50 protein-coding genes (2 of these 50 running past the window's edge) are annotated in these 57,671 nt (G+C 56.4%); 25 read left to right on the top strand and 25 right to left on the bottom strand.

What is annotated here, in order from left to right; translation table 11 throughout:
- Positions 1-3,742, top strand: partial view of an AsmA2 domain-containing protein YhdP gene (gene yhdP / locus V7Q49_RS16040; RefSeq protein ID WP_333853497.1) — the 3' portion only. The gene continues 53 nt to the left of window position 1, outside the view; the window shows 3,742 of its 3,795 coding nt (coding positions 54-3,795); its start codon lies beyond the left edge, outside the window; its stop codon occupies positions 3,740-3,742.
- 86 nt (positions 3,743-3,828) lie between these two features.
- Positions 3,829-5,274, top strand: coding sequence for a metalloprotease TldD (gene tldD / locus V7Q49_RS16035; RefSeq protein ID WP_333853495.1), 1,446 nt, complete (start codon positions 3,829-3,831; stop codon positions 5,272-5,274).
- A 42-nt stretch (positions 5,275-5,316) separates the two neighbouring features.
- Here the strand turns inward: tldD and aaeR are convergent, their stop codons facing one another.
- Positions 5,317-6,240: an HTH-type transcriptional activator AaeR gene (gene aaeR / locus V7Q49_RS16030; protein ID WP_333853493.1), complete on the bottom strand. Its 924-nt coding sequence runs from the start codon at positions 6,238-6,240 to the stop codon at positions 5,317-5,319.
- Between the two features lie 177 nt (positions 6,241-6,417).
- Here aaeR and aaeX point away from each other — a divergent pair, with 177 nt between their 5' ends.
- The 5 genes from aaeX to V7Q49_RS16005 all read left to right on the top strand — a co-directional run bounded on the left by aaeX (position 6,418) and on the right by V7Q49_RS16005 (position 11,395).
- A complete protein-coding gene (gene aaeX / locus V7Q49_RS16025; protein ID WP_032614553.1) occupies positions 6,418-6,621 on the top strand; it encodes a p-hydroxybenzoic acid efflux pump operon protein AaeX in 204 nt (67 codons plus the stop codon).
- A 7-nt stretch (positions 6,622-6,628) separates the two neighbouring features.
- Positions 6,629-7,561 (top strand): p-hydroxybenzoic acid efflux pump subunit AaeA, encoded by a 933-nt coding sequence (gene aaeA / locus V7Q49_RS16020; RefSeq protein ID WP_333853490.1) that lies wholly within the window; start codon positions 6,629-6,631, stop codon positions 7,559-7,561.
- A gap of 5 nt (positions 7,562-7,566) precedes the next feature.
- A complete protein-coding gene (aaeB, locus tag V7Q49_RS16015; protein WP_333853488.1) occupies positions 7,567-9,534 on the top strand; it encodes a p-hydroxybenzoic acid efflux pump subunit AaeB in 1,968 nt (655 codons plus the stop codon).
- A gap of 87 nt (positions 9,535-9,621) precedes the next feature.
- On the top strand, positions 9,622-11,076 hold the full coding sequence (locus tag V7Q49_RS16010; protein ID WP_333853486.1) for an NAD-dependent succinate-semialdehyde dehydrogenase: 1,455 nt from the start codon (positions 9,622-9,624) through the stop codon (positions 11,074-11,076).
- Positions 11,077-11,122: 46 nt separating this feature from the next.
- Positions 11,123-11,395: a barstar family protein gene (locus V7Q49_RS16005; protein WP_333853484.1), complete on the top strand. Its 273-nt coding sequence runs from the start codon at positions 11,123-11,125 to the stop codon at positions 11,393-11,395.
- A 59-nt stretch (positions 11,396-11,454) separates the two neighbouring features.
- Here the strand turns inward: V7Q49_RS16005 and yhcN (V7Q49_RS16000) are convergent, their stop codons facing one another.
- The 3 genes from yhcN (V7Q49_RS16000) to argR all read right to left on the bottom strand — a co-directional run bounded on the left by yhcN (V7Q49_RS16000) (position 11,455) and on the right by argR (position 12,950).
- Positions 11,455-11,721 carry a peroxide/acid stress response protein YhcN gene (gene yhcN / locus V7Q49_RS16000; RefSeq protein ID WP_333853482.1) on the bottom strand — a complete coding sequence of 89 codons (267 nt, stop codon included), beginning with the start codon at positions 11,719-11,721 and terminating at the stop codon, positions 11,455-11,457.
- Between the two features lie 117 nt (positions 11,722-11,838).
- Entirely contained in the window at positions 11,839-12,102 is a 264-nt protein-coding gene (gene yhcN / locus V7Q49_RS15995) for a peroxide/acid stress response protein YhcN (RefSeq protein ID WP_333853480.1), read from the bottom strand.
- Positions 12,103-12,479: 377 nt separating this feature from the next.
- Complete coding sequence (gene argR / locus V7Q49_RS15990) at positions 12,480-12,950, bottom strand: transcriptional regulator ArgR (RefSeq protein ID WP_032614540.1); 471 nt, start codon at positions 12,948-12,950, stop codon at positions 12,480-12,482.
- 404 nt (positions 12,951-13,354) lie between these two features.
- Here argR and mdh point away from each other — a divergent pair, with 404 nt between their 5' ends.
- Positions 13,355-14,293, top strand: a complete 939-nt coding sequence (mdh, locus tag V7Q49_RS15985) for a malate dehydrogenase (RefSeq protein ID WP_032614538.1) — start codon at positions 13,355-13,357, stop codon at positions 14,291-14,293.
- Positions 14,294-14,362: 69 nt separating this feature from the next.
- Here mdh and degS read toward each other — a convergent pair whose 3' ends face one another.
- The 3 genes from degS to zapG form a co-directional block, all read right to left on the bottom strand.
- Positions 14,363-15,430 carry an outer membrane-stress sensor serine endopeptidase DegS gene (degS, locus tag V7Q49_RS15980; protein ID WP_333853478.1) on the bottom strand — a complete coding sequence of 356 codons (1,068 nt, stop codon included), beginning with the start codon at positions 15,428-15,430 and terminating at the stop codon, positions 14,363-14,365.
- Positions 15,431-15,518: 88 nt separating this feature from the next.
- Positions 15,519-16,886 (bottom strand): serine endoprotease DegQ, encoded by a 1,368-nt coding sequence (gene degQ, locus V7Q49_RS15975; RefSeq protein WP_333853476.1) that lies wholly within the window; start codon positions 16,884-16,886, stop codon positions 15,519-15,521.
- A gap of 170 nt (positions 16,887-17,056) precedes the next feature.
- Positions 17,057-17,455, bottom strand: a complete 399-nt coding sequence (gene zapG, locus V7Q49_RS15970; RefSeq protein WP_333853474.1) for a Z-ring associated protein ZapG — start codon at positions 17,453-17,455, stop codon at positions 17,057-17,059.
- A gap of 190 nt (positions 17,456-17,645) precedes the next feature.
- Between zapG and zapE the strand changes: the two genes are divergently transcribed.
- The 10 genes from zapE to V7Q49_RS15920 all read left to right on the top strand — a co-directional run bounded on the left by zapE (position 17,646) and on the right by V7Q49_RS15920 (position 27,041).
- Positions 17,646-18,770 (top strand): cell division protein ZapE, encoded by a 1,125-nt coding sequence (gene zapE / locus V7Q49_RS15965; RefSeq protein ID WP_333853472.1) that lies wholly within the window; start codon positions 17,646-17,648, stop codon positions 18,768-18,770.
- 337 nt (positions 18,771-19,107) lie between these two features.
- Positions 19,108-19,536 carry a 50S ribosomal protein L13 gene (gene rplM / locus V7Q49_RS15960; protein ID WP_024551131.1) on the top strand — a complete coding sequence of 143 codons (429 nt, stop codon included), beginning with the start codon at positions 19,108-19,110 and terminating at the stop codon, positions 19,534-19,536.
- A 15-nt stretch (positions 19,537-19,551) separates the two neighbouring features.
- On the top strand, positions 19,552-19,944 hold the full coding sequence (gene rpsI / locus V7Q49_RS15955) for a 30S ribosomal protein S9 (protein WP_003025138.1): 393 nt from the start codon (positions 19,552-19,554) through the stop codon (positions 19,942-19,944).
- Positions 19,945-20,256: 312 nt separating this feature from the next.
- The gene (gene sspA / locus V7Q49_RS15950) at positions 20,257-20,895 is read left to right on the top strand and encodes a stringent starvation protein SspA (RefSeq protein ID WP_059307097.1); all 639 of its coding nucleotides are present in this window, start codon (positions 20,257-20,259) and stop codon (positions 20,893-20,895) included.
- Between the two features lie 5 nt (positions 20,896-20,900).
- Positions 20,901-21,389 carry a ClpXP protease specificity-enhancing factor gene (gene sspB, locus V7Q49_RS15945; RefSeq protein ID WP_333853535.1) on the top strand — a complete coding sequence of 163 codons (489 nt, stop codon included), beginning with the start codon at positions 20,901-20,903 and terminating at the stop codon, positions 21,387-21,389.
- A gap of 495 nt (positions 21,390-21,884) precedes the next feature.
- Positions 21,885-22,598 (top strand): DUF1120 domain-containing protein, encoded by a 714-nt coding sequence (locus V7Q49_RS15940; RefSeq protein WP_333853467.1) that lies wholly within the window; start codon positions 21,885-21,887, stop codon positions 22,596-22,598.
- Between the two features lie 156 nt (positions 22,599-22,754).
- A complete protein-coding gene (locus tag V7Q49_RS15935; RefSeq protein WP_333853465.1) occupies positions 22,755-23,426 on the top strand; it encodes a fimbria/pilus chaperone family protein in 672 nt (223 codons plus the stop codon).
- Positions 23,427-23,446: 20 nt separating this feature from the next.
- Positions 23,447-25,825, top strand: coding sequence for a fimbrial biogenesis usher protein (locus V7Q49_RS15930; protein WP_333853463.1), 2,379 nt, complete (start codon positions 23,447-23,449; stop codon positions 25,823-25,825).
- A complete protein-coding gene (locus V7Q49_RS15925; protein WP_333853461.1) occupies positions 25,822-26,352 on the top strand; it encodes a hypothetical protein in 531 nt (176 codons plus the stop codon). Before V7Q49_RS15930 ends, V7Q49_RS15925 begins: the two co-directional genes overlap by 4 nt.
- On the top strand, positions 26,349-27,041 hold the full coding sequence (locus V7Q49_RS15920; RefSeq protein ID WP_333853459.1) for a DUF1120 domain-containing protein: 693 nt from the start codon (positions 26,349-26,351) through the stop codon (positions 27,039-27,041). Before V7Q49_RS15925 ends, V7Q49_RS15920 begins: the two co-directional genes overlap by 4 nt.
- Before the next feature lie 58 nt (positions 27,042-27,099).
- Here V7Q49_RS15920 and gltD read toward each other — a convergent pair whose 3' ends face one another.
- The gene (gltD, locus tag V7Q49_RS15915) at positions 27,100-28,518 is read right to left on the bottom strand and encodes a glutamate synthase subunit GltD (protein WP_333853457.1); all 1,419 of its coding nucleotides are present in this window, start codon (positions 28,516-28,518) and stop codon (positions 27,100-27,102) included.
- 9 nt (positions 28,519-28,527) lie between these two features.
- Entirely contained in the window at positions 28,528-32,988 is a 4,461-nt protein-coding gene (gene gltB / locus V7Q49_RS15910) for a glutamate synthase large subunit (protein ID WP_333853455.1), read from the bottom strand.
- Positions 32,989-33,674: 686 nt separating this feature from the next.
- On the opposite strand from gltB, the gene V7Q49_RS15905 reads away from it, so the two are divergent.
- Positions 33,675-34,616 (top strand): TIGR01212 family radical SAM protein, encoded by a 942-nt coding sequence (locus V7Q49_RS15905; RefSeq protein ID WP_333853534.1) that lies wholly within the window; start codon positions 33,675-33,677, stop codon positions 34,614-34,616.
- On the opposite strand, the gene V7Q49_RS15900 is transcribed toward V7Q49_RS15905, so the two are convergent.
- Entirely contained in the window at positions 34,596-36,098 is a 1,503-nt protein-coding gene (locus tag V7Q49_RS15900; protein ID WP_333853453.1) for a helicase HerA-like C-terminal domain-containing protein, read from the bottom strand. The two genes, V7Q49_RS15905 and V7Q49_RS15900, sit on opposite strands and share 21 nt — an antisense overlap.
- 137 nt (positions 36,099-36,235) lie before the next feature.
- Between V7Q49_RS15900 and V7Q49_RS15895 the strand changes: the two genes are divergently transcribed.
- On the top strand, positions 36,236-37,873 hold the full coding sequence (locus tag V7Q49_RS15895; protein ID WP_333853451.1) for a dihydroxyacetone kinase subunit DhaK: 1,638 nt from the start codon (positions 36,236-36,238) through the stop codon (positions 37,871-37,873).
- Between the two features lie 158 nt (positions 37,874-38,031).
- On the opposite strand, the gene ahr is transcribed toward V7Q49_RS15895, so the two are convergent.
- The 5 genes from ahr to pepA form a co-directional block, all read right to left on the bottom strand.
- Entirely contained in the window at positions 38,032-39,051 is a 1,020-nt protein-coding gene (gene ahr / locus V7Q49_RS15890) for an NADPH-dependent aldehyde reductase Ahr (protein WP_333853449.1), read from the bottom strand.
- 82 nt (positions 39,052-39,133) lie between these two features.
- The gene (locus V7Q49_RS15885; protein ID WP_442913074.1) at positions 39,134-39,649 is read right to left on the bottom strand and encodes a GNAT family N-acetyltransferase; all 516 of its coding nucleotides are present in this window, start codon (positions 39,647-39,649) and stop codon (positions 39,134-39,136) included.
- Entirely contained in the window at positions 39,649-42,504 is a 2,856-nt protein-coding gene (locus V7Q49_RS15880) for a valine--tRNA ligase (RefSeq protein ID WP_333853445.1), read from the bottom strand. Before V7Q49_RS15880 ends, V7Q49_RS15885 begins: the two co-directional genes overlap by 1 nt.
- Positions 42,504-42,947, bottom strand: coding sequence for a DNA polymerase III subunit chi (gene holC / locus V7Q49_RS15875; RefSeq protein ID WP_333853443.1), 444 nt, complete (start codon positions 42,945-42,947; stop codon positions 42,504-42,506). The genes V7Q49_RS15880 and holC overlap by 1 nt, the downstream gene beginning before the upstream one ends.
- 122 nt (positions 42,948-43,069) lie before the next feature.
- Entirely contained in the window at positions 43,070-44,581 is a 1,512-nt protein-coding gene (gene pepA / locus V7Q49_RS15870) for a leucyl aminopeptidase (protein WP_106994846.1), read from the bottom strand.
- Positions 44,582-44,847: 266 nt separating this feature from the next.
- On the opposite strand from pepA, the gene lptF reads away from it, so the two are divergent.
- From lptF to mtgA, 5 genes are all read left to right on the top strand, one after another.
- Positions 44,848-45,948: an LPS export ABC transporter permease LptF gene (lptF, locus tag V7Q49_RS15865; RefSeq protein ID WP_333853441.1), complete on the top strand. Its 1,101-nt coding sequence runs from the start codon at positions 44,848-44,850 to the stop codon at positions 45,946-45,948.
- Positions 45,948-47,030, top strand: coding sequence for an LPS export ABC transporter permease LptG (gene lptG / locus V7Q49_RS15860; RefSeq protein ID WP_333853439.1), 1,083 nt, complete (start codon positions 45,948-45,950; stop codon positions 47,028-47,030). Before lptF ends, lptG begins: the two co-directional genes overlap by 1 nt.
- Before the next feature lie 134 nt (positions 47,031-47,164).
- The gene (gene arcB / locus V7Q49_RS15855; protein ID WP_333853437.1) at positions 47,165-49,498 is read left to right on the top strand and encodes an aerobic respiration two-component sensor histidine kinase ArcB; all 2,334 of its coding nucleotides are present in this window, start codon (positions 47,165-47,167) and stop codon (positions 49,496-49,498) included.
- A 229-nt stretch (positions 49,499-49,727) separates the two neighbouring features.
- Complete coding sequence (gene elbB / locus V7Q49_RS15850) at positions 49,728-50,381, top strand: isoprenoid biosynthesis glyoxalase ElbB (RefSeq protein ID WP_333853435.1); 654 nt, start codon at positions 49,728-49,730, stop codon at positions 50,379-50,381.
- On the top strand, positions 50,378-51,103 hold the full coding sequence (gene mtgA, locus V7Q49_RS15845) for a monofunctional biosynthetic peptidoglycan transglycosylase (protein WP_442913073.1): 726 nt from the start codon (positions 50,378-50,380) through the stop codon (positions 51,101-51,103). The genes elbB and mtgA overlap by 4 nt, the downstream gene beginning before the upstream one ends.
- Here the strand turns inward: mtgA and npr are convergent.
- The 10 genes from npr to kdsD form a co-directional block, all read right to left on the bottom strand.
- The gene (npr, locus tag V7Q49_RS15840) at positions 51,100-51,372 is read right to left on the bottom strand and encodes a PTS phosphocarrier protein NPr (protein WP_333853433.1); all 273 of its coding nucleotides are present in this window, start codon (positions 51,370-51,372) and stop codon (positions 51,100-51,102) included. The genes mtgA and npr overlap by 4 nt on opposite strands.
- Positions 51,369-52,223 (bottom strand): RNase adapter RapZ, encoded by an 855-nt coding sequence (gene rapZ / locus V7Q49_RS15835; RefSeq protein WP_106994840.1) that lies wholly within the window; start codon positions 52,221-52,223, stop codon positions 51,369-51,371. Before rapZ ends, npr begins: the two co-directional genes overlap by 4 nt.
- A gap of 45 nt (positions 52,224-52,268) precedes the next feature.
- Positions 52,269-52,760 carry a PTS IIA-like nitrogen regulatory protein PtsN gene (ptsN, locus tag V7Q49_RS15830; protein ID WP_039031625.1) on the bottom strand — a complete coding sequence of 164 codons (492 nt, stop codon included), beginning with the start codon at positions 52,758-52,760 and terminating at the stop codon, positions 52,269-52,271.
- 82 nt (positions 52,761-52,842) lie between these two features.
- A complete protein-coding gene (hpf, locus tag V7Q49_RS15825; RefSeq protein ID WP_333853431.1) occupies positions 52,843-53,130 on the bottom strand; it encodes a ribosome hibernation promoting factor in 288 nt (95 codons plus the stop codon).
- A gap of 22 nt (positions 53,131-53,152) precedes the next feature.
- Positions 53,153-54,586 (bottom strand): RNA polymerase factor sigma-54, encoded by a 1,434-nt coding sequence (gene rpoN, locus V7Q49_RS15820; RefSeq protein WP_333853429.1) that lies wholly within the window; start codon positions 54,584-54,586, stop codon positions 53,153-53,155.
- 47 nt (positions 54,587-54,633) lie between these two features.
- Positions 54,634-55,359 (bottom strand): LPS export ABC transporter ATP-binding protein, encoded by a 726-nt coding sequence (gene lptB, locus V7Q49_RS15815; RefSeq protein WP_333853428.1) that lies wholly within the window; start codon positions 55,357-55,359, stop codon positions 54,634-54,636.
- Between the two features lie 6 nt (positions 55,360-55,365).
- A complete protein-coding gene (lptA, locus tag V7Q49_RS15810; protein ID WP_333853427.1) occupies positions 55,366-55,920 on the bottom strand; it encodes a lipopolysaccharide ABC transporter substrate-binding protein LptA in 555 nt (184 codons plus the stop codon).
- The gene (gene lptC, locus V7Q49_RS15805) at positions 55,889-56,464 is read right to left on the bottom strand and encodes an LPS export ABC transporter periplasmic protein LptC (protein ID WP_142487254.1); all 576 of its coding nucleotides are present in this window, start codon (positions 56,462-56,464) and stop codon (positions 55,889-55,891) included. Before lptC ends, lptA begins: the two co-directional genes overlap by 32 nt.
- Positions 56,461-57,027 (bottom strand): 3-deoxy-manno-octulosonate-8-phosphatase KdsC, encoded by a 567-nt coding sequence (gene kdsC, locus V7Q49_RS15800; protein WP_333853424.1) that lies wholly within the window; start codon positions 57,025-57,027, stop codon positions 56,461-56,463. Before kdsC ends, lptC begins: the two co-directional genes overlap by 4 nt.
- A 14-nt stretch (positions 57,028-57,041) precedes the next feature.
- Positions 57,042-57,671 carry the 3' portion of an arabinose-5-phosphate isomerase KdsD gene (gene kdsD, locus V7Q49_RS15795; RefSeq protein WP_333853423.1) on the bottom strand. 357 nt of this gene lie beyond the right edge of the window, so the window shows 630 of its 987 coding nt (coding positions 358-987); its start codon lies beyond the right edge, outside the window; the stop codon is at positions 57,042-57,044.

Below are 57,671 nucleotides of genomic sequence, written 5' to 3'. Positions count from 1 at the left end.
TGTCGCGCTGCTCGTAAGCGGGCTGCGCCTCATATTGCCGCATCTGGACACCTGGCGCCCGCAGGTGCTGGAGAAGATCGAGTCCGCGACCGGCATGCCCGTTGCGGCCAGCCAGCTCAACGCGAGCTGGCAGAATTTCGGCCCGACCCTCGAAGTGCGCGATATCAATGCGCAGCTGAAAGACGGCGGCCATCTGAAAATCAAACGTGTGACTCTGGCGCTGGACGTATGGCAAAGCCTGCTGCACCTGCGCTGGCAGTTTCGCGATCTTACCTTTTATCAGCTGCAGTTTCTGACCAACACCCCGCTGAAAAGTGGCGATCAGGGCGAAGGCTTCGAAGCCAACCGCATCAGCGATCTGTTCCTGCGCCAGTTCGATCATTTCGATCTGCGCGACAGTGAAATCAGCTTTATCACCCTCTCCGGGCAGCGCGCCGAACTGGCGATCCCTCAGCTCACCTGGCTCAATGGCAAAGATCGGCACCGTGCAGAAGGCCAGGTCAGCCTCTCCAGCCTGAACGGCCAGCATGGCGTGATGCAGGTGCGGATGGATCTGCGCGACGACAATGGCCTGCTCAATAACGGCAAAGTGTGGATGCAGGCCGATGACGTGGACGTCAAACCCTGGCTGGGTGAGTGGGTGCAGCAGAACATGCAGCTGGAAACCGCGCGCTTCAGCATTGAAGGATGGATGACCCTCACTAACGGCCAGTTCGCCAGCGGCGATCTCTGGCTGAAGCAGGGGGGGGCCAGCTGGCCGGGGAAGGCGCGCCAGCATCAGCTTTCGGTTGATAACCTGACCGCGCACGTCACCCGCGAAAAAGAGGGCTGGCAGTTCGCCATCCCGGATACCCGCATTACCATGGATGACAAGGCGTGGCCGCGCGGGGCCCTGGCTCTGGCCTGGATCCCGGGGCAGGACGTCGGTGGTGCCAACAATCAACGCAGCGACGAGCTGCGCATTCGCGCCAGTAATCTGGAGCTGTCAGGCCTTGAGGGGCTGCGCACCATCGCCTCGAAGCTCTCCCCGTCGCTGGGCGAGGTCTGGCAGGCCACCCAGCCGGTGGGGGCAATTAATGCTCTGGCGCTGGATATTCCGCTACAGGAGACCGACAAAACCCGCTTCAACATCGCCTGGACCGATCTCGCCTGGAAGCAGTGGGAACTCCTGCCGGGCGCCGAGCATTTCAGCGGCACGCTGCAGGGCAGCGTGGAGGACGGCCGCCTGGTGGCTAACATGCGCGATGCGAAAATGCCTTACGAAACCGTCTTCCGCGCGCCGCTAGAGGTGGAGAAAGGCACAGCCACCCTCCACTGGCAGAAGAACGAGAAGGGTTTCCAGCTCGACGGCCGAAACATCGACGTCAAAGCCAAAGCGGTGCATGCCCGGGGTGATTTCCGCTATCTGCAGCCGGCGGGCGATGAACCCTGGCTGGGGATCCTGGCGGGTATCAGCACCGACGACGGATCGCAGGCCTGGCGCTATTTTCCTGAGAACCTGATGGGCAAAGCGCTGGTGGACTACCTGAGCGGTGCCATTCAGGGCGGACAGGCGGATAACGCCACCCTGGTGTATGGCGGCAACCCGCACCTGTTCCCCTACAAGCACAACGAAGGCCAGTTCCAGGTTCTGGTGCCGTTACGTAACGCTACCTATGCCTTCCAGCCCGAGTGGCCGGCGCTGAAAAATCTCGATATCGAGCTTAACTTCATCAACGACGGGTTGTGGATGAAGACCGACGGCGTAGCGCTGGGCGGAGTGAAAGCCAGCAATCTCACCGCGGTGATCCCCGACTATTCGAAAGAGAAGCTGCTGATCGACGCCGATATCAACGGGCCGGGAAAAGCCGTGGGGCCGTACTTTGACGAGACGCCGCTGGATGATTCTCTGGGCGCTACCCTTCAGCAGCTCCAGTTGGATGGCGATGTGAATGCTCGCTTACATCTGGATATCCCGCTGGACGGTACCATGACGACCGCCAAAGGCGACGTCAGGCTCAAAAATAACAGCCTGTTCATCAAGCCGCTGGACAGCACGATTAACAATCTGAGCGGCCAGTTCAGCTTTGTGAATGGCGATCTGAAAAGCGGGCCGCTGACCGCCAGCTGGTTTAATCAGCCAGTGAATATCGACTTCACCACCACCGAAGGGGCGAAAGCCTATCAGGTGGGGATCAATCTGGATGCCAGCTGGCAGCCTTCGCGGATGGATGTGCTGCCAAAAACCATCAGCCAGTCGCTGGAAGGCCACTTCCCGTGGAACGGCAAGGTCGCGATTGAGCTGCCTTATCGTGGCGATGCCCATTACAAGGTGGATATCAGCGGCGATCTGAAAAACGTCAGCAGCGACCTGCCGTCTCCGCTGGAGAAGAGCGCGGGCGAGCCGCTGCCGGTGAAACTGAACGTCGTCGGGGATCTCAATAGCTTTACCCTGACGGGCAATGCCGGCAGCAAGAATCACTTTAACAGCCGCTGGTTGCTGAACCGCAAGCTGACGCTGGATCGCGCCATCTGGACCAGCGACAGCCGCACGCTGCCGCCGCTGCCGGAACAGGCGGGCGTCGAACTCAACCTGCCGCCGATGGATGGTGCCGAGTGGTTAGCGCTGTTCCAGAGCGGCGTCGGGCAAAACGTCGATGAGTCGGCGCAGTTCCCGCAGCACATCACGGTGCGCACCCCGGCCCTGACGCTGGGCGGACAGCAGTGGAATAACCTGAGCATCGTCTCGCAGCCGACCCTTAACGGCTCAAAAGTCGAGGCGCAGGGGCGGGAGATCAACGCCACCCTGCTGATGCGCGACACCGCGCCGTGGCAGGCAGAGATCCGCTATCTCTATTTCAACCCGGCGACCGCGACCGCCGGGAAAGGCAACCCTGTTTCGCCGTTAGCCAGCACCACGCGGGTTAATTTCAGCGGCTGGCCTGATTTACAGCTGCGCTGTGCTGAGTGCTGGCTGTGGGGGCAGAAGTACGGTCGTATCGATGGCGATTTCACCATTAAGGGCAACACCCTTACCCTGGCGGGCGGGCTGATTGATACCGGCTTCGGCCGCCTGACCGCTAACGGCGAGTGGGTGAACGGCACCGAGCAGCGCACCTCGCTGAAAGGGCAGATCAAAGGCAACAAGCTGGATGCGGCCTCGAACTATTTCGGTATCACCACCCCGATTCGCGGTTCGTCCTTTGACCTCGACTACGATCTGCACTGGCGCGCCCAGCCGTGGAAGCCTGATGAAGCCTCGCTGAACGGCATCCTCAAGACCCGGCTGGGCAAGGGGGAAATCGCCGATCTGAGCACCGGCCATGCGGGGCAACTGCTGCGCCTGCTCAGCTTCGACGCCCTGCTGCGTAAGCTGCGCTTTGACTTTAGCGACACCTTTAATGAAGGATTCTACTTCGACTCGATCCGCAGCACGGCGTGGATCAAAGATGGGGTCCTGCATACCGATGATACCCTGGTTGACGGGCTGGAGGCGGATATCGCCATGAAGGGCTCCGTCAATCTGGTGCGCCGCGAACTGGATATGGAAGCGGTGGTGGCCCCGGAAATTTCCGCCACCGTCGGCGTAGCCGCGGCCTTTGCCGTTAACCCGATTGTCGGCGCGGCGGTGTTTGCCGCCAGTAAAGTGCTGGGTCCGCTGTGGAGCAAAGTCTCTATTCTGCGTTATCACATCACCGGTCCGGTCGATAAACCGCAGATTAATGAAGTGCTGCGCCAGCCGCGCAAAGATGCACAGCAATGATTTGACGCGGGCAATTAATTGCCTCACTCTCAATAGATAAGATCTTAGATACGTCCTGTGGACGGCAACGAACGAGTAGCAAAAAGATGAGTCTGAACCTGGTAAGTGAACATTTGCTGGCAGCGAACGGCCTGAGCCATCAGGACCTGTTTTCCATTCTTGGTCAACTGACCGAACGCCGTCTCGACTACGGCGATCTCTACTTTCAGTCGAGCTATCACGAATCCTGGGTTTTAGAAGACAGCATCATCAAAGATGGCTCTTATAACATCGACCAGGGCGTCGGTGTCCGCGCCGTTAGCGGCGAGAAAACCGGCTTTGCCTATGCGGACCAGATTAGCCTGACTGCCCTGCAGCAGAGCGCGCAGGCGGCACGTACCATCGTGCGCGACAGCGGTGACGGTCGGGTGAAAACTCTGGGCGAAGTGCAGCACTCTGCGCTCTACACCAGCGTCGATCCGCTGCAAAGCATGAGCCGGGAAGAGAAGCTGGACATCCTGCGTCGGGTGGACAAAGTCGCCCGTGCGGAAGACAAGCGCGTGCAGGAAGTGTCGGCCAGCCTGAGCGGTGTGTATGAGCTGATTCTGGTGGCGGCGACCGACGGCACCCTGGCCGCCGACGTGCGTCCGCTGGTCCGTCTCTCCGTCAGCGTGCTGGTAGAAGAGGACGGCAAACGCGAGCGCGGCTCCAGCGGCGGCGGCGGTCGTTTTGGTTATGAATGGTTCCTGAACCCGGTAGACGGCGAAGTGCGTGCCGACGCCTGGGCGAAAGAGGCGGTGCGGATGGCAATGGTCAATCTCTCTGCCGTCGCGGCACCTGCGGGCACCCTGCCGGTGGTACTTGGCGCGGGCTGGCCTGGCGTGCTGCTGCACGAAGCAGTAGGTCACGGTCTGGAAGGCGACTTCAACCGTCGCGGCACCTCGGTCTTCAGCGGCCATATGGGCGAGCTGGTGGCCTCTGAGCTGTGCACCGTAGTGGATGACGGCACCATGACCGATCGCCGTGGTTCTGTCTCCATCGACGACGAAGGGACGCCGGGTCAGTACAACGTGCTGATCGAGAACGGGATCCTGAAAGGCTACATGCAGGACAAACTGAATGCGCGCCTGATGGGTGTGGCACCAACCGGCAACGGCCGTCGTGAATCCTATGCGCACCTGCCAATGCCACGTATGACCAACACCTATATGCTGGCGGGCAAGTCCACGCCGCAGGAGATCATCGAGTCGGTGGAGTATGGCATCTATGCGCCAAACTTCGGCGGCGGCCAGGTGGATATCACCTCCGGCAAATTTGTCTTCTCGACCTCAGAAGCCTATCTGATCGAGAAGGGCAAAGTGACCAAAGCGGTGAAAGGGGCAACCCTGATTGGTTCCGGCATCGAAGCGATGCAGCAGATCTCGATGGTCGGTAACGATCTGAAGCTGGATAACGGCGTCGGTGTCTGTGGCAAAGAGGGCCAGAGCCTGCCGGTAGGCGTCGGTCAGCCGACCCTGAAGGTGGATAACCTGACCGTCGGCGGTACCGCTTAGTTTTACCCTAACCCTCTCCCTGAAAGGGAGAGGGGACTGTCATCACTCCTTCCTTCCCCGCATCTCCTGAAACAGCGCCGCCACCTGCACGAAATAGTCCGTCAGATAGTTAATGCACACCTGCACCTTCAGCGGCAGTTTGTCCTTTTCGGTATAGACCGCATACACCGGGCGCGGATCCGACTGATAGCGCGGGAAGAGGATCTCCAGCTCGCCGCTGTTGATCTCGTTGATCACCCACATCAGCGGGACGTAGGCGATCCCAGCCCCGGCCACCAGCCAGCGGGAAATGGTCATCGGATCGTTGGTGACAAAGCGCCCCTGCGGCAGCAGTTTTGTCGACAGCCCTTCCGGCGCGACCAGTTCAAATTCGTTATCCGGGCGCACGCTGTACTCCAGCCAGGCGTGATTGCTGAGATCCGCCGGTTTCTCCGGGATCCCCGCTCTGGCGAGGTACTTTTTCGCGGCGCATACCACCATCGGCATACTGCCCAGACGGCGGGAGAAGAGGCTGGAGTCCTGCAACGCCCCGACGCGGATCACCACATCCAGCCCATCAGCAATCAGATCCGGGGCAGGAATACCCGTGACCAGGTTGACCGTCAGCCCTGGATACTCCTGCAACATCTCGGCGGTCATTTCAGCCAGGACATTTTGTGCCATAGTTGAAGAGCAGCCGATGCGCAGGGTGCCGATGGGGGTGTTGTTGAAGGCGTAGAGTTGCTCATGCACCGACTGGGCCTCATACAACATCCGCCGACAGCCCTGATAATAGATTTTACCGGCTTCGGTCAGGCCGAGGCTGCGGGTGCTGCGGTTGAGCAGCTTCACCTGGAGGTCATCTTCCAGTTTGGCGACGGTCTGACTGATTGACGAGACGCTCATCTGCAGTTGCCTGGCCGCGGCGGTGAAGGAGCCCAGCTCGACGACTTTGGCAAAAACTGACATCCGTTTTAGACGTTCCATTATTCACTCTGGCTTAAAAGTGATTTAGATCACATATGATAGATAACAGCATAACAGTTACGCTAATATATTATTAATACATTATAGCTACGCCACTCTCGCCCGGCTTTTCTTGCCCCTTCTGCGGTGCCGTATGCTGAATAATTCTTTCGCCTGCTCGCTCTAATCAAGGTCAACATGAGTCTGTTTCCCGTTATCGTGGTGTTCGGATTGTCGTTCCCACCGATATTCTTCGAACTGCTTTTATCACTGGCGATTTTTTGGCTGGTGCGAAAGGTGCTGGCTCCTACCGGGATCTATGATTTCGTCTGGCACCCTGCATTGTTCAATTCCGCGCTGTATTGCTGCCTGTTCTATCTGGTATCGCGCCTGTTTGTTTGAGGTAGATGTGAAAACGCTAACAAGAAAAATCTCCCGTACCGCCATTACCGTGGCGCTGGTTATCCTCGCGTTCATCGCTATTTTTCGCGCGTGGGTTTACTACACCGAGTCGCCCTGGACGCGCGATGCGCGCTTTAGTGCCGACATTGTCGCCATTGCCCCGGACGTGGCGGGGCTGATCACGGCCGTCAATGTGCATGATAACCAGCTGGTGAAAAAGGATCAGGTGCTGTTCACCGTTGACCAGCCGCGCTACCAGAAAGCGCTGGAACAAGCGGAAGCCGATGTCGCCTATTACCAGGCGCTGGCTGCGGAAAAACGCCGCGAGGCGGGGCGCCGTAATCAGCTGGGGGTGCAGGCGATGTCCCGTGAGGAGATCGACCAGTCCAATAACGTGCTGCAAACCGTGCTGCATCAGCTGGCGAAGGCCGAGGCCACCCGCGATCTGGCGAAGCTCGATCTTGAGCGTACAGTGATCCGCGCCCCGTCCGACGGCTGGGTGACCAACCTCAACGTCTACACCGGCGAATTTATTACCCGCGGCTCTACCGCCGTGGCGCTGGTCAAACAGCACTCCTTCTATGTGCTGGCCTATATGGAAGAGACCAAGCTGGAGAGCGTCCGTCCGGGCTATCGGGCGGAGATCACCCCGCTGGGCAGCAATCGTGTTCTGAAAGGGACGGTGGACAGCGTAGCGGCAGGGGTGACCAACTCCAGCGCCACCCGCGACAGCAAAGGGATGGCGACCGTGGATTCCAATCTGGAGTGGGTACGTCTGGCGCAGCGCGTGCCGGTGCGTATACGTCTGGATGAACAGCAGGGCAACCTGTGGCCAGCAGGCACCACCGCCACCGTAGTGATCACCGGCGAGAAAGATCGGGACGCCAGCCATGATTCGCTGTTCCGTAAAATTGCCCACCGTCTGCGCGAGTTTGGTTAATCGCCATGGGCATCTTCTCCATCGCCAACCAGCACCTGCGCTTTGCGATTAAGCTGGCCTTCGCCATCGTGCTGGCGCTGTTCGTTGGCTTTCACTTTCAGCTGGAAACCCCCCGCTGGGCGGTGCTGACCGCGGCGATTGTCGCCGCAGGCCCGGCGTTTGCGGCGGGCGGGGAACCTTACTCCGGGGCAATACGCTATCGCGGGATGCTGCGTATTGTCGGCACCTTTATCGGCTGTATCGCCGCGCTGACCATCGTGATCCTGATGATCCGCACTCCGCTGCTGATGCTGATGGTGTGCTGTATCTGGGCCGGTTTTTGCACCTGGATCTCTTCTCTGGTGCGGGTGGAAAACTCCTACGCCTGGGGCCTTTCCGGCTACACCGCGCTGATCATTATCATCACCATTCAGACCAACCCGCTGCTGGCGCCGCAGTTTGCCGTGGAGCGCTGCAGCGAGATCGTGATGGGGATTGTCTGTGCGATCGTGGCGGATCTGCTCTTCTCCCCCCGCTCTATTAAGCAGGAGGTGGATCGCGAGCTGGATGCGCTGATCGTCGCCCAGTATCAGCTGATGCAGCTGTGCATCAAGCATGGCGACAGTGAAGAGGTCGATAACGCCTGGAGCGCGCTGGTGCGTCGTACCACCGCCCTGGAAGGGATGCGCAGCAACCTCAATATGGAGTCGTCGCGCTGGTCGCGGGCCAACCGCCGCCTGAAGGCGCTCAATACCGTCTCCTTAACCCTGATCACCCAGGCCTGCGAAACCTATCTGATCCAGAACACCCGCCCGGAGGCGATCACCGAGACCTTCCGGGAGCAGTTTGCCACTCCCGTGACCACCGTGCAGGATGTGCATAAACAGCTCAAACGCATGCGGCGAGTCATCGCCTGGACCGGCGAGCGCGACACCCCGGTGACCATCTATACCTGGGTGGGTGCGGCGACGCGCTACCTGCTTCTCAAACGTGGGGTGATCGGCAATACCAAAATCAGCGCCACCGAAGAAGAGGTCCTGCAGGGTGAGGTGGTGGTTAAAGCCGAGTCGGCGGAACGTCACCATGCGATGGTCAACTTCTGGCGTACCACGCTCGCCTGTATGCTCGGCACGTTATTCTGGCTGTGGACCGGCTGGACTTCCGGCAGCGGAGCCATGGTGATGATCGCCGTGGTCACCTCGCTGGCGATGCGTCTGCCGAATCCGCGGATGGTGGCGCTCGATTTTCTGTACGGCACACTGGCAGCTCTGCCGATTGGCGCTTTCTATTTCCTGGTGGTTCTGCCCTCGACCCAGCAAAGCATGCTATTGCTCTGTATCAGCCTTGCGGTGATGGCCTTCTTTATTGGTATCGAAGTACAGAAGCGACGTCTGGGGTCGCTCGGGGCGCTCGCCAGTACCATCAATATTCTGGTGCTGGATAACCCGATGACGTTCCACTTCAGCCAGTTTCTCGACAGCGCGCTGGGGCAGATTGTCGGTTGCTTCCTCGCCATGATGGTCATTCTGCTGGTGCGCGATAACTCGCAGGCCCGCACTGGCCGCGTGCTGCTCAACCAGTTTGTTTCCGCTGCCGTTTCAGCGATGACCACCAACACCGCCCGGCGCAAAGAGAACCATCTCCCCGCACTCTATCAGCAGCTGTTTTTACTGCTGACCAAATTCCCGGGCGACATCGCCAAGTTCCGCCTGGCCCTGACCCTGATCATCGCCCACCAGCGTCTGCGCAATGCGCCGGTGCCGGTGAATGACGATCTCTCGGCGTTTCACCGTCAGCTGCGGCGCACCGCCGATCACGTCATTTCGGCCACCAGCGACGACAAGCGGCGACGCTATTTTGCTCAGCTGCTTGAGGAGCTGGATATCTACCAGGAAAAACTGCGCATCTGGGAGGCGCCGAGACAGGTGACCGAACCGGTGCAGCGGCTGGTAGGGATGCTGCATCGCTACCAGAACGCGCTCACCGACAGCTAATCCTCCTGAAAACCGACGCCGTAAGCGTCGGTTTTTTTGTGACTATACTTATTCGGGCAAGTACTTAAACCCAGAATGGGAGGATACATGACTACCCAGGCTCTCCAGGACAGTGCGCTATTTCAGACAGGATATCTGGTTGATGGCGTATGGAAAACGCTCGACACCACATTTGATGTACTTAACCCGGCCACCGGTGAAGTGATTGCCAGAGTGGCAAAAGCGGGCACCAAAGAGACCGAAGAGGCCATCGCCGCCGCCAGCCGTGCTTTCCCGGCGTGGCGGGCCAGAACCGCAAAAGAGCGCTCGACCATCCTCTATCGCTGGTATGAATTAATCATTGAAAACAAGCAGTGGCTTGGACAACTGATGACCACCGAACAGGGCAAACCGCTTAAAGAGGCGGAAGGCGAGGTGGAATACGCGGCCAGCTTTATTCAGTGGTTCGCCGAGCAGGCCAAACGCGCCAACGGTGAAATCATTCCCCCGGTTAAACCCGGCTCCCGTATTCTGGCCACCCGTGAACCGATTGGCGTGGTCGCGGCCATCACGCCGTGGAATTTCCCGATGGCGATGCTGACCCGCAAGCTGGGTCCGGCACTGGCCGCAGGCTGTACCGGCGTGATCAAACCGGCCAACAACACACCGCTCAGCGCCTTTGCGCTGCTGACCCTTGCCAAAAAAGCGGGCGTCCCGGACGGCGTGCTTAACGCGGTGGCGGGTAACACCTCTGAGATAAGCGATGCGATCATGGCCAGCCATGAGGTGCGCAAAATCTCCTTTACCGGCTCGACGGCGGTCGGCAAAACGCTGATGCGCAATGCCGCCGAAACCATGAAAAAAGTCTCGATGGAGCTGGGCGGCAATGCACCTTATATCGTCTTTGACGATGCCGATATTGATGCCGCGGTAAAAGGGGCCATCGCCAATAAATTCCGCAATGCGGGCCAGGTCTGCGTCAGCGTCAACCGCTTCTATATTCAGGAGTCGGTGTATGACGCTTTCGTCAGCCAGCTTGCCGCCGCCGTCAATGCCTTAAAAGTGGGTAACGGCCTGCAGGAGGGCACCGTTGTCGGGCCGCTGATTGAGCCTTCCGCAGTGAAAAAAGTACGCGAGCATGTCGAAGACGCGGTCGCCAAAGGGGCGAGGGTACTGGCAGGCGGTAAAGCGCACGATCTGGGTGGCAACTTCTGGCAACCAACGGTACTGGGCGATTGCCATGAAGGGATGGCTCTGGCCAGCGAAGAGACCTTTGGGCCCGTTGCAGCCTGCTTCCGTTTTACCTCTGAAGAGGAGGTGATTCAGCGCGCCAATAATACGCCCTTTGGCCTGGCCGCCTATTTCTATACCCAGAATCTGCAGCGGGTGTTCCGCGTCTCGCAGGCTATTGAGAGCGGCATGATCGGGATTAATGAATGCGCGGTCTCCACCGAGCTGGGGCCGTTTGGCGGGGTGAAAGAGTCGGGGCTGGGGCGTGAAGGCTCAGTCCTGGGACTGGAGGAGTTCCTGGAAGTGAAAACCCTGCATATCGGGGGATTATAATCGGCAGGGCGGCATCAGCCGCCCGCCTGGACGGGGTGGCGGGAAGATGAATATTTATACGTTTGATTTTGATGAAATCGACAGTCAGGAAGACTTTTACCGTGAGTTTTCACGTACCTTTGGCATCGCGCGGGAGAGCGTGACAGACCTGGATTCTCTGTGGGAGATCGTGATCGGCAGCCAGCTGCCGCTGCCGCTTGAAATCGAGTTTACCCATTTGCCGGAAAAGCTGCGCAGACGCTTTGGCGCGCTGATCCTGCTGTTTGATGAGGCGGAAGAGGAGCTGGAAGGCCAGATCCGCTTTAACGTTCGTCCGTAAAAAGGCAAAAAAAAGCCCCTGCGAGGCAGGGGCAAGTCGTATATCAATACGACGAGGGTTTATTTGTACAGTTCGGCCGTGGCATGCCAGTGGTCGCCTGTATTTAACTCGGTAATGCGATAGCTGCTGGCGCCCGCTTTTTCAGCTTTTGCTGCCAGGGCCTGACGAACATCCATTGGCGAACCGGCAACTTCGCTGACGCCTACGCTACCCAGTGATTGCAGACCTTGTGCTTGCTCCGCGTTAACCTGATGCACAGCTGCGCTGGCACCGAATGAGAGAACGGAAGCTAAACCCAGGGTGGCGATGATTAATTTAGTGTTCATAGTCTTTACTCCTTACTTACAGGGCACGTTCAACGGCGAGAAGGGTTGTGCTGCTATTTTTATGCCTGGTGTCGTTGAACTGAGATAACGGGTATATCGGATAGTGCTCGGTACGACTTATTTGTACAGCTCAGCAGTAGCATGCCAGTGGTCACCGGTACGCGCTTCGATAACGCGATAGGATGAGGCACCCTGTTCCTGCGCTTTTTTGTTCAGCATCTGATTCATGTCCATCGGAGAAGTCCCGACAGCACCGATGGAAACAGTACCGATAGATTCACGGGACTGGGCCTGGTCGGTGTTAATGGAATCGGCAGCAAAGGCACCGAAAGACAGAGCAGACAGAACGCTTAGGGTGGCTACGGTAGTTTTGATTTTCATGATTCTCTTCCTCGTCATATTCTTTACTGGGGTCTTCGTTTCGTGACCCTCATCACAAAATCAAGTATACACTAATAACGGCAAAAATTAATACCATGCTAATTGTTTCTCGTGAAATTACGTATTAAGCAAATGAAGTTTTATAACAGAAGGGAATAAAAAAGCGGGGGTCGGACGCAAAATGCGCACCTATTTCCATAAAAATCATAAATATATGACAATTTGATTATTCGTGCGATCGTGGAGAGAATCATCCGCTGCATGAATGAATTGAAGCCAGAAAACGCACTATTTGTTAAATCGCAGATAACAGAATGTAAGGAAAAACGAGGCGGGAGCCGAAGATTCCCCGCTGCGAGAGGCAGCAGGGAAGAGGATCAGAGTTCCTGTTCGAACAGGACCAGAATGGCTTCATAGAGGTCTTTCACCGAGAAACCATTGGCCGGGGTGGTGAAAATAGTATCGTCACCGGCGATGGTGCCGAGAATACCTTCTGCTTTCCCGAGCGAGTCGAGCAGACGCGCAATCAGCTGGGCAGCGCCCGGGCTGGTGTGGATCACCACCACCGCATCGTTATAGTCGATATCCAGCACCAGATTCTTCAGCGGGCTCGAGGTTGTCGGTACGCCCAGTTCAGCAGGCAGACAGTAAACCATCTCCATTTTGGCGTTGCGGGTACGCACTGCGCCAAACTTGGTTAACATGCGGGAGACTTTCGACTGGTTGATATTTTCGAAGCCTTCTTCCTGTAAGGCCTGGACGATCTCACCCTGAGAACTAAACTTTTCTTCTTTAAGCAGCGCTTTAAACGCCTTAACCAATTCTTCTTGTTTAGAAGAGATTCGCATAAATCACCCGAAATATAGCGGTAGAAACAACATTATTATGCACATGGATGAATTTTTATGCAAACTATCTGCCCAATCTTAGGCTGAAATAATGTTATGAAAGGGAGTGATTTTATCAAAATTCGTTATCAAGGAACATGCCTGCGTCACGCCTCGCAAATAAGCTTAAAAGTAAATTAAATGTTATCAAATTGATGTTGTTTTGGTGGCTGGCGAGGGTGTATTGTAACCCCCTCTTGATTCGTTGCTTAGTTATCGCATAACGCCCGATAGCCTTCCGGCAGAAGCGAAAAGCGCGTGACCGCTAATTCTCAAACTATGAAGATTGTAATTATTGATCTGCTGAATTAAGGTCGCCGCGACGGAGTAACAGAAAGTTAGCTCACCATAATAAGGAGTTTAGGATGAAAGTCGCAGTCCTCGGCGCTGCTGGCGGTATCGGCCAGGCGCTTGCCCTACTACTGAAAACTCAGCTGCCTGCAGGCTCAGAACTCTCTCTGTACGACATCGCCCCGGTAACCCCTGGTGTGGCGGTTGACCTGAGCCACATCCCGACGGCTGTCAAAATCAAAGGCTTCTCCGGTGAAGATGCGCGCCCGGCGCTCGAAGGTGCAGACGTTGTGCTGATCTCCGCAGGCGTGGCGCGTAAGCCAGGCATGGATCGTTCCGACCTGTTCAACGTGAATGCCGGTATCGTTAAGAACCTGATTCAGCAGGTCGCGACGACCTGTCCGAAAGCCTGCATCGGTATCATCACTAACCCGGTTAACACCACTGTGGCTATCGCAGCAGAAGTGCTGAAAAAAGCGGGTGTGTATGACAAGAACAAACTGTTTGGCGTGACCACGCTGGACATCATCCGCTCCAACACCTTTGTGGCGGAACTGAAAGGCAAGCAGCCAACCGAGCTGGAAGTACCGGTAATCGGTGGCCACTCTGGCGTGACCATTCTGCCACTGCTGTCCCAGATCCCAGGCGTGAGCTTCACCGAGCAGGAAGTAGCTGACCTGACCAAACGCATCCAGAACGCTGGCACCGAAGTGGTGGAAGCGAAGGCGGGTGGCGGATCTGCAACCCTCTCTATGGGTCAGGCTGCAGCACGTTTCGGTCTGTCTCTGGTGCGCGCCCTGCAGGGCGAGCAAGGCGTGGTGGAATGTGCGTACGTTGAAGGCGACGGCGAACATGCACGCTTCTTCTCTCAGCCGCTGCTGCTGGGTAAAAACGGTATCGAAGAGCGTAAATCCATCGGCACCCTGAGCGCGTTTGAGCAGCAGGCAATGGCCGGCATGCTGGACACGCTGAAGAACGATATCGTGCTGGGCGAAGAGTTCGTTAACAAGTAAGCGACTCACTTCCCGTCAGGGTAATAAAAAAACCGGAGCATCGACTCCGGTTTTTTTATGTTTGCAAACTTAGTTGGTGGCCGGGTATTCCTGAATGGTCACCTGCAGCGTCAGTTTCTTATCATCCCGCATCACTTCCACCGGAATGATCGAGCCAGGCCTGATTTCAGCCACCTGATCCATGGTCTCCAGGGCCGATATCGCCGGTTTCCCGTTCACCGAGACGATAACGTCGTTAACCTTCATACCCGCTTCCGCAGCCGGACCGCCAGGAGTCACTTCGTTCACCACAATCCCCTGAATCTGGTCGATGCCGCCACCCTGGGTATGCAGCGGAGCAATCTCACGCCCGCCAATGCCAATGTAGCCGCGGATCACCCGTCCGTCGCGAATGAGCTTATCCATAATCTTGTTGGCCAGCTGGAACGGAATGGCGAAGCCGATGCCTTCGGGCGTTTCCCCGTCGTTGCTCTTATCAAACGAGAGGGTGTTGATGCCCATCAGTTCGCCCAGCGAGTTCACCAGCGCGCCGCCGGAGTTGCCGTGGTTAATGGAGGCATCCGTCTGCAGGAAGTTCTGCCGGCCGGATGGATTCAGGCCGATACGACCCGTCGCGCTGATAATCCCCTGGGTAATGGTCTGCCCGAGGTTATAGGGGTTACCGATCGCCAGCACCACGTCGCCGATGTGCGGGGTACGCTTACGGTTGATGGGAATGACGGGCAGGCCGCCCGTGGCGGTGATTTTGAGGACCGCCAGATCCGTCAGGCTGTCAGAGCCGACCAGCAGGGCTTCAAAGACGCGGCCATCCTGCAGCGCAACGATGATCTGATCTGCATCGTTGATCACATGTTTATTGGTGATGATGTAGCCGCGTTCATCCATGATCACCCCGGAGCCCAGGGTGCGGATCTCCAGCTGATTATGGCTGGTGCTGTTCAGCCCACGGTTATAGACGTTAACCACCGCAGGGGCGGCGCGGCGTACTGCCTGATTGTAACTGGCAGGTGTTTCATCTGCGCTGTCAAACTGCGGCGCAGCCAGCTGATTGAACTGACGTAAAGAGGGCATCGCGGCCAGTAACAGGCCACCTACAACCAGGCCGATAGCGACCGAACGAATGAGCTTTAAAACCATGATACGGGCGTCGTTAAGGGAAGATCGCAAGCAGCATAGCATGACTTATCCGGACATCACACGTGGCGATGTCCGGACGGGTACAGGCTTAACGCAGCAGAATATAGAGCGTGTCGTTGCCGCGCACGATCTGCAGGGCAATAACGGTAGGTTTGCCTTCCAGCACTTTGCGCATTTCGGCAATAGATTGTACGCGCACGCGGTTTACCCCGATGATCACGTCATTCTCATGCAGACCGGCCTGCGCGGCAGGACTGCTCTTCTCGACGCTGTCGAGGGTGATGCCTTTGGTGCCGTCTTTTAACTGCCCGTCGCTCAAGGTCGCCCCTTGCAGCGCCGGGGCAATCATCTCTGCGCTGGCCGATGATGAGGTGCTTTTATCCAGCGTAACCTGCAGATCCATCGGTTTGCCGTCACGCAAAATGCCAAGCTTAACCGTGGCGCCCGGCTCCGTGGTGGCGATGCGCGAGCGCAGCTCGGCAAAGCTGCTTAGCGGTTTATCATTCAGGCTGACGATCACGTCCCCTGATTTCACGCCCGCTTTTGCCGAGCCCGAATTCGGCAACACTTCGCTGACGAAGGCGCCGCGCTGCACGTTCAGGTTGAACGCTTTGGCAATATCGGCGCTCATTTCGGTGCCTTTAATGCCCAACAGGCCGCGCTTCACTTCGCCAAAATCAATCAGCTGCTGCGCCAGCGTGCGGGCCATGTTGCTGGGGATGGCAAAACCAATCCCCACGCTGCCGCCGCCGGGAGCCAGAATCGCGGTGTTAATGCCGATCAGCTCTCCGTTCAGGTTCAGCAGCGCGCCGCCGGAGTTACCGCGGTTAATGGAGGCGTCGGTCTGGATAAAGTTTTCCAGCCCTTCGAGGTTCAGGCCACTGCGACCCAGCGCGGAGATGATGCCGGAGGTGGCCGTCTGGCCCAGACCAAAGGGGTTACCTACCGCGACGGCGAAATCCCCGACGCGCAGCTTGTCGGAATCGGCGATGGCGATTTGCGTCAGGCCGGTTGGGTTCTGTAGCTGCAGCAGGGCGATATCGCTCTGATCGTCGCCACCAATTAGCTTAGCCTCGAACTCCCGACCGTCGTTCATCTGGACGCTGATTTTATCGGCATGGCTGATGACGTGGTTGTTGGTCAGGACATAGCCTTTCGCAGCATCAATCACCACGCCGGAGCCCAGCCCTTCAAAAGGTTGGGCCTGCTGGTCAGGGGCATCATCGCCAAAATACTTTTTCAGCTCTTCCGGGATGCGCTGGCTCTGCACCGCGGTGCCTTCGACCTGCACGCTTACCACTGCGGGCAGGACTTTTTCCAGCATCGGTGCAAGGCTCGGGAGCGCCGCCTGGCCCGGGATCTGCGAAGGGATTGCGGCCGCCGTCGGCCAAGATGCCGACAGCGATAATCCGATACTTAATGCTAACGCGCTCAACAGCTGATTTTTTTTGTTCATTTATGCTGGCTCTCGCAACCTGGAATGGAAGAATAACGGCCCTGAAACAGTCTGATGTTATTGAATTTTAAAACGCTGAACAATGAGGTGTTTGACTAAATAATAGCTGGGGTCAGGAAGAAAGGACGGGCGCAATGACTGCGCCCGTAAAATTTATTTGTGATGTGCGATTAATCGCGCTTTGCGCCACCGCGCAGCAGGCCGGATGCGCCTTCGGAGTAGTCACGCGGCATCTGTACCGGTGCCTGATCGTTGCTGGCTTCGGACTCCGCCAGACGGTTGCGGAACGGATTGTTCTCTGCGCTCATCTCCGGCAGCAGGCTGCTGGAGCTTTTCGCCATGTGCTGATAAAGCTTACGGTAATCATGGGCCATGTTGTCCAGCAGCTCGGCGCTCTGGGCAAAGTGGTTTACCAGCTCTTCGCGATACTCGTCCAGTTCAGCTTTGTTCTTTTCCAGTTCGTACTGCAAAGCCTGTTGCTGGCGCAATTTGCGATTTCCAAAACGCATGGCCACGGCGCCAATAGCGATGCCGACGACTAAACCAATTAGCGCATATTCCCAGGTCATGAACTTCTCCCGTTGTCTTGTGGTTCCGTAGGGTGTTGGCTCGGCTTCATGCCTGTGCCTGATTATGCCACTATAACCGCTATTTCCTTAGAAGTGGAATCCCACCGCATCATCGCGTACTGTAGAACGGCCTTTTTTTCGCCAACTGAACAGGCTGGCGGGTATTAATTGAAGGAATAACAATAAGATCATGCAAAGCCTTTCCCCAACATCGCGTTACCAACAGGCCCTGAATGAGGGCTCCCACCAGCCAGATGATGTACAGCGTGAAGCGGTAAGACGTCTGGACAGCATCTGGCAGGCGCTGACCACCCAGCCGGCCGAAGCCAACCCTGCGGGAGGTCTCAAGGCCGCATTTGGGCGACTGCTGGGTAAGAAAGCGCCGCAAAGCGTCACGCCGGTACGCGGCTTATATATGTGGGGCGGGGTAGGGCGCGGCAAAACCTGGCTGATGGATCTGTTTTACCAGAGCCTGCCGGGAACGCGTAAGCAGCGCCTGCATTTTCACCGTTTTATGCTGCGGGTACATGAAGAGCTGACGGCCCTGCAGGGGCAGAGCGATCCGCTGGATATCGTTGCCGAGCGTTTCAAAGCCGAAACCGACGTACTGTGCTTCGACGAATTTTTTGTCTCTGATATTACCGACGCCATGCTGCTGGGCGGGCTGATGAAAGCGCTGTTTGCCCGCGGGATTACGCTGGTGGCGACCTCCAACATTCCACCGGATGAGCTGTACCGCAACGGTCTGCAACGCGCCCGCTTCCTGCCCGCTATTGATGCGATAAAAGAGCATTGCGACATTATGAATGTCGATGCCGGTGTCGACTATCGCCTGCGGACCCTGACCCAGGCCCATCTGTGGATCTCGCCGTTAAACGACGACACGCAACGCCAGATGGACAAGCTGTGGCTGGCGCTGGCGGGGGCCGAACGTGATAACGCCGACGTGCTGGAGGTGAACCATCGCCCGCTGCAAACCCTGGGCGTCGTCAATCAAACCCTCGCCGTGTCGTTTGCGACCCTGTGTGTCGATGCCCGCAGCCAGCACGACTATATTGCGCTCTCGCGCCTGTTCCACACGGTGATGCTGTTCGATGTGCCGGTGATGACCACGCTGATGGAGAGCGAGGCCCGACGCTTTATCGCGCTGGTCGATGAGTTTTATGAGCGCCACGTCAAGCTGGTGGTAAGCGCCGCCGTGCCTTTATATGAGATCTATCAGGGAGAGCGGCTGAAGTTTGAGTTCCAGCGCTGCCTGTCGCGCCTGCAGGAGATGCAAAGCGAAGAGTACCTGAAGCGCGAACATATGCCGTAATAAATGCCACCCTCTCCCCGTGGGAGAGGGGCTGGGGGTGAGGGCACCAGACCGCCCTGTTCCCCGTGGGAGAGGGCCGGGGTGAGGGTAACAGACCGCACTTCCCAACCTTCCGGAAAAACCCGCGTCAAATCACAATTAGGGGTCGACCTTTACCCCTGACTTCTCTATAATCTTGCGACCCCACGTTACAAGAAGGTTTTTTTCCCAAAACTTTCTCTGCGCCGGCATAGGCTATTCGAAGGGGTAGGTTTGCTGGACAATGTCGTGTGAACCTCAACTACTAAACGTTTGGGTGTTCACCAACGTGTAACTTATTTATTTGGGTAAGCTTTTAATGAAAACTTTTACAGCTAAACCAGAAACCGTAAAACGCGACTGGTATGTTGTTGACGCGACCGGTAAAACTCTGGGCCGTCTGGCTACCGAACTGGCTCGTCGCCTGCGCGGTAAGCACAAAGCGGAATACACTCCGCACGTAGATACCGGTGATTACATCATCGTTCTGAACGCTGACAAAGTTGCTGTAACCGGCAACAAGCGTACTGACAAAGTGTACTATCACCACACCGGCCACATCGGCGGTATCAAACAAGCGACCTTTGAAGAGATGATTGCCCGCCGTCCTGAGCGTGTGATTGAAATCGCGGTTAAAGGCATGCTGCCAAAAGGCCCGCTGGGTCGTGCTATGTACCGTAAACTGAAAGTTTACGCAGGTAACGAGCACAACCACGCGGCACAGCAACCGCAAGTTCTTGACATCTAATCGGGATTATAGGCAATGGCTGAAAATCAATACTACGGCACTGGTCGCCGCAAAAGCTCCGCCGCTCGCGTGTTCATCAAACCGGGCAGTGGTAAAATCGTAATCAACCAACGTTCTCTGGAACAGTACTTCGGTCGTGAAACTGCCCGCATGGTAGTTCGTCAGCCGCTGGAACTGGTCGACATGGTTGAGAAACTGGATCTGTACATCACTGTTAAAGGTGGTGGTATCTCTGGTCAGGCTGGTGCGATCCGTCACGGTATCACCCGCGCTCTGATGGAGTACGATGAGTCCCTGCGTGGCGAACTGCGTAAAGCAGGCTTCGTTACTCGTGATGCTCGTCAGGTTGAACGTAAGAAAGTCGGTCTGCGTAAAGCACGTCGTCGTCCACAGTTCTCCAAACGTTAATTGGTTTCTGCTTCGGCAGAGTACAATTGGCGAAAAACCCGCTTCGGCGGGTTTTTTTATGGGTAACGCTCAGGTTATCCACATGCAAACGCCCTTTCTGACCTCTTTTTCCGCATTTCCAGAATCCCCTCACCACAAAGGTCGCAAAATCTGGTAAACTATCATCCACTTTTCTGTCCAAATAACGGTGAATGCTCGATTTTTGTTCTCTTTTTGAACAACGGTGGAAATTCCCTGGGATGGACAACAAAACATCTGGCTAGCCTGTATGGCTGGTAGCAGTAAAAATTCTGAATATACCTGGAGGTTTTCATGGCTGTCGCTGCCAACAAACGTTCGGTAATGACGCTGTTTTCTGGTCCTACTGACATTTATAGCCATCAGGTTCGTATCGTGCTGGCCGAGAAGGGTGTCAGTTTTGAGATCGAGCATGTGGAAAAGGATAACCCGCCTCAGGATCTGATCGATCTCAATCCAAGCCAGAGCGTACCAACGCTGGTGGATCGTGAGCTGACCCTGTGGGAATCCCGTATCATTATGGAATATCTGGATGAGCGTTTCCCGCATCCACCGCTGATGCCGGTCTATCCGGTCGCGCGTGGGGAAAGCCGTCTGTACATGCAGCGTATCGAGAAAGACTGGTATACGCTGATGAACGTCATTGTGAACGGTTCTTCTTCAGAAGCGGATGCCGCGCGTAAACAGCTGCGCGAAGAGCTGCTGGCGATTGCACCGGTATTCGGTCAGCGTCCGTTCTTCCTGAGCGACGAGTTTAGCCTGGTCGATTGCTACCTGGCTCCGCTGCTGTGGCGTCTGCCGATTCTGGGCGTAGAATTTAGCGGCCCGGGCGCGAAAGAGCTCAAAGGCTACATGACGCGTGTATTCGAACGCGACTCTTTCCTGGCTTCTCTGACTGAAGCTGAACGTGAAATGCGTCTCGGCCGGGGTTAATGATTGTGGAAATGTCACAGCTGTCTCCGCGCCGTCCCTATCTGCTGCGTGCCTTCTATGAATGGCTGCTGGATAACCAGCTCACGCCGCACCTGGTTGTGGATGTGACGTTACCGGGCGTGCAGGTTCCTATGGAATATGCGCGTGACGGGCAAATCGTATTGAATATCGCGCCACGCGCGGTAGGTGGTCTCGAGCTGGCGAATGATGAAGTTCGCTTTAACGCGCGTTTTGGCGGCGTACCGCGTCAGGTTTCTGTTCCGCTGGCGGCTGTGCTGGCGATCTATGCGCGGGAAAACGGCGCAGGCACCATGTTTGAGCCGGAAGCGGCGTATGATGAAGAGGTAGCCAGCCTGAATGATGACGATCAAACTGTCGGTGAAAACGAGACGGTGATGTCAGTTATCGATGGCGATAAACCCGATCATGACAACGATCCCGATGATGAGCCGCCACCGCGTGGCGGACGTCCTTCATTGCGCGTCGTTAAGTAAGAAACAGGGCCATTGGCCCTGTTTTTTTATCTCTTGTGAGGAAAAATGGTCGCTGATTGCTCTTAAAATAAGCATAGTCATATCTGAAAAATTGCTAGCTTTATATAATTTTCATCAATGTATTGCAAAGGCAGGGTCCTCTTCTTGTCTGTTCATATTATTATTTTTTGCTGCCGTATCCCCGAGTAACATGTGAAATAGATAGTGAACAGATTGTTATTCTTTGAAATAGTCTTGACTTTTAATTTTGGCTATTTCTTGTTGGCTATTATTTTTTTTAGAACGATCTTCTATCATGATGCTTAATTATATTTTGAGCCAAAATTAACGGGTGTTGTAGTTTTATTAAATGGCGACTAGTTAAGCTTAATGTAAACTCCCTTCCGCTAATGCATAAACATTACTGCTCCGTTTCTTTGTAAGAAACAACACCAAATGTTAGTAGGGACAATACCAGCGGTAATTTCCGATGGTTATTAATATTAAGGAAATAAAATGTCAGCATTTAAAAAAACAGTATCGGCTGTTGCGGTATGCGCAGCGTTTCTCGCCTCTTCTCAGGCAATGGCGGCCAATGATTTAACGTTGAAAGTGACCGGGTCTATCGCCCCTGCAGCCTGTACGCCAGCACTGAGTGGTAATGGCGAAGTTGCCTTCGGCTCCATGGCAACCAGCGCGATTACTAACGCTCCAACGGGTAACAGCCTGGTACAACTGGGTACCAAAAATGTAACCCTGACAATTAGCTGTGATGCCGCCGCGACCGTGGGCTTTACCATGACTGATAACCGTGCTTCTTCTGCTGTTGCGCTGTCAGAAACAGCCTATCTGGAAAAAGCCGGCATGGATGGTACTAACGCGGATGGTCCTCTCTATGGCTTTGGTCTTGGTCTGGCCTCAAACGGCGAGAAGATCGGTGCTTACAGCCTGGTTGTTGACTCCGTCAATACCACCGCGGATGGTGCAGAGGTGGCAGTCATCACGTCAGATAACAAAGGGAAGGGGTGGGTTGAGAAAGGTCTGCAAACACAGTTGACCAATGGCGAACGCATCATGACTGTTGCGAATAAAGGTTCCGTCACGCCTAAACTGTTTGAAGAGCTGTCAATGCCGCTGAAAATCTCTGCTGGCGTTCAAACCAAGTCTGTTCTGGGTGGCGACGCCATCACATTTGACGGCAATGCCACGCTGAGCATGGTTTATCTGTAATATTCTATAAATAAAATAGCGGCGGTGATCTCATCGCCGTCTCTTTATATCCGCAATATCTCTTTTGATTTGTCATTAAATTCTATCTGCTTATTTTATTAATACCTCTGGGGTTTTATTTATCGCCAATTATTACAACCTTAACGGTAGAGCATAATGAAAAAAAACCTTATATTCCCACTTTTTATATTCGCTACGCAGGCCTGCGCAACGGGAATGGTTCCTGAAACCTCGGTATTACTGGTTGATGCGCACAAAGGCGAAGCCAGTATGAACGTAACCAATACCGATAAAAACCCGGCGCTGCTTTATACCAATATTGTCGATTTACCGGAAAGTAATAAATCTGTGCGGCTTATCGTCTCTCAGCCCGTCGTTCGGGTGGAAGCCGGTGCGGTTCAGCGCATGCGTTTTATATTGCAAACGGAAAAACCGCTAATGCAGGAAGAGCTGAAACGCGTAACTTTTGAAGGGATCCCACCGAAGGAACAAGGTAAAGAGCGGCTGGCGGTAACAATTCGTCAGGATCTGCCGGTCATTATTCACCCTGCCGGGCTGGCGGAAGATACCATGCCATGGAAACACCTGCAGTGGCACAAGAAGGGCAACATGCTTGAAGTCAGTAACCCTTCCGCCTATGTCGTACGGATGACGACCGGGTTTACCTCGCTGCCTTCAGGGCGTACGGGAGCGCTGAGTAAAACCTACTTATTACCGCATACCAGCATGACAGTGAAGCTGCCTGATGCTTCGGACAGCAAAATCGAGTTCTATCCGGCCAGCCGTTATGGATACAAAGGTGAACGCCAGATAAGCCCGTTACAGTAAGCCGTTCAAGGAAAACAAGGATGTTTAAAAGAACGTTGCTCGCCTGTGCAGCAAGCCTTTTTTGCTCAGAAACGGCAGGCGCGGCCGATACGGAAATGGCCAGTGTCGAATTTGATCAGGAAACCTTAAAATCGCTGGGCATAAACCCATCGATATCCCATTATTTTTCTAAAAAAGCGCGCTTTATGCCGGGCGATACCCCGGTCACGCTCAGCGTCAATGGTCATGATCGAGGGCGCGTTATTGCCCGTTTCGATGATGACGGAAAACTCTGCCTGGATAACGCTTTCCTGCAACAGGCCAGTCTGCTTATTCCTGACGAGAGTAACCAGGATTGTTACGACTATCAGCAGCGCTTCCCCGGTGCGGTGATTAACGTCCTGCCGGGACAAGAACGTGTTGAAATGATCGTTCCACCCGATCAGCTCGCGCGACCAACGATGGTTTCCGATAACGCCATAACAGGCGGCCGTGCCGCGCTGCTCAACTACACGGTGATGTCCTCCCGAAATGACTACGACGGCGGTAGCTCAGACTACTCGCAGGCGCAGCTGGATGGGGGGGTTAATATCGCGGACTGGATGCTGCGCACCCACCAGATGCTGAGTCGTTCCAATGGGCGCTTTAACAGCGAAAACAGCCAGACGTACCTGCAGCGTACGTTTGCCGGTTTACGCACGACCGGCCAGTTTGGCGAAGTGAGCATGAATAACCCGCTGCTGAACGGCACGGGTCTGTACGGCGTGGCGTTTTCGCCAGAAGGTGCCCTGATGGACGCAGGCAGTGCCGTGCAGGTCAGCGGGATCGCCAATACCTCTCAGGCGCGTGTTGAAGTACGCCAGCAGGGGATATTGGTGGCGTCCACGCTGGTTCCTGTCGGCCCGTTTACCCTCAACGATATCGCTTTGCGAAATTACACCAGCGACCTGAATGTCACCGTTATCGAAACGGATGGCAGCCAGCATAGCTTTGTCGTCCCCTCCGCATTATACCGGCAGAGAATGGGTAATCCGGCAGGGGTATTTTTATCCGTCGGCCGCGTCAGCGATGATTACAGCAAGCAACCCTGGGTCGCCAGCCTGTCGAAAGGCTGGCGTCTGACGAACGCGGCCAGAGGCAACGTGGCGGTGATTATGGCGAAGGCGTATCAGGGCGTCGGCGTCAGCATCGATACGGCACCGCTGCCTGAGCTTACCCTGAGCGTGAAGGGGAAGCAGTCGCTAGAGCGTGATGAATCGCGGCAGGGGCAAAATGTTGAACTGTCGCTGAGTGCTGAGACGCCGCTTGGGGTGAGCGTTACCGCATCGGCGGCTCACTATACGCAGAATTTTCGTGAGTTTTCCGATTCACTGGATAAACACTACACTCACCCCAGAAAACGCGAATATGCCGTTGGCCTTCGCTGGCAGCATCCAACCCTCGGCGCCATCAGCACCTCGATTTATGAGACGCAGCATTTCAATGACAGGGGTAAAACCCGCTATCTGAATGCCAGTTGGGGCAGGAAATTGTTTTCATCCTATCTCTCCGCCAACTGGCAGCATCAGCTGAGCAACGATCGCAACGGCGTAAAAACCGAAGACCAGTTGTATATCAACCTCAGTATCCCGTTGGGTGGGCAGAGCGTCAGCACTTATGTACGTCGCGATGGCGACAGAAACCGTATCGGGTCAACGGCAAGCGGTAAACTCACGGACGATTCCGCTTATACCCTCGGGATCGAGCATGAGATGAAGGAAAATGAGAACAGCTTCAACGCCGGTATTAGCAGCAATCTGCACTACTCGCAGCTGATGCTCAATGCCGCCCAGAATGGCGATCGCAGCCGCAACTACTCCGGCTCCCTGCAGGGCGGCGTGGTGGCGCATGGCGGCGGCGTGACCTTCTCCCCGCTGCCGGTAAACGATACCTTTGCCATTGCTTCGCTCGATTACCCGGTCGCTGGGATCAAAATAGAGACACCGCAAGGGCCAGTCTGGAGTGATTACAGCGGTCAGGCGGTCATTCCTTCCCTCAATGCCTGGCGGGATTCCCGGCTGGAAGTAAGTACCGAAACCTTGCCAAAAAATATGGATATCGCCAATGGGGTAAAAATGGTGAACCAGGGGCGGGGCTCGGTTGGGCGAATTACCTTTACGGCAATCTCTCAGCGCCGTTTGCTGCTGTCCGTACATATGGCCGACGGTAAGAAACTGCCCAAAGGGACAGCGATCCGGGACAACAATGGCCGCTATCTGACCACCGCCGTGGATGATGGCGTCGTGTTCCTGAATGATGTTCATCCTCGCCAGACGCTGGTTGCTGAACTGGAGCAGGGCGTTTGCAGCATCATGCTGGCATTGCCAGACCAGCCTGAAGTGAATGTTTTCTATGAAACGGCAAAAGGAACATGCCAGTGAAATTACTCTCCTTAGCGATATCGCTGCTGGCGCTGCCGCTCAGCGGTTGGGCTGAATGCCAGCTTAGCGCCAGCCAACAACAGGTTTCTTATGGGCGCGTTAGCGCGGCAGAGCGGCAGCTGGCGCCAGATCAGCAGCACAGCCTGCCTGAAAAAAACATTATTATTAATGTGTTATGTGACCAACCGCAACGGATGCGTCTGATAACAGGCAGTACGTTGTCCGGGGGCGATAACTTTATGCTGGGGCAGGGGGGTGAGATGCAGATTATCGCTGCCAGTGCGTATGTTGACGATCGCCCCGTGCAGCTCGCACTGGTGCAGAGTGCGGATGCTTCCCCTGCTTCTGCGGGTCAGTTGCAGCAAGCCATCACTCCCAACCAGGGGCTGGCTTTTATCGATGGTTCAGAAGTGAGCGGGAAAACCGCGTCGGTAACCCTGACGGTACATTCCCGTCTTAACCAGGCGACCATCAGCGAAAAAACAACCTGGCGAGGCAACCTCAACGTGAAGCTGGAGACCCAATGAAACGTCGCTTTGCATTGCTGCTCCTGGCGCTGACGGTCAATGCCGCAGGGGCAAATGACACCGTCAGTATCGATTTTGACGTCACTTTGGAAGCCGCCGCCTGCACGCCAGTACTCAGTAACAACGGCAAGGTGGATTTTGGCGCACGCAGTATGAATAGCCTGTCGACTAACGCCTTTACCCAGCTGGGTACCCGCGAACTGACATTAACCATTACCTGTGAATCGTCAACCGCGGTGGCTATCACCGCCAGAGATACACGTCCGGCGTCGGCGGTCGTCGGGAAGGATAAAAACGGCGGTTTGGGGCCGCTGATCGCGGATCAATACGTTGGTGACGTCACCAGGACATTTGGCCTGGGGGTCACGGCCGAGAACAAGCCCATCGGCAGCTATGCGGTGTTGATCAACGCGGCTGGCGTGATGGTCTCTGAGGGTAGCCAGCAGGTCAGCGTTGATATTGCAGGCGCGGGGAGTAAAAGCGGGCCCTGGGCGAAGAGCGAACAACCTGTCTTGCCGGCAACCGAAGACTATTTCTATACCTTTGTGAAAAAAGGGACTGTGGCGCCGCAGCCGTTGAGTTCGGCGAGCATACCGCTGACGGTAAGCGCGGCTGTCGCCAACGCGCTCGGGAGTAGCCAGAAGATCACCTTAGATGGCGAAGCCGTTATCAGCCTCGTCTATTTGTAATACGGTAGGGGAGTAAAGAAGCGGCCCGGTCAGCGTGATGCTGACCGGGCCGTTGTGTTTAGACTTCGAGGAAGTTCATGATGCCGTCTGCCGCTTTACGGCCTTCGGCAATGGCGGTTACCACCAGGTCGGAACCGCGAACGATATCGCCACCGGCGAAAATTTTCGGGTTGCTGGTCTGGAACGCGTTGTCGCTACCTTCCGGGGCGATGATGCGGCCCTGGGAGTCCAGCTCGACGCTGTGTTTCGCCAGCCATTCCATGCTGTGCGGACGGAAACCAAACGCCATGACCACCGCATCAGCCGGGATCACATACTCGGAACCGGCAACGATCTCCGCACGACGACGGCCTTTGGCATCCGGTGCGCCCATTTCGGTGCGCGCCATCTTCACGCCGCTGACCTTGCCGTTGGCATTCACTTCAATACCCAGAGGCTGGATGTTGAACTGGAATTCCACGCCCTCTTCACGCGCGTTTTTCACTTCGCGTCTTGAGCCCGGCATGTTCTCTTCGTCACGACGATAGGCACAGATAACGTGAGACGCATTCTGACGAATGGAGGTACGCACGCAGTCCATCGCGGTATCACCGCCGCCCAGCACCACCACGCGTTTGCCTTCCATGCTGACGTATGGCTCAGCGGCGGTTTCGCCGTAACCCATCATCTGCTTGGTGTTGGCAATCAGGAATGGCAGCGCGTCGTATACGCCTGACGCGTCTTCATTTTCCAGCCCGCCGCGCATCGACTGATAGGTGCCGACGCCCAAGAACACGGCGTCGTAATCTTTCAGCAAATCGTCGAGCTGCACGTCACGGCCCACTTCGGTATTGAGTTTGAACTCAATACCCATGCCGGTGAAAATGTCACGGCGGCGGGTCATGACTTCTTTCTCGAGCTTAAAGGCCGGGATGCCGAAGGTCAGCAGACCGCCGATTTCTGGATGGCGGTCAAATACCACTGCCTTCACGCCGTTACGGGTCAGCACGTCGGCACAGGCCAGGCCTGCCGGACCGGCACCGATGATCGCCACGCGTTTGTCGGTCTGGCGCACGCCGGTCATGTCCGGGCGCCAGCCCATCTCGAAGGCTTTATCATTGATATAGCGCTCGATATTACCGATGGTCACCGCACCGAATTCGTCGTTCAGGGTACAGGAGCCTTCGCACAGACGGTCCTGAGGACACACGCGGCCGCACACTTCCGGCAGGGTGTTAGTCTGGTGAGACAGCTCGGCGGCCTCGAAAATACGTCCTTCGTTGGCCAGCTTCAGCCAGTTTGGGATGTAGTTATGGACCGGGCATTTCCATTCGCAGTACGGGTTGCCGCAGGACAGGCAGCGGTCTGCCTGTGCTTTGGCCTGGCCTTCGGAAAACGGCTCGTAGATCTCAACAAATTCAATTTTACGGATCTTCAGCGGCTTCTTCGGCGGATCCACACGCTGCAGGTCGATAAACTGGTAAACATTCTGGCTCATCTGAATTCCTTACTGCGCCTGCACACGCAGCTCTGCTGCGCTACGACTACGGTGACCCAACAGGGCTTTAACATCGCTGGACTTCGGTTTAACCAGCGCGAATTTCGCAGAGAACGCCGGCCAGTTCGCCAGGATCTCTTCGCCGCGCACGGAACCGGTATGGTGCACGTGCTCGGTGATCAAACCACGCAGGTGCTCCTCGTGGATCGCCAGGGTTTCAACATCCAGTACTTCCACCAGCTCCGGGTTCACGCGTTTGCGGAAGTCGCCGCTTTCGTCCAGGACATAGGCGAAACCACCGGTCATACCCGCCCCGAAGTTGACGCCGGTTTTGCCCAGCACGCAGACAATCCCGCCGGTCATGTATTCACAGCCGTTATCGCCGATACCTTCCACCACGGTGATAGCACCGGAGTTACGCACCGCGAAACGCTCACCTGCACGGCCTGCGGCAAACAGACGACCCCCGGTGGCACCGTACAGACAGGTGTTACCGATGATGCTGGCATCGCAGCTGCGGAAGGCCGAGCCGACCGGAGGACGCACCGCCAGCAGACCGCCCGCCATGCCTTTGCCGACGTAGTCGTTGGCATCGCCGGTCAGGTACAGCTCAACGCCACCGGCGTTCCACACGCCGAAGCTCTGGCCTGCGGTACCGCTGAAGTGCGCGGTAATGGGATCGGCTGCCAGACCCTGGTCGCCGTGGGTCTGCGCAATGTAGCCCGAGAGCGTAGCGCCGACGGAACGGTCGGTGTTGCGAATATCAAACCAGAAGGTTTTGCTCTGCTTGTCATCCACAAACGGCTTCGCCTGTTGCAACAGCTGGGCGTTCAGCACGCCATTGTCGAACGGCGGGTTGTTCTCGGTGCAGTACACCGCTTTACCCGGATGCGGTTCAGCCGTTTCCAGCAGACGGGACAGCTTCAGGTTCTGCTGCTTAGCCGTGAATCCTTCCAGCTCTTTCAGCAGGTCGGTACGGCCAATCAGATCCACCAGACGCGTCACGCCCAGCTGCGCCATCAGCTCGCGGGTTTCGCGGGCGATGAAGTCAAAGTAGTTGGTCACTTTGAACGGCAGGCCGTGGTAGTGGTTCTTACGCAGCTTCTCGTCCTGGGTTGCAACACCGGTTGCGCAGTTGTTCAGGTGACAAATACGCAGGTATTTACAGCCCAGCGCCACCATCGGGCCGGTACCGAAGCCGAAGCTCTCTGCGCCGAGGATCGCCGCTTTGATGATGTCGAGGCCGGTTTTCAGGCCACCATCCACCTGCAGACGGATCTTATGACGCAGACCGTTAGCCACCAGCGCCTGCTGGGTTTCGACCAGGCCCAGTTCCCACGGACAGCCCGCATATTTCACGGAGGAGAGTGGGCTTGCGCCGGTACCGCCGTCGTAACCGGCGATGGTAATCAGATCCGCATAGGCTTTCGCCACGCCGGTGGCGATAGTGCCCACGCCCGGCTCGGAAACCAGCTTCACGGAGATCATCGCTTTCGGGTTGACCTGTTTCAGGTCGAAAATCAGCTGCGCTAAGTCCTCGATAGAGTAGATATCGTGGTGCGGCGGCGGGGAAATCAGCGTCACGCCCGGTACCGAGTAGCGCAGTTTGGCGATGTACGGGGTCACTTTGTCACCCGGTAACTGACCGCCTTCGCCCGGTTTCGCACCCTGGGCGACTTTAATCTGAATTACATCAGCATTGACCAGGTACGCCGGGGTCACGCCGAAGCGGCCGGAAGCGACCTGCTTAATGCGCGACACTTTATTGGTGCCGTAGCGCGCCGGATCTTCACCGCCTTCGCCGGAGTTGGAGTTCCCGCCGATGCTGTTCATCGCTTCAGCCAGCGCCTCGTGGGCTTCTGGGCTCAGCGCGCCGATAGACATCGCGGCGGTATCGAAGCGTTTGAACAGTTCACTCGCCGGTTCAACATCATTGATGCTAACGGCGGTATCGCCCGGGTTCACTGCCAGCAGATCGCGCAGCGTGGCCGCCGGACGGTTGTTCACCAGCTCAGCATACTGCTGATAATCGCTGTATTCGCCGCTCTGGACGGCCTGTTGCAGGGTGCGCACCACGTCCGGGTTATAGGCATGGTATTCGCCACCGTGGACATACTTCAGCTGTCCGCCCTGATCCAGGGGCTTACGAGCCAGCCAGGCACGTTTGGAGAGGTTCAGCAGATCCTGCTGGAAGTCGCTAAAGCCTGCCCCGCCGATACGGCTGATCACGCCCTGGAAGCACAGATCGGCAACATCATCATGCAGACCGACGGCTTCGAACAGCTTCGAGCAGCGGTAAGAGGCGATAGTCGAGATGCCCATCTTGGACATGATCTTGTACAGGCCTTTGTTGATGCCGTTACGGTAGTTCAGCATCACGGTACGGTAATCTTTGTCGATAGCCTGGCCGTCGACCAGTTTTGCCAGCGTTTCGTAGGCCAGGTACGGGTAAATTGCCGTCGCACCGAAGCCCAGCAGCACCGCGAAGTGGTGCGGGTCGCGCGCGCTTGCGGTTTCCACAATGATGTTGGCGTCGCAGCGCAGGCTCTTATCAACCAGACGCGTCTGGATTGCGCCAACGGCCATTGGCGCCGGAACCGGCAGGCGGTTCTTCGCAATGTTGCGGTCGGACAGCACCAGCAGCACGGTACCGTTACGTACCATCTGTTCCGCTTTGTCACACAGCGCATGCACCGTCTCTTCGAGGGTCGCTTCGGTCACGTCGAAGGTAATATCGAGCGTGTCGGCGCGGTAGTGCTCCTCTTGCATGGTGGTGAGCTGTTTGAAATCGGAGTACAGCAGGATCGGCGACTTAAAGGTCAGACGGTGAGCCTGGCCTTCGGCTTCGCAGAAGACGTTCATCTCACGGCCGATGCTGGTGGCCAGCGACATGACGTGCGCTTCACGCAGCGGATCGATCGGCGGGTTGGTCACCTGCGCGAACTGCTGACGGAAGTAGTCGTAAATGATACGCGGCTGGCTGGAGAGTACGGCAAACGGGGTGTCATCACCCATTGAACCGACCGCTTCCTGGCCGTTTTCACCCAACACGCGGATAACGGAGTCCAGCTCTTCCGCGCTGTAGTTAAACTGTTTCTGGTAACTGGCGAGGGTATCGTCATCCAGCTCGCGGCTGCCCACATCCTGGGCCGGCAGATCTTCAAACGGCACCAGACGGCGAACGTTTTTCTCCATCCACTCTTTATACGGATGACGGCTTTTCAGATCGTTATCGGTTTCTGCGGAGTGCAGGATGCGACCAACGCGGGTGTCGATCACCATCAGCTCGCCTGGCCCTACGCGGCCTTTTTCGACCACTTCGTCAGGCTGGTAGTCCCAGATCCCCACTTCAGAGGCGCAGGTAATCAGCTTGTCTTTGGTGATGACGTAGCGCGCCGGGCGCAGGCCGTTACGGTCAAGGTTACAGGCCGCGAAGCGCCCGTCGGACATGACGATACCGGCCGGGCCATCCCACGGCTCCATGTGCATGGAGTTAAAGTCGAAGAAGGAACGCAGCTCAGGATCCATATCCGGGTTGTTCTGCCAGGCCGGTGGCACCAGCAGGCGCATGGCGCGCACGATATCCATCCCGCCTGCCAGCAGCAGTTCCAGCATGTTATCCATTGAGCTGGAGTCAGAGCCGGTTTCGTTGACGAACGGCGCAGCGTCGTGCAGATCCGGGATCAGCGGGGTCTGGAATTTATAGGTACGGGCGCGTGCCCACTGGCGGTTACCGGTAATGGTGTTGATCTCGCCGTTGTGCGCCAGATAGCGGAACGGCTGAGCCAGCGGCCAGCGTGGAACGGTGTTGGTGGAGAAGCGCTGGTGGAACAGGCAAATGGCCGATTCCAGACGCAGATCCGCCAGGTCCAGGTAGAAGCGCGGCAGGTCAGCCGGCATACACAGACCTTTATAAATGTTCACCAGGTTTGAGAGGCTACAGACGTAGAACTCTTTATCGTCCTGGAGACGCTTTTCAATGCGGCGGCGGGCAATAAACAGGCGGCGTTCCATATCACGCGGACGCCAGCCCGCAGGCGCGTTGACAAAGATTTGTTCGATACGAGGCAGCGAGGAGAGGGCGATTTCACCGAGTACCCCTTCGTTGGTGGGCACATCGCGCCAGCCGACGATAGACAGGGTTTCGCGTTGAAGTTCTTCTTCGACGATGCGGCGTGATACGGCGGCTTTTTCCGCGTCCTGATTCAGGAACAGCATGCCGACAGCGTAGTTTTTGGCTAAACGCCAGCCGCGCTCTTCCGCCACGATGCGAAAGAAACGATCCGGTTTTTGCAGCAGCAGACCGCAACCGTCGCCGGTTTTACCATCCGCGAGGATAGCGCCACGGTGCTGCATACGGGCCAGTGCGTGTATAGCGGTACGCACTACCTTGTGGCTAGGTTCGCCTTCTATGTGGGCGATCAGGCCGAAACCACAGTTATCCTTCTCAAGGGATTTATCGTACAACATATCAGTGAACCTCCCCAGGCTCTTCGGGCTTCCCACTGAACTTAACCGTGGCGCACAGGCACAGAAAGAGCATGGCGACGGGGTTTGCGTTTCATACGCGTACCTCGCATTCGCCCTCTTAATATCCTTTTCGCGCAGGTAAACAAGTTTGAGGACTTGCTTCAGAGGGAATCTCAATTACTGCATAAATATGATGAGCAGGCTGCTCATCCAGAAAGCTTCCAGCGGATTTCCAACTTATCGGGAATCCGTACACAGGTCAAATGGCAATCTTATTTATACAAAAATGTGCTAAAGGAAGGTTACTCCACTGATTTAATTGATTATTTAACGCATTTCACATCCCGGTAACCTTACTGTGGGCTTTAGGGTAGTGTGATCTGACTCACTATATGAAAGCGGTATTAGAGCTGTAGCATGCTGAATAGTGCGATTTAAGCAGGATTTAATGCCACCACGGTGGAAAAGCCCGCATGATGTCACTGTTTTTCAGCGCAGGCGATATAAATGAAAAAATCCTGCTGAACATAAGGAAAAGTAATTAGAGGGGCGCTGAATGAAATTGCAATTATCCTGGGTAATTATGCAAAAGATAAAAGCACGCCGGGACGATTGATCCAGGTCATCGCCGTCGGAGGTTAAAAATGGCAGGCTTGTCCCCTTTCAATGGGGCGGTCTATCAGATTATGCAGTTACAGAAATTAGTCAATATGTTTGGTGGGGATCTTTCACGCCGGTATGGGCAAAAGGTCCATAAGCTGTCGCTGCACGGGGGGTTTAGCTGCCCGAATCGCGACGGCACTATCGGGCGCGGCGGCTGTACCTTCTGTAATGTGGCCTCGTTTGCCGACGAAGCGCAGCAGCATCAGTCTATCGCGGCGCAGCTTGCCCACCAGTCGACGCTGGTGAACCGGGCGAAACAGTATCTGGCCTATTTTCAGGCCTATACCAGCACATGGGCGGAAGTGCAGGTGCTGCGCTCGATGTACCAACAGGCGGTGAGCCAGGCAAATATCGTCGGGCTTTGCGTCGGCACACGGCCTGACTGCGTGCCGGAGGCGGTGCTCGATCTGCTCAGCGAGTACAAAGAGCAGGGGTATGAGATCTGGCTGGAGCTGGGATTGCAGACCGCGCACGATAAAACCCTGCATCGCATCAACCGCGGCCACGATTTTGCCTGCTATCAACGTACTACCCGGCTGGCGCGCGAACGTGGGCTAAAGGTCTGTACCCATCTGATTGTCGGCCTGCCGGGGGAAGGGCAAGCCCACGCGCTGGAAACCTTGCATAACGTGGTGGAGACCGGCGTCGACGGCATTAAGCTGCACCCGCTGCATATCGTTACGGGCAGCATTATGGCTAAAGCCTGGGAGGCCGGTCGACTGAGCGGCATTGAACTGGACGAATATGTAGTGACGGCCGGAGAGATGATCCGCCACACACCGCCGGAGGTGGTCTATCATCGCATCTCCGCCAGCGCCCGCCGTCCAACGCTGTTGGCGCCGCTGTGGTGCGAGAACCGCTGGACGGGGATGGTGGAACTGGACCGCTACCTGAACGAGCAGGGGGTTCAGGGTTCGGCGCTGGGCACGCCGTGGGTGCCTGCGTTACCTTCGGCGTCCGCCTAATAAGCTGCCCAGCACCCCGCGCACAATCTGATTCGTCACCTGACGCGCCGCGCTTTTCGCCATGGTTTGCACCACCCCGTCGCGTTTACCGCCGCGCGGACCGGTGCTGCCAAACAGGATGTCCTTCAACCCACCGAGGATCCCTTCATCGACCGCAACGGACTGGCCCTTCGCGGCGGGGGCCTCCTGCTGCGCCGTACTGGTTTGCACCCCTTTTTGCAGCATCTCAAAGGCAGACTCTCTGTCCACCCGATCTTCGTATTTGCCGTAGACCGGTGAATGGTTGATCAGCCCGTTGCGCTCATCGTCGCTGACCGGCCCCATTCGGGAGTCAGGAGCGATCACCATCGCGCGCTCCACCATTGATGGGCTGCCTTTGGCATCGAGAAAAGAGATCAGCGCCTCGCCGGTCCCCAGCGCCTGAATAGCCGCTTCGGTATCAAAGGCCGGATTGGCGCGCATGGTCTGCGCTGCGGCTTTAACCGCCTTCTGATCTTTGGGCGTAAAGGCGCGCAGGGCATGCTGGACGCGATTGCCCAGCTGACCCAGCACGTTGTCGGGAATATCGGCCGGATTCTGCGAAACAAACCAGACGCCCACCCCTTTGGAGCGGATCAGACGGATCACTTGCTCGATTTTATCCAGCAGCACCTGGGGCGCATCGCTGAACAGCAGATGGGCTTCGTCAAAGAAGAAGACCAGCTTCGGTTTTTCCAGATCGCCCGCTTCCGGCAGTTGCTCAAAGAGGTCGGAGAGCATCCACAGCAGGCTGGCGGCGTAGAGCTTCGGCATCTGATAGAGCTTTTCCGCACTGAGGACGTTGATGATGCCTTTACCGTTGCTGTCGGTACGCATCCAGTCTTTGATATCCAGCATAGGTTCGCCAAAGAAGTGCTCGGCGCCCTGTTGTTCCAGCGTCAGCAGTCCGCGCTGAATGGCTCCCACGGAGGCGCTGCTGATATTGCCATACTGATTCTGGAAGGATTTGGCGTTATCCCCGATGTACTGAGTAATGGCCCGCAGATCTTTGAAGTCGAGCAGCAGCAGGCCCTGATCGTCGGCAATGCGGAAGATGATGTTCAGCACGCCGGACTGCACTTCGTTCAGATCGAGCAGGCGCGCCAGCAGCAGCGGGCCGAGGTCGGACACGGTGGCACGCACCGGGTGGCCTTTCTCACCGAAGATATCCCAGACCACCACCGGACTGCTGTCGGGTTGCCAGTCGGTGACGCCGATATTTTTCAGCCGTTCAAGAAGCTTCTCCGAGCCAACGCCCTCCCGGGCAACACCGCTGAGATCGCCTTTCACGTCGGCCATAAACACCGGCACGCCGATACGTGAAAATGACTCGGCCAGCTTTTGCAGCGTCACTGTTTTACCCGTGCCGGTAGCGCCGGTAATCAGGCCATGACGGTTTGCCATTGCGGGCAGGAGGTAGAGTTCGTTATCCAGCGTCCGGGCAATCAGCAGGGGTGTACTCATGATCGGCTTCCTCATTCAGTCCTGCGTGGAGTATAGGCAACCTGACGGTAAAAAGAGCGGGTCAATTTCTGACTTTGCGGCGCATTACGCATCGCGGACTATGCTTTTGCATAGGGTTAACAACATATTGGAAAACTATGTCCAGATTCTTCTTTAACGACCGCAAACAGCTGGTTAATGACGCCATTGAAGGTATGCTCATCTCCGCCCCCCACGGCAATCTCGTCAAACTGGAGAGCGATCCGGCCATCCGCGTGGTGGTGCGCGCCGACTGGGATAAAAGCCGCGTGGCGGTGATTTCCGGCGGTGGCTCCGGCCATGAACCGGCACATGCGGGATTTGTAGGTAAAGGGATGCTGACCGCGGCCGTCTGTGGCGATCTGTTCGCTTCACCGAGCGTAGAGGCGGTGTTGAACGCCATCGTGGCAGTGACGGGCGATCGTGGCTGCCTGCTGATCGTCAAAAACTACACCGGGGATCGTCTCAACTTTGGCCTCGCGGCGGAAAAAGCCAAGCGCTTCGGGCTCAAAGTGGAGATGGTGATTGTGGCCGATGATATCGCCCTCCCGGATAACAAACAGCCGCGCGGCATCGCCGGAACCGCGCTGGTGCATAAAATTGCCGGGCATGCCGCCGAACAGGGGAAATCATTAAGCGACGTGCGGGATATAGCCCGTCAGGCCTGCGATAACCTCTGGAGTCTGGGCGTGGCGATGCAGACCTGCAACCTGCCGGGTAGCGACGATGAACAGAGCCGCATCAGAAAAGGCCATGTTGAGCTGGGGCTGGGGATCCACGGTGAGCCCGGGGCCTCGGTGGTTGAGACGCAAAACAGCAGGGCGATTATCGAGACGCTGGTGAAACCCTTGCTGGCGCAGGCAGGTGAGGGGCGTCTGACGGTACTGATCAATAACCTCGGCGGCGTCTCGGCGCTGGAGATGGCGCTGCTGACCAAAGAGCTGGCGCATTCGGCCCTGAAAGATCGGATCGCCTATTTGATCGGTCCGGCGCCGCTGGTGAGCTCGCTGGACATGAAAGGGTTTTCGTTATCCCTGCTGAAGCTGAACCCGGCCTTTGAAGAGGCGCTTAACGCCCCGGTGCAGACGCTGGGCTGGCAAAAGCCGGTGGCCTTTGCGCCGCTGCGCACGCTGTCGCATACCCCGCTGCAGGACAGCGTGGAATTTACCCCGTCGGCGAACGCGAACGTCGGGCAGTACCTCGCCGCCGCCACGGGCTGCTTAATTGCCCTGGAAAATCGCCTTAACGCCCTGGATGCGAAAGTGGGGGACGGCGATACCGGATCGACCTTTGCGCAAGGTGCGCGGGAGATTGCGCAATGGCTGGAGGAGGATCGCCTGCCGCTGAACGATCTGCCGCAGCTGCTGCTGGTGGTGGGCGAGCGGCTGGCGACGGTGATGGGGGGATCGAGCGGGGTGTTGATGTCGATCTTCTTTACCGCCGCCGGTCAGGCGCTGCGTAGCGGCAAACCCGTGCCTGATGCTTTGCTGACCGGGCTTGCGCAAATGAAACATTATGGCGGGGCCGATCGCGGGGATCGGACCTTGATCGATGCGCTCCAGCCCGCGCTCGAAGCGTTACAGACGGGGGATATACAGTCTGCCGCCAGGGCGGCACAGCAGGGGGCAGATGCCACGGCGAGCATGAGCAAAGCCGGCGCGGGGCGTTCGTCGTATGTGAATAAAGATAATCTTGATGGGATAGCCGATCCTGGTGCGGTCGCGGTGGCTGAGGTGTTTGCTGCATTAGTGCGGTAGGTAGAAAACGCCGGGTGGCGTGGTAAATGCAAAACGGTAACAACCGTTACCGTTTTTAATGTTTGCGCCCTCTCCCGGTGGGAGAGGGACGGGGTGAGGGCATTAGACCGCACCGTCCTGTAGGCCCGGTAAGCGTAGCGCCACCGGGCAACAACAGCTTAAAAGTCTGCTTTCAGCACCACGCGGTAACGGGCTTTGCCGTCACGCACGTGCTGGAGAGCTTCGTTGATTTTCGACATCGGGTACATCTCGATGGTCGGAGAGACCCTGGTGCGGCCGGCAAACTTCATCAGCTTACGTAACTCATAAGGTGTGCCTGTCGCAGAACCCGATACGCTGCGATCGCCGCCAATCAGCGTGAACGCAGGAACCGGCAGCGGCTTCAGGACGGCACCCACGGTATGGAAGTTGCCGCCGTAGGCCAGCGCTTCAAAGTACGGCTGCCAGTCGAGATCGACGTTCACGGTGTTGATGATCAGATCAAACTGACCGGCCAGCGCTTTCAACAGTTCAGGATCGCGGCTGTTCACCACCTTATCGGCACCCATTGCCAGCACTTCTTTCTCTTTTGTCGGGTTTGAGCTGAATGCCGTCACTTCGCAGCCCATCGCATGCAGCAGCTTGATGGCAATATGGCCCAGACCGCCAATACCGATCACCCCCACGCGGCTGGTGGCGGTGATATGGTGCATCAGCAGCGGTTTGAAGACCGTGATCCCGCCGCACAGCAGCGGACCGGCGGATTCGATATCGATCTGCTCAGGGAGAGGAATGACCCACTGCCAGTCGGCGCGCAGTTTGTCGGCGAAACCGCCGTTATTAAGGATGGTAGGGGTAGCGCCTTCCAGACAGTTAATCTGGTTGCCGCTGATACAGGCATCACAGTGACCACAGCTGCGTGCGGTCCAGCCGATGCCTACGCGTTGACCCACTTTTAGCCCTTTGTCCTGGGCGGCGCTGCCCAGAGCCACAACCCGGCCAATCACTTCGTGCCCGGCAATCAGCGGGTATTGCGAAAAGCCCCATTCGTTATCGATCATCGACAGATCGGAATGGCAGATCCCGCAGTAATCAACCTGGACTTCAACGTCTTCTGCTTTCAGCTCGCCCGCATCGTATTCGTACAGCTCAAGTTCTGCACCCGCCTGCGGTGCGGCGTAGCTTTTTATCTTCGACATGATATTACCCCCTGGTGGTGTGGAACTGAGAGTGTAGAGCATTCAGTTTACAGCCGCTTAACAGAAGGGGGCAGGAAAGGCGTTACAGCGTTTTCAACATCCGCACTTCGCAATCAACATGTCCGGTGCATCCCAGCGGCTGGTCGATATGCTCAAAGCCGAGGTGTTCGTACAGTCTGATGGCGTCGGTCAGAAAGGCGGTGGTTTCGAGATAGCAGCGTTTAAACCCCTGCGCGCGGGCATAATCCAGCGCCTGTAACGCCAGTTTTTTCGCTAAACCTTGTCCACGGACGACGGGCAGGAAATACATTTTTTGCAGTTCGCAGATGTCCGGCTCGCTGCAGGAAAGCGGCGCAACGCCGCCGCCACCTACAACCTGGCCATTCTGCTCAACAACCCAATAAGCATGCCCCGGCTGGCTGTACACCGTGTACAGTTCGTCGAGATTGGGATCCGCAACGGTATAACCTTTATCGGCCGTCAGGCCGTATTCGGCAGATACCCGGCGGATAACGCCGGCAATTGCCGGGTTATCCGTGGCGGTGATACGGCGCAGATGCGCCGTTACAGAGGCATTTACATGCATAGCTTCACTCATCACAGCGCGCTAATGACAGCCTGTTGCTCAATCAGTTTCGCTTTCGCATCGGCGAAACCAACCAGACGCTCACGCTCTTTAGCGATAACCGCTTCCGGCGCGCGGGCGACAAAGCCTTCGTTAGACAGTTTGCTTTCGATCTTACCGATTTCAACTTCGACTTTAGCCACTTCTTTCGCCAGACGCGCCAGCTCAGCATCTTTGTCAACCAGGCCAGCCATCGGGATCAGCAGCTCGGCGCCGTCGATGATTTTGGTCACGGAGACCGGACCTTTATCATCCGCAGGCAGCACGGTGATGCTCTCCAGACGCGCCATGGTCTGCAGGAAGGTGTTGTTCTCGGTGACGCGACGAACCGCAGCCTCGCTGCAGCCGCGCAGCAGCAGCGCCAGCGGTTTACCCGGGGAGATGTTCATCTCCGCACGGATGTTACGCACGGCAACGATCGCCTGCTTCAGCCACTCGGTATCGGCAGCAGCGGCTTCATCAACCTGCGCAGCATCGAATGCCGGGAACGGCTGCAGCATGATGGTATCGGCACTGATTCCGGCAATCACCTTCACGCGCTGCCAGATGGTTTCGGTGATGAACGGGATGATCGGGTGCGCCAGGCGCAGCAGACCTTCCAGAACGGTAATCAGGGTATTGCGCGTGCCGCGCAGTTCCGCTTCGGATCCGCCATTCATAACCGGTTTGGTCAGCTCCAGGTACCAGTCACAGAACTGGTTCCAGGTGAACTCGTACAGGATGCCTGCGGCGATATCGAAACGGTAGCTGTCCAGTGCTTCACGGAATGCTTTAGTGGTCTGGTTGAATTCCGCCAGGATCCAGCGATCGGCCAGCGACAGGGTCATTTCGCCGCCGTTGAAGCCGCAATCCTGATCTTCGGTGTTCATCAGCACAAAACGGCTGGCGTTCCACAGCTTGTTACAGAAGTTGCGGTAACCTTCCAGACGTTTCATGTCCCAGTTGATGTCGCGACCGGTAGAGGCCAGCGCTGCCAGGGTGAAACGCAGGGCGTCGGTGCCGTGTGGCTCGATGCCGTCCGGGAACTGCTTCTCGGTACGCTTGCGGATCTTCTCAGCCAGCTGCGGCTGCATCATGTTGCCGGTACGTTTCTCCAGCAGATCTTCCAGCGAGATACCATCAACCATGTCCAGCGGGTCGATAACGTTACCCTTGGACTTGGACATCTTCTGGCCTTCATCGTCACGGATCAGACCGGTCATGTAGACGGTATGGAACGGAACCTGCGGCTTGCCGTCTTCATCTTTGATGAAGTGCATGGTCATCATGATCATGCGGGCGATCCAGAAGAAGATGATGTCGAAGCCGGAGACCATCACGCTGGTTGGGTGGAACTGACGCAGCGCGTCGGTGTTCTCTGGCCAGCCGAGGGTGGAGAAGGTCCACAGCGCAGAAGAGAACCAGGTATCCAGCACGTCTTCGTCCTGACGCAGGGCGACGTCAGCGCTCAGGTTGTTTTCCTGACGCACTTCGTCTTCGGTGCGGCCAACGTAGACGTTGCCTTCGTTGTCGTACCACGCCGGGATGCGGTGACCCCACCACAGCTGACGGGAGATACACCAGTCCTGAATATCGCGCATCCAGGAGAAGTACATGTTTTCGTACTGTTTTGGTACGAACTGGATGCTGCCGTTCTCAACCGCTTCGACAGCCGGTTTCGCCAGCACGTCGGCACGGACGTACCACTGGTCGGTCAGCATCGGCTCGATCACCACGCCGCCACGGTCGCCGTAAGGCACGGTCAGGTCGTGCGGTTTGATCTCTTCCAGCAGGCCCAGGGCGTCGACAGCGGCAACCACCGCTTTACGCGCGGCAAAGCGCTCCAGCTTCTGGAACTCAGCCGGGATGTCGCTGGAATAGACGTCAGATTCTTCGCCTTTGGTGTCGTACACTTCCGCGCTTTCGCGGATATCGCCGTCGAAGGTCAGAATGTTGATCATCGGCAGGGCGTGACGACGGCCCACTTCGTAGTCGTTGAAGTCGTGCGCCGGGGTGATTTTCACGCAGCCGGTGCCTTTCTCCATGTCGGCGTGTTCATCGCCCACAATCGGAATGCGGCGGTTTACCAGCGGCAGCACTACGAATTTGCCAATCAGATCTTTGTAGCGTGGATCTTCCGGGTTAACGGCCACACCGGTATCGCCCAGCAGGGTTTCCGGACGGGTGGTGGCGACCACCAGGTAATCTTTACCGTCTGCGGTTTTTGCACCGTCGGCCAGCGGATAGCGGATATGCCACATGGAGCCTTTAGACTCGCGGTTTTCCACTTCCAGGTCAGAGATGGCGGTGCGCAGTTTCGGATCCCAGTTAACCAGGCGCTTGCCACGGTAAATGAGGTCTTCTTTATACAGGCGGACGAACACTTCTTTAACGGCGTTGGAAAGACCTTCGTCCATGGTGAAGCGCTCGCGCTCCCAGTCCACGGAGTTGCCGAGACGGCGCATCTGACGGGTAATGGTGCCGCCGGATTCTGCTTTCCACTGCCAGATTTTGTCGATAAAGGCGTCGCGACCGTAGTCGTGGCGAGTTTTACCTTCTTCAGCGGCAATCTTGCGTTCAACCACCATTTGGGTAGCAATACCCGCATGGTCAGTACCGGCCTGCCACAGGGTGTTTTTGCCCTGCATGCGCTGGTAACGGATCATGGTATCCATGATGGTCTGCTGGAAGGCATGACCCATATGCAAACTGCCGGTGACGTTCGGCGGCGGGATCATGATGCAGAAGGACTCTTTGCTTTCATCGCCGTTAGGCTTGAAATAGCCCTGCTGTTCCCAGTGCTCGTAAAGCGGCTGTTCGATATCGCGTGGGTTATATGTCTTTTCCATTATTTCCAGGTTGCCGTATTCAGGTTAAAACCAGCCAGGCGGTACGCTTTATAGCGTTCGCGCGCCAGTTGTTTCAAAGAATCTTCGTGAGGGACAAAGTCTACCACTTCTGTGAAAGCGGTGGCAAAATCTGCAAAGGCGGTCCGCAGGCTGATTAACAGATCCCGCGGACTGCTGTTGCGTTTTTGGGGCCAGGCAATCTCCACCGGCGCGCCACCGCGTGGTCCTTCTCCCGCGAGATTATGCGGAACAAAACTTTCCGGCGGTCGTGCCCACAGGGCTTCATCCAGGCGGATGGCCTGCTGTTCATCTTCGCAGGCAATCAGCACGCGAAGACCTGCGCGCCAACGTTCTGCGGCAATCTCACACACCAGCTGTTCGACGGCGCTTAAGCCATCCTGTTGCGTGTCGTTGTCCAGAAGATAGAACGTTGCGTTTTTCATATATGGGGCTTCTTGTTTTGGATTTAAATGCAAAGCCGGATGGCGCTACGCTTACCCGGCCTACAAATAGCATTTTCCCGTAGGCCCGGTAAGCGTAGCGCCACCGGGCATCAGACGAGGGATTACTCTTCGCCGTTAAACCCGGCGCGATTCAGCAGGAACTGCGACAGCAGGGCAACAGGGCGGCCGGTGGCGCCTTTAGCTTTACCGGAACGCCATGCGGTGCCGGCGATGTCCAGGTGGGCCCAGTTGTATTTGCGGGTAAAGCGCGCCAGGAAGCAGGCCGCGGTAATGGCACCGCCAGGACGCCCACCGATGTTGGCCATATCCGCAAAGTTGGACTCCAGCTGCTCCTGGTACTCATCGGCCATCGGCAGACGCCACGCGCGGTCTCCCGCCTGCTCGGAGGCACCGATAAGTTCATGCGCCAGCGGGTTGTGGTTCGACATCAGGCCGGTGATGTGATGGCCCAGCGCAATCACGCAGGCGCCGGTCAGGGTTGCCACGTCGATCACCGCTTCTGGCTCGAAGCGTTCAACGTAGGTCAGCACGTCGCACAGCACCAGACGGCCTTCGGCGTCGGTGTTCAGCACTTCAACGGTCTGCCCGGACATGGTAGTGAGCACATCGCCAGGACGATAGGCGCGACCGCCCGGCATGTTTTCACAGCCTGCCAGCACGCCGATCACGTTGATGGGCAACTGGAGCTCCGCGACCATGCGCATCACGCCGTAAACCGCTGCCGCACCGCACATGTCGTACTTCATCTCATCCATGCCTTCGGCCGGTTTGATGGAGATACCGCCGGAGTCGAAGGTCAGGCCTTTACCGACCAGCACAATCGGACGCACGTCTTCCGACGGATTGCCCTTGTACTCGATGACCGACATCAGGGATTCATTTTGTGAACCGTTGCCGACGGCCAGGTAGGAGTGCATCCCCAACTCTTTCATCTGCTGCTCGCCAATCACGCGAGTAACGACGTTTTTGCTGTAAGAGTCAGCCAGCTGACGCGCCTGTGAGGCGAGGTAACCAGCATTACAGATGTTTGGCGGCATGTTGCCGAGATCTTTCGCCGCCTTGATACCGGCCGCGATCGCCAGGCCATGCTGAATGGCGCGTTCACCGCTGGTCAGCTCACGACGGGTCGGGACGTTAAAGACCATTTTACGCAGCGGACGACGAGGTTCGCTTTTGGTGGTTTTCAGCTGATCGAAGCTGTACAGGGTCTCTTTTGCGGTCTCAACCGCCTGACGCACTTTCCAGTAGGTGTTGCGGCCTTTGACGTGCAGTTCGGTCAGGAAGCATACGGCCTCCATTGAGCCAGTATCATTCAGCGTATTAATCGTTTTCTGAATAACCTGTTTGTACTGGCGCTCATCCAGCTCGCGCTCCTTACCACAGCCAATCAGCAGGATGCGCTCGGACAGTACGTTCGGCACATGATGCAGCAGCAGCGTCTGTCCCGGTTTGCCTTCCAGCTCGCCACGGCGCAGCAGGGCACTGATGTAGCCGTCACTGATTTTATCGAGTTGTTCGGCGATCGGAGAGAGTCTGCGGGGTTCAAACACGCCGACGACGATGCAGGCACTCCGCTGTTTTTCCGGGCTACCGCTTTTTACACTGAACTCCATGAACTACGCTCCTGAATCTTAAAGACAACAGCTGCAGCTACGGATAGAATTGAAACCTTTCGTAACTCATGCCCGCTGTTGCGGTGACTTCGTGTTAATCTTACGTTATTACGGTTTCGACACGTCATAGTAACTGCTGAAGCGCGAATCCGCCGGGTGTTCTAATCTTAGCGATGATTTCGACGACTCAAGAGAATAAATGACGTTTAAGCCATGAAACAAGCGATTTTCCTGCAAAGAGACGGGTTTTTACGGGCGTATTTAATGTGATAATCATAAGATATCTGGTGCGGGAGACGCTAAAAAGCCAGCTGGCGATACTCTTCATCCTGCTTCTGATCTTTTTCTGTCAGAAACTGGTGAGGATCCTCGGCGCGGCTGTCGACGGCGAAATTCCCACAAATCTGGTGCTTTCTCTGCTCGGGTTAGGCGTGCCTGAAATGGCGCAGCTTATCCTGCCATTAAGCCTCTTCCTCGGACTGCTGATGACGCTCGGTAAACTCTATACCGAAAGCGAAATCACCGTCATGCATGCATGTGGTCTGAGCAAAGCGGTACTGATTAAGGCCGCCATGGTCCTGGCGCTGTTCACCGGCATCGTGGCCGCAGTGAACGTGATGTGGGCCGGCCCTGTCTCCTCTCGTCATCAGGATGAAGTGCTGGCTGAAGCGAAAGCGAACCCCGGCATGGCCGCTCTGGCGCAGGGGCAGTTCCAGCAGGCAACCGACGGTAACTCCGTGCTGTTTATCGAAAGCGTGGATGGCAGCCGCTTTAACGAAGTCTTCCTCGCGCAAATCCGTCCGAAAGGCAACGCCCGTCCCTCCGTGGTGGTGGCCGATTCCGGTCAGCTCGCACAGGGCAAAGACGGTTCACAGATCGTGACCCTGAATAAAGGCACCCGCTTTGAAGGCACGGCGCTGCTGCGTGATTTCCGCATTACTGACTTCCAGAACTATCAGGCGATTATTGGTCATCAAACAGTGGCGCTGGACCCCACCGATACTGAGCAGATGAGCATGCGTACGCTTATCAGCACCGATACCAATCGCGCCCGCGCGGAGCTGCACTGGCGAATCACGCTAGTATTCACCGTGTTTATGATGGCATTGATGGTGGTGCCGCTCAGCGTGGTCAACCCACGTCAGGGCCGCGTGCTCTCCATGCTGCCCGCGATGCTGCTTTATCTGGTGTTCTTCCTGCTGCAGACCTCGATTAAATCGAATGGCGGTAAAGGAAAAATCGACCCGGTTATCTGGACCTGGGTGATTAACGGACTCTATCTGCTGTTGGCCGTCATCCTCAACCTGTGGGATACCGTGCCGATGCGCCGTGTGCGAGCCCGTTTTACGCGTAAAGGAGCGGTGTAATGCAGGCGTTTGGCGTTCTTGACCGCTATATCGGTAAAACCATTTTTACCACCATCATGATGACGTTATTCATGCTGGTGTCGCTCTCCGGCATTATCAAGTTTGTTGACCAGCTGAAAAAAGCCGGGCAGGGGAGCTATGATGCGATGGCCGCGGGGATGTATACCCTGCTCAGCATTCCGAAAGACGTGCAAATCTTCTTCCCGATGGCGGCGCTGTTAGGTGCCCTGCTGGGGCTGGGGATGCTGGCGCAGCGCAGTGAGCTGGTGGTAATGCAGGCGTCGGGCTTTACCCGTATGCAGGTGGCGCTGTCGGTGATGAAAACCGCGATCCCGCTGGTATTGCTGACCATGGCGATGGGCGAGTGGGTTGCGCCGCAGGGCGAGCAGATGGCGCGTAACTACCGCGCACAGATGATGTACGGCGGCTCGCTGCTTTCGACCCAGCAGGGGCTGTGGGCGAAAGACGGTAATAACTTTGTCTATATCGAACGTGTTACCGGTGATAACACGCTGGGCGGCGTGAGCATCTACAACTTTAACGATCAGCGTCGTCTGCAGGCGGTTCGTTATGCTACCTCTGCTACCTTCGATGCCGATAAAAAGGTCTGGCGTCTGTCCCAGGTGGACGAGTCAAACCTGCAGGATCCAAAACAGATCACCGGTTCGCAGACGGTCACTGGCACCTGGAAAACCAACCTGACCCCCGACAAGCTCGGCGTGGTGGCGCTGGATCCGGATGCGCTGTCCATCAGCGGCCTGCACAACTACGTGAAGTATCTGAAGTCGAGCGGCCAGGACGCCGGACGTTACCAGCTCAACATGTGGAGCAAGATCTTCCAGCCGCTCTCCGTGGCGGTAATGATGCTGATGGCGCTGTCGTTTATCTTCGGCCCGCTGCGTAGTGTGCCCATGGGGGTTCGCGTCGTTACCGGCATCAGCTTCGGCTTCGTCTTCTACGTCCTCGATCAGATTTTCGGTCCGCTGACGCTGGTTTACGGCATCCCGCCGTTTGTCGGCGCGCTGCTGCCGAGCGCCTCCTTCTTCCTGATCAGCCTCTGGCTGCTGTTGAAGCGCTCCTGACCCTTCACACCTCATCTCCCCCTTTGGGAGGTGAGGTGCATCCTCTGTTTTACCCCTCACTTTTTTACAGAACCTTCAACGTCTTGCCTGGAATTTGAGTATTATTGTGCGATGACGTCGTGAAGGGATCCCCTATGAAGCAAATTCGGTTACTGGCGCAATACTATGTCGATCTGATGATGAAGCTCGGCCTGGTACGCTTCTCTCTGCTGCTGGCGCTGGCGCTGGTGGTGCTGGCGATAGTGGTGCAGATGGCCATTACCATGGTGCTGCACGGCCAGGTTGAAAGCATTGACCTCATCCGGTCTATTTTCTTCGGCCTGCTGATCACCCCGTGGGCGGTCTATTTTCTCTCGGTAGTGGTCGAACAGCTGGAAGAGTCCCGCCAGCGGCTGACCCGGGTAGTGGAAAAGCTGGAGGAGATGCGCGAGCGCGATCTGAAGCTCAACGTCCAGCTGAAAGACAACATTGCCCAGCTGAACCAGGAGATCTCAGACCGCGTAAAAGCGGAGGCCGAGCGCCAGACCACGCTGGAACAGCTAAAAATTGAAATGAAGGAGCGCGAGCAGACGCAGATCCAGCTTGAGCAGCAATCCTCCTTCCTGCGCTCTTTCCTCGACGCTTCGCCGGATCTGGTCTTCTACCGTAATGAAGACAAAGAGTTCTCCGGCTGTAACCGGGCGATGGAGCTCCTGACTGGCAAAAGTGAAAAACAGCTCGTCAGCCTGCGCCCGCAGGACGTTTACTCACCCGAGGCGGCCGCCAAAGTTATCGAAACCGATGAGAAGGTGTTCCGTCATAACGTCTCCCTGACCTACGAACAGTGGCTCGACTACCCTGACGGACGCAAAGCCTGCTTCGAAATCCGCAAGGTGCCTTACTACGACCGCGTCGGGAAACGCCACGGCCTGATGGGCTTTGGGCGGGACATTACCGAACGTAAGCGCTATCAGGATGCCCTGGAGCGCGCCAGCCGCGATAAAACCACCTTTATCTCCACTATCAGCCATGAGCTGCGTACGCCGCTCAACGGCATCGTCGGCTTAAGCCGCATTCTGCTCGATACCGACCTGACCACCGAGCAGGAGAAATATCTGAAAACGATCCACGTTTCAGCGGTCACGCTCGGCAATATCTTCAACGATATTATCGATATGGATAAGATGGAGCGGCGCAAAGTCCAGCTGGATAACCAGCCGGTGGACTTTACCGGCTTCCTTGCCGATCTGGAGAACCTCTCCGGCCTGCAGGCGCAGCAGAAAGGGCTACGCTTTGTGATGGAGCCAACCCTGCCGCTGCCGCACAAGGTGGTGACTGACGGTACGCGCCTGCGCCAGATCCTGTGGAATTTGATCAGTAACGCGGTCAAGTTCACCCAGAGCGGCCAGGTTGCGGTTCGCGTGCGCTATGGCGAGGGCGAGATGCTGCACTTCGAAGTAGAGGATTCCGGGATCGGTATTCCGCAGGAGGAGCAGGACAAAATCTTCGCCATGTATTATCAGGTCAAAGACAGCCAGGGTGGCAAACCGGCCACCGGCACCGGCATTGGCCTGGCGGTATCGCGCCGCCTGGCGAAGAGCATGGGGGGCGACATTACGGTATCCAGCAACCCGGGACATGGCTCGGTGTTTAAACTGAGCGTGCGGGCCCCGGCCGTGGCGGAGGAGGTCGAGGACACCTTTGCCCACGACGATATGCCGCTGCCTGCCCTGCACGTGCTGCTGGTGGAAGATATTGAACTGAACGTGATTGTGGCGCGCTCGGTGCTGGAGAAACTCGGCAGCAGCGTGGATGTCGCCATGACCGGTACAGCCGCGCTGGATATGTTTACGCCAGGGGAATACGACCTGGTGCTGCTGGATATTCAGCTCCCGGATATGACCGGGCTCGACATCTCACGTGAACTGACCAGCCGCTACGCCAGGGAAGAGCTGCCGCCGCTGGTGGCGCTGACCGCCAACGTGCTGAAAGACAAAAAAGAGTACCTTGATGCCGGTATGGACGATGTACTGAGCAAACCGCTGGCGGTACCTGCCTTAACCGCCATGATTAAGAAGTTCTGGGACACCTGTGACGAAGAGGAGAGCACCATGACGACGGTAGATACGGAAAAAGCGCAGTCTTTGCTGGATATCGAGATGCTGGAGCAGTACATCGATCTGGTGGGTCCGAAGTTGATCACTGACGGTATAGCCATATTCGAAAAGATGATGCCGGGTTACCTGAACGTGCTGGAGTCCAACCTGACGGCGCGGGATCAGAAAGGCATTGTTGAAGAGGGCCATAAGATCAAAGGTGCCGCTGGCTCTATCGGTTTGCGCCATCTGCAGCAGTTGGGTAAGCAGATCCAGTCCCCGGATTTACCGGCGTGGGAAGATAATGTGGGTGAATGGGTTGAAGAGATGAAGCAGGAGTGGCAAAACGATGTGGCCGTCCTGAAAGCCTGGGTAGAGAGCAGAAAAAAATGACCCCGGCTATACCGGGGTGCGCGAATACTGCGCCAACACCAGGGAAATCGTGGCTGCGCCTTAATAAGTTATTTTTAGGATAATGGCGTAGCCGTAAAATTCAGGCCGCACGCAGTTAAGATAGCAAAACTTAAATAATTTGTTACATGAATCAGTTAAATGTGTGAAGCATGCCGTTTTAATCAGAATTTTTAATGTGCATGTAACATTTTTCGAGAGGGATCGCAGGATGAAAAAGGTCGGTGTAGTACTGAGCGGTTGCGGTGTTTACGATGGTTCTGAAATTCATGAAGCGGTTCTGACGCTGCTGGCGCTGGCGCGCAACGGTGCAGAAGCGGTCTGTTTCGCACCGGACAAAGCCCAGTCCGATGTCATCAACCACCTCACCGGCGAACCGCTGGCGGAAAGCCGAAATGTGCTGATTGAAGCGGCGCGGATCGCCCGCGGGCAGATCCGACCGCTCAGTGAAGCGCGCGCCGAGGAACTGGATGCGCTGATTGTGCCGGGCGGTTTTGGTGCCGCAAAGAACCTCAGTGATTTTGCCCATCAGGGCAGTGCCTGCCAGGTAGAGAGCGATTTAAAAACCCTCGCGCTGGCGATGCATGAGGCCGGGAAACCGCTGGGCTTTATCTGTATCGCCCCGGCGATGCTGCCGGCCATCTTCGATATTCCACTGCGTCTGACCATCGGCACCGACATCGATACCGCCGAGGTGATTGAGGACATGGGCGGGGAGCATATTCCGTGTCCGGTGGAGGATATCGTGGTGGACGAAGAGAACAGGATCGTCACCACGCCTGCTTATATGCTGGCGCAGAACATCGCGGAAGCCGCGACAGGTATTGAGAAGCTGGTCGCCCGCGTGCTGGTGCTGGCGGCATGAGATTGAAGCGTCCCCGATCGGGCTGGGTTAGACGGATCGTTATTCGCATTCTGGTCGTGCTGGCGGTCTTCTGGGGCGGCGGCATCGCCCTGTTCAGCTTCCTGCCGGTGCCCTTTTCCGCGGTGATGATTGAACGTCAGCTGGGGAGCTGGCTGCGAGGGGATTTCAGCTATGTTGCCCATTCTGACTGGGTGAGTATGGATGAGATCTCGCCGTGGATGGGACTCGCCGTTATTGCCGCCGAAGACCAGAAATTCCCCGAGCACTGGGGGTTTGACGTGGGGGCGATAGAGAAGGCGTTAGCGCATAACGAGCGTAATGAGAGCCGTATTCGCGGTGCCTCGACGCTGTCTCAGCAAACGGCAAAAAACCTGTTTCTGTGGGACGGGCGTAGCTGGCTGAGAAAAGGATTTGAAGCCGGGTTGACGCTGGGGATCGAAACGGTATGGAGTAAAAAACGCATCCTGACGGTCTACCTGAATATTGCGGAGTTTGGTGAGGGCGTGTTTGGCGTCGAAGCCGCTGCTCAGCGCTATTTCCACAAACCTGCCAGCCGCCTGTCGGCGTCAGAGGCCGCGCTGCTGGCCGCCGTGCTACCGAACCCGATTCGCTTTAAGGCCAGCGCACCCTCAGGCTATGTGCGCAGCCGTCAGGCGTGGATCCTGCGCCAGATGCGTCAATTGGGTGGGGAAGGATTTATGCAGGCCAATAAGCTGCATTAATCTTCGTCAAACCCGGCGTTGAACAGCGCAATCACTGCCGCCAGCGCCTCGACTTCCTGCGGGCCGGTGGCTTCAATTTCTATCTGCCGGCCCTTGGCGGAATCCAGCATCAGCAGGGCAATCACGCTGTTGGCTTCGGCTTCGGTCCCTTCGTCATTACGCAGCAGAACTTCTGCGTCAAACCCTTGCATCAGTTCGAACAACTTCATCGCCGGGCGTGCATGCATGCCCAGCTTATTGGTGATCTCAACGGTATGCTTTACGGTCATGTTTTACGTTTTTCCAGCGTACGATGACGGGACTGCACGTTTTTGCCGCGCGAGCGGAAATAGTCAGCCAGTTGCTCAGCAATATAGACCGAACGGTGTTTGCCCCCGGTACAGCCAATCGCCACCGTCAGGTAGCTGCGATTGTTTGTCTCCAGCATCGGCAACCAGAGTTCAAGGTAGCTGCGCGTCTGATAGATAAAGTTATGTACTTCCGTATGCCTGTCAAGGAACGCGGCGACGGGCTTATCCAGGCCGGTCATCGGACGCAGCTTCGGATCCCAGTGCGGGTTCGGCAGGAAACGCACGTCAAACACATAGTCTGCATCGATAGGGATGCCGTGCTTAAAGCCGAAGGATTCAAATACCATCGTCAGCTCGCGCTCGCGTTTGCCCAGCAGGCGGGTACGCAGCATCTCCGCCAGTTCATGGACGGACATTTCGGAGGTATCGACGATCAAATCGGCGCGGGAGCGCAGCGGCTCCAGCAGATCGCTCTCCTGGTCAATGGCGCTTTCCAGCGACAGATTTTTGCTGGAGAGTGGATGCAGACGGCGGGTATCGCTGTAGCGACGGATCAGCGTATTGCGATCGGCATCAAGGAACAGCAGCTGAGGTGAGAACGCCTCCGGCAAACTGCTCATCGCCTGCTCAAAGATCTCCGGCGATTCAGGCATGTTACGCACGTCGATGCTGACCGCGGCGGAAATCTGCCGATCGGCCAGCGATTTAGCCAGCTCGGGCAGCAGTACCACCGGCAGGTTATCGACGCAGTAAAAGCCCATATCTTCCAGCGCTCGCAGGGCGACCGATTTCCCGGATCCCGAACGACCGCTGACGATCATCAGCACCATGTACCGTTTCTCCTCAGGACTACAGATGTCAAAGCCATCACCCGATTACGCATCATCCTGATTGCCTTCCGTTTCCGTAATGATTTGATAAAGCTCCTCATCGCTTTGTGCCGCGCGTAAACGGCGACAGATGGTTTTATCCGCCAGACGTTTAGCCACCAGCGAGAGGGTGTGCAAATGCGTTTTGGTCTGATCGGCTGGCACCAGCAGGGCAAACAGCAAATCGACAGGCTGGTTATCAATGGCATCAAAGGCGATAGGTGTTTCCAGCTGAACAAACACGCCTACAGCGCGCAGAGTATCCTCTTCAAGTTTGCCATGGGGAATGGCGATGCCGTTGCCGATGCCGGTACTGCCCATTTTTTCGCGGGTCAGGATCGCTTCAAATACCACTTGCGGTGGCAGGCTCAGCTGTTTTGCGGCCAGTTCACTGATGATCTCCAGCGCACGTTTTTTGCTCTGGCAGTGAACGGCACTGCGGGTACATTCCTGATTAAGGACACTGCTCAGTTGTAGAGTTGAATCGTTATTCATCATAATTTCACCTAAGCGCTAACTGTACAAAGGGCCCGTTGTGTTTCACAACAGGCCATCCTGCACCCGTTAACTGCCCGGACAATTAGTGTTGTTTCAGTTTATCTTTATGTTTGTTTAGCTGTCGTGCCAGCTTGTCAATCAAGCCGTCGATAGCCGCATACATGTCTTGTCCTTCCGCACTGGCATGGATCTCGCCTCCGTTAACATGCAGGGTCGCATCCGAGATATGAGTCACTTTTTCCACTTTTAACACAATGTAGACCTGATTGATCCTCTCGAAATACTGCTCAAGCTTGGCGAATTTTGCGTTCACAAATTCGCGCAGGGCCTCAGTGATTTCGACGTTGTGTCCAGTGATGTTGAGCTGCATAGTGTCTTCCTTATCGGTTGTGTCAGACCAGTTGTTTACGCTGGTTTGACGGCGGAATGGATAAAGACTCTCGATACTTCGCAACAGTGCGGCGTGCCACCATGATACCTTGATCGGACAGCATGGTGGTTAACTTACTGTCGCTCAGTGGTTTCGCGGGGTTCTCCGCGGCGATCAATTTTTTCACCAGCGCCCGGATGGCCGTCGACGAGGCTTCGCCGCCGCCTTCGGTACTGACATGGCTGGAGAAAAAATACTTAAGCTCAAAAATACCGCGCGGACTGTGCAGATACTTCTGCGTCGTCACGCGGGAAATCGTCGATTCATGCATCTCGACGGCCTGGGCGATATCGGCCAGCACCATCGGCTTCATAAACTCTTCACCCTGCTCAAAAAACGCCTGCTGCTGCTCTACGATGCAGCGGCTGACGCGCAGCAGGGTATCATTGCGGCTCTCGAGGCTTTTGATTAGCCAGCGCGCCTCCTGCAGATTACTGCGGATAAACTGGTTATCCGAGTCGTTACGCGAGCTGGTGCACATCGAGGCGTACTGCTGATTTATTTGCAGGCGCGGGATGCTGTCGGAATTGAGTTCCACGGTCCACAGGCCGTTATGCTTGCGCACCAGCACGTCGGGGATGACGTACTCGGGCTCGCTGGTCTGGATGGACTGCCCCGGACGCGGGTCCAGCGACTGAATCAGATTAACCGCTTCTTTCAGGATCTCTTCTTTCAGCCGCGTGACGCGCATCAACGAGCGGAAGTCGTGATTGGCCAGCAGATCCAGATGTTCGCTGACGATCAGGCGAGCCTCTTCCAGCCACGGCGTCTCTTTGACGAACTGAGAAAGTTGAATCAGCAGGCAGTCACGTAAATCCCGTGCCGCGACGCCGATCGGATCAAAACGCTGAACGCGCTTGAGAACCGCTTCGACCTCTTCAGGGTCGATCTCATCATCACCGATACTTTCCAGAATGTCGTCCAGCGACACGGTCAAATAGCCGGTTTCATCGACGGCATCGACAATGGAGGTGGCGATGGCGCGATCGGTATCGGAAAACGGCGTCAGCTCCACCTGCCACATCAGGTAATCCTGTAGTGACTGGGTGGTTTCGCCCTGATACACCGGCAATTCGTCATCCTGATAGTCTGCGCGCGTGCCTGACGGCGTGCCGGCGGTGTAGATCTCATCCCAGCTGGCATCGAGAGGCAGCTCGTCAGGCATCTCTTTTTGCTCCAGCGCGTCAACGCTGTCGAGCGTTTCGTTGTCCTGGGTTTGCTGCGTTTCTACCTCGTCGTGAAGATCGGTTTGCTCAAGCAGGGGATTGCTGTCCAGCGCTTGCTGCAGCTCCTGCTGAAGTTCTAGCGTCGACAGCTGCAACAGACGAATGGCCTGTTGTAACTGCGGCGTCATTGCCAGCTGTTGGCTGAGCCTTAATTGCAAACCTTGCTTCATGTTCAGAGCATTTTTCTCCGTTTAGGCGAGACTGTACTTCTACCCTATCAGAGTCTGAAGTCTTCCCCAAGATACACGCGCTTAACATGATCGTCTTCGAGGATCTGCTGCGGGGTACCGTGGGCAATAAGATGGCCCTGGCTGACGATGTAAGCTCGTTCACAGACCGCCAGCGTCTCGCGCACGTTGTGGTCGGTGATCAGAACCCCCAGGCCGCTGTCGCGCAGATGCTCAATAATCCTTTTGATGTCGATAACCGAAATCGGGTCAACGCCCGCAAACGGTTCATCAAGCAGGATGAATTTCGGGTTGGCCGCCAGCGCACGGGCAATTTCCACACGGCGGCGTTCACCACCGGAGAGCGCCTGGCCAAGGCTGTCGCGCAGATGTTCGATATGGAACTCTTCCATTAGCTCGTTGGCGCGATCCTGACGCTGCTCGGAGGTCAAATCGTCACGGATCTGCAGCACCGCCATCAGGTTGTCGAAGACGCTCAGACGGCGAAAAATGGAGGCTTCCTGCGGCAGATAACCGATGCCGCGACGGGCACGCGCGTGAAGGGGCAGCAGGCTGATGTCTTCGTCATCAATGATGATGTTACCCGCATCGCGCGGCACAATGCCGACCACCATATAAAAGGTAGTGGTTTTACCCGCACCGTTAGGACCCAACAGGCCGACAATTTCGCCGGAGTTGACGGTCAAACTGACATCTTCCACTACGCGACGGCCCTTGTAGGCTTTGGCGAGATTCTTTGCAGTTAATGTTGCCATAACGAATTAGTTACTCTTTTTCTGTGCCGGGGCCTGATTGTTATTTTTGTCCTGCAGCTGTGATGGAACCAGGACGGTCGTCACGCGTTTGCCTTTTTCACTGAAGGCCTGCATTTTTTGCTCTTTCACCAGATAGGTGATCTTATCGCCCGTGATGTTGCTGTCGAGCTGCTCCAGGTACGCCTTGCCGGTCAGTATCACGAAGTCTTTCGCCAGCTCGTAATGCATCTGGGAGGCGTGGCCCTTCACCGGTTTGCCGTTGTCCTGCATCTGGTAGAAGGTGGCCGGGTTACCGTAGCCATCGATAATTTCTTTACCGTCTTCCCCGCCTGGACGCGTCACCACTACCTTATCGGCGTTGATTTTGATGGTGCCCTGGGTCACGACAACATTGCCGGTAAAGGTCACTACGTTGCCCTGCATATCGAGCGACTGCGTATCGGATTCGATATGAATCGGCTGCTCGGTATCACCCGTCACAGCAAGCGCAGGCAGGCTGACGGCCAGCATCGCGCTGGCAATAATAAATTTAAGGCTGAGTTTGTTTGCTTGGAATTTCATAGGAGGTTCTAACCTTTTCAATCAGCTCTGCGTTCTTGCTGCGTAAGTTCCCGCGCATTCTCAGACCGCTGGAATTAAATGTTGTGCCGTATAGCGTGACCAGATCCTGCGACGTGACATCCTGAGTCACAAGGTTAATCTGTGCGTTATCGGTTGTGATTTTGCGCAGCTGTGAGTCTGCGGTCAGCGCATTCACCTCAACATGACCATACAGATAAAGCATACGGTCATTCGTCAGTTTTGCCCGGTCTGATTTAATCGACCATGTCGGAATTTTATTGACATCAAACGTGGTCATCACCGGTTGGGTAAACCAGGAGACACCCTGTTCGGAAAAATACTCAACGTGCTGAGCGATAAGGCGATAATTCAACGCGCCTTCCGGGCTATAGACCACGGTATCGCTATGATCGCTTTTGTATGTTGGATCGTTAGTATTGACCGTCGGCGCTTGTTCGTCGTCCCGGTCAGCGAGATTCACGCCAATCAGTACTAGTGCTACCAGCGAAAGCAGAATAATAACCCAACGTCTGGTTTTACTCATATCGATTGCCCTTTGGCCTCATCAAGCTTACCTTGCGCCAGCAGCAGCAGGTCGCAGACTTCTCTTACTGCGCCGCGGCCACCGTTGATACGGGTGACATAGTCAGCACGCGGGATCAAAAGCGGATGGGCATCGGCAACGGCGACGCTCAGACCCACTTCTGCCATCACTGGCCAGTCAATCAGATCGTCTCCGACATAGGCGACGTTTTCCGGGGCGATGGCAAGTTTACCAAGTAAGTCCCTGAAAGCGACCATCTTATCGGATTGTCCCTGATAGAGATGGGTAATGCCCAGCGTTTCGCAACGATCTTCTACCAGTTTAGCCTTACGTCCGGTGATGATGGCAACTTCTATGCCAGAAGTGAGCGCACAGCGAATGCCGTAGCCATCACGCACGTTGAAGGCTTTCAGCTCTTCGCCATTGTTGCCCATATAAATCAGGCCATCAGACAGCACGCCATCCACATCAAGGATCAGCAGGCGAATGTTTTCGGCCTGCGACATCATCTGCGCACTAACCGGACCATAACAGGTTGCAAGGGATGCACCCGCATTACTCATTGTCTTATCCTTCATTACACTACGCCTGCGCGCAGCAGATCATGCATATGTACCACACCCAGCAATTGGTCGCCATCAGCAACCATAACGGAGGTGATATTGCGGGACTGCATCAGGTTCAATACTTCGACAGCCAGCGTACCGGGGCGCACCCGGATCCCCCCGGTTGTCATCACATCGGCGATACCCAGCTTGCGGACATCGACTCCCATATCAAATACACGGCGCAGGTCGCCGTCGGTGAAGATCCCTTCGATAATCATCCGATCGTTGCAGATGACGGTCATGCCGAGATTTTTACGGGTAATTTCCAGCAGCGCATCGCGCAGGGAGGCGTCTTTGCTGACGTGCGGAATTTCGTCCCCGGTGTGCATGATGTCATTCACCCGCAGCAGCAATTTACGTCCCAGCGCGCCGCCCGGATGGGAGAGGGCGAAGTCTTCTGCGGTAAAGCCACGGGCTTCGAGCAGGGCAACAGCCAGCGCATCGCCCATCACCAGCGCCGCGGTGGTGCTGGAGGTAGGTGCCAGCCCCAGCGGGCAGGCTTCTTTCGGCACTTTAACGCACAGATGGATATCCGCGGCGCGCGCCATGCTGCTCTCCGGGCGGCTGGTAATACAGATGAGGGGAACGTGTAGTCGCTT

Source organism: Leclercia sp. (assembly GCF_036780805.1).
Taxonomy (GTDB): Bacteria; Pseudomonadota; Gammaproteobacteria; order Enterobacterales; family Enterobacteriaceae; genus Enterobacter.
The sequence above is the reverse complement of the archived record's forward strand: the minus strand, read 5'-3'. Positions and strand labels throughout refer to the sequence as shown.

What these genes read in the sequence shown, in the direction of transcription:
- degQ (WP_333853476.1), bottom strand. Translation starts at nt 16,886, where the DNA reads ATGAACAAAAAAAATCAGCTGTTGAGCGCGTTAGCATTAAGTATCGGA.
- tldD (WP_333853495.1), top strand. Translation starts at nt 3,829, where the DNA reads ATGAGTCTGAACCTGGTAAGTGAACATTTGCTGGCAGCGAACGGCCTG.
- gltB (WP_333853455.1), bottom strand. Translation starts at nt 32,988, where the DNA reads ATGTTGTACGATAAATCCCTTGAGAAGGATAACTGTGGTTTCGGCCTG.
- npr (WP_333853433.1), bottom strand. Translation starts at nt 51,372, where the DNA reads ATGACCGTAAAGCATACCGTTGAGATCACCAATAAGCTGGGCATGCAT.
- mtgA (WP_442913073.1), top strand. Translation starts at nt 50,378, where the DNA reads ATGAGATTGAAGCGTCCCCGATCGGGCTGGGTTAGACGGATCGTTATT.
- aaeR (WP_333853493.1), bottom strand. Translation starts at nt 6,240, where the DNA reads ATGGAACGTCTAAAACGGATGTCAGTTTTTGCCAAAGTCGTCGAGCTG.
- degS (WP_333853478.1), bottom strand. Translation starts at nt 15,430, where the DNA reads ATGGTTTTAAAGCTCATTCGTTCGGTCGCTATCGGCCTGGTTGTAGGT.
- V7Q49_RS15905 (WP_333853534.1), top strand. Translation starts at nt 33,675, where the DNA reads ATGCAGTTACAGAAATTAGTCAATATGTTTGGTGGGGATCTTTCACGC.
- kdsC (WP_333853424.1), bottom strand. Translation starts at nt 57,027, where the DNA reads ATGAGTAATGCGGGTGCATCCCTTGCAACCTGTTATGGTCCGGTTAGT.
- rpoN (WP_333853429.1), bottom strand. Translation starts at nt 54,586, where the DNA reads ATGAAGCAAGGTTTGCAATTAAGGCTCAGCCAACAGCTGGCAATGACG.
- V7Q49_RS15885 (WP_442913074.1), bottom strand. Translation starts at nt 39,649, where the DNA reads ATGAGTGAAGCTATGCATGTAAATGCCTCTGTAACGGCGCATCTGCGC.
- ptsN (WP_039031625.1), bottom strand. Translation starts at nt 52,760, where the DNA reads ATGATGAATAACGATTCAACTCTACAACTGAGCAGTGTCCTTAATCAG.
- sspA (WP_059307097.1), top strand. Translation starts at nt 20,257, where the DNA reads ATGGCTGTCGCTGCCAACAAACGTTCGGTAATGACGCTGTTTTCTGGT.
- ahr (WP_333853449.1), bottom strand. Translation starts at nt 39,051, where the DNA reads ATGTCGAAGATAAAAAGCTACGCCGCACCGCAGGCGGGTGCAGAACTT.
- zapG (WP_333853474.1), bottom strand. Translation starts at nt 17,455, where the DNA reads ATGACCTGGGAATATGCGCTAATTGGTTTAGTCGTCGGCATCGCTATT.
- arcB (WP_333853437.1), top strand. Translation starts at nt 47,165, where the DNA reads ATGAAGCAAATTCGGTTACTGGCGCAATACTATGTCGATCTGATGATG.
- V7Q49_RS15940 (WP_333853467.1), top strand. Translation starts at nt 21,885, where the DNA reads ATGTCAGCATTTAAAAAAACAGTATCGGCTGTTGCGGTATGCGCAGCG.
- V7Q49_RS15900 (WP_333853453.1), bottom strand. Translation starts at nt 36,098, where the DNA reads ATGAGTACACCCCTGCTGATTGCCCGGACGCTGGATAACGAACTCTAC.
- V7Q49_RS15920 (WP_333853459.1), top strand. Translation starts at nt 26,349, where the DNA reads ATGAAACGTCGCTTTGCATTGCTGCTCCTGGCGCTGACGGTCAATGCC.
- gltD (WP_333853457.1), bottom strand. Translation starts at nt 28,518, where the DNA reads ATGAGCCAGAATGTTTACCAGTTTATCGACCTGCAGCGTGTGGATCCG.
- mdh (WP_032614538.1), top strand. Translation starts at nt 13,355, where the DNA reads ATGAAAGTCGCAGTCCTCGGCGCTGCTGGCGGTATCGGCCAGGCGCTT.
- lptC (WP_142487254.1), bottom strand. Translation starts at nt 56,464, where the DNA reads ATGAGTAAAACCAGACGTTGGGTTATTATTCTGCTTTCGCTGGTAGCA.
- argR (WP_032614540.1), bottom strand. Translation starts at nt 12,950, where the DNA reads ATGCGAATCTCTTCTAAACAAGAAGAATTGGTTAAGGCGTTTAAAGCG.
- pepA (WP_106994846.1), bottom strand. Translation starts at nt 44,581, where the DNA reads ATGGAGTTCAGTGTAAAAAGCGGTAGCCCGGAAAAACAGCGGAGTGCC.
- holC (WP_333853443.1), bottom strand. Translation starts at nt 42,947, where the DNA reads ATGAAAAACGCAACGTTCTATCTTCTGGACAACGACACGCAACAGGAT.
- V7Q49_RS15880 (WP_333853445.1), bottom strand. Translation starts at nt 42,504, where the DNA reads ATGGAAAAGACATATAACCCACGCGATATCGAACAGCCGCTTTACGAG.
- aaeB (WP_333853488.1), top strand. Translation starts at nt 7,567, where the DNA reads ATGGGCATCTTCTCCATCGCCAACCAGCACCTGCGCTTTGCGATTAAG.
- V7Q49_RS15930 (WP_333853463.1), top strand. Translation starts at nt 23,447, where the DNA reads ATGTTTAAAAGAACGTTGCTCGCCTGTGCAGCAAGCCTTTTTTGCTCA.
- elbB (WP_333853435.1), top strand. Translation starts at nt 49,728, where the DNA reads ATGAAAAAGGTCGGTGTAGTACTGAGCGGTTGCGGTGTTTACGATGGT.
- V7Q49_RS15895 (WP_333853451.1), top strand. Translation starts at nt 36,236, where the DNA reads ATGTCCAGATTCTTCTTTAACGACCGCAAACAGCTGGTTAATGACGCC.
- aaeX (WP_032614553.1), top strand. Translation starts at nt 6,418, where the DNA reads ATGAGTCTGTTTCCCGTTATCGTGGTGTTCGGATTGTCGTTCCCACCG.
- rapZ (WP_106994840.1), bottom strand. Translation starts at nt 52,223, where the DNA reads ATGGTGCTGATGATCGTCAGCGGTCGTTCGGGATCCGGGAAATCGGTC.
- lptB (WP_333853428.1), bottom strand. Translation starts at nt 55,359, where the DNA reads ATGGCAACATTAACTGCAAAGAATCTCGCCAAAGCCTACAAGGGCCGT.
- zapE (WP_333853472.1), top strand. Translation starts at nt 17,646, where the DNA reads ATGCAAAGCCTTTCCCCAACATCGCGTTACCAACAGGCCCTGAATGAG.
- hpf (WP_333853431.1), bottom strand. Translation starts at nt 53,130, where the DNA reads ATGCAGCTCAACATCACTGGACACAACGTCGAAATCACTGAGGCCCTG.
- rpsI (WP_003025138.1), top strand. Translation starts at nt 19,552, where the DNA reads ATGGCTGAAAATCAATACTACGGCACTGGTCGCCGCAAAAGCTCCGCC.
- yhcN (WP_333853482.1), bottom strand. Translation starts at nt 11,721, where the DNA reads ATGAACACTAAATTAATCATCGCCACCCTGGGTTTAGCTTCCGTTCTC.
- V7Q49_RS16010 (WP_333853486.1), top strand. Translation starts at nt 9,622, where the DNA reads ATGACTACCCAGGCTCTCCAGGACAGTGCGCTATTTCAGACAGGATAT.
- lptG (WP_333853439.1), top strand. Translation starts at nt 45,948, where the DNA reads ATGCAGGCGTTTGGCGTTCTTGACCGCTATATCGGTAAAACCATTTTT.
- lptA (WP_333853427.1), bottom strand. Translation starts at nt 55,920, where the DNA reads ATGAAATTCCAAGCAAACAAACTCAGCCTTAAATTTATTATTGCCAGC.
- yhcN (WP_333853480.1), bottom strand. Translation starts at nt 12,102, where the DNA reads ATGAAAATCAAAACTACCGTAGCCACCCTAAGCGTTCTGTCTGCTCTG.
- rplM (WP_024551131.1), top strand. Translation starts at nt 19,108, where the DNA reads ATGAAAACTTTTACAGCTAAACCAGAAACCGTAAAACGCGACTGGTAT.
- V7Q49_RS16005 (WP_333853484.1), top strand. Translation starts at nt 11,123, where the DNA reads ATGAATATTTATACGTTTGATTTTGATGAAATCGACAGTCAGGAAGAC.
- V7Q49_RS15935 (WP_333853465.1), top strand. Translation starts at nt 22,755, where the DNA reads ATGAAAAAAAACCTTATATTCCCACTTTTTATATTCGCTACGCAGGCC.